Annotated in this window: 37 protein-coding genes and 1 pseudogene; 13 read left to right on the top strand and 25 right to left on the bottom strand. The window is 61.3% G+C overall.

All coding sequences use genetic code 11. The features are described 5' to 3' along the window. The first annotated feature begins 220 nt into the window (after positions 1-220). On the top strand, positions 221-751 hold the full coding sequence (locus tag BT199_RS13290; protein ID WP_072434658.1) for a GNAT family N-acetyltransferase: 531 nt from the start codon (positions 221-223) through the stop codon (positions 749-751). A 143-nt stretch (positions 752-894) separates the two neighbouring features. Next, positions 895-2,298 (top strand): MFS transporter, encoded by a 1,404-nt coding sequence (locus BT199_RS13285; RefSeq protein ID WP_072434657.1) that lies wholly within the window; start codon positions 895-897, stop codon positions 2,296-2,298. Here the strand turns inward: BT199_RS13285 and BT199_RS13280 are convergent. Both BT199_RS13280 and BT199_RS13275 read right to left on the bottom strand, forming a co-directional pair. Then, positions 2,285-3,130: an alpha/beta fold hydrolase gene (locus tag BT199_RS13280; protein ID WP_072434656.1), complete on the bottom strand. Its 846-nt coding sequence runs from the start codon at positions 3,128-3,130 to the stop codon at positions 2,285-2,287. The two genes, BT199_RS13285 and BT199_RS13280, sit on opposite strands and share 14 nt — an antisense overlap. Then, a pseudogene (locus tag BT199_RS13275) lies at positions 3,127-4,105 on the bottom strand (DMT family transporter). Before BT199_RS13275 ends, BT199_RS13280 begins: the two are co-directional and overlap by 4 nt. Before the next feature lie 92 nt (positions 4,106-4,197). Between BT199_RS13275 and BT199_RS13270 the strand changes: the two are divergent. Continuing rightward, a complete protein-coding gene (locus BT199_RS13270) occupies positions 4,198-5,106 on the top strand; it encodes a LysR substrate-binding domain-containing protein (protein WP_072434655.1) in 909 nt (302 codons plus the stop codon). A 30-nt stretch (positions 5,107-5,136) separates the two neighbouring features. On the opposite strand, the gene BT199_RS13265 is transcribed toward BT199_RS13270, so the two are convergent. Further along, complete coding sequence (locus tag BT199_RS13265; protein WP_014718638.1) at positions 5,137-6,429, bottom strand: PQQ-dependent sugar dehydrogenase; 1,293 nt, start codon at positions 6,427-6,429, stop codon at positions 5,137-5,139. Next, complete coding sequence (locus tag BT199_RS13260; protein WP_072434654.1) at positions 6,426-6,851, bottom strand: DUF2231 domain-containing protein; 426 nt, start codon at positions 6,849-6,851, stop codon at positions 6,426-6,428. Before BT199_RS13260 ends, BT199_RS13265 begins: the two co-directional genes overlap by 4 nt. 728 nt (positions 6,852-7,579) lie before the next feature. On the opposite strand from BT199_RS13260, the gene BT199_RS13250 reads away from it, so the two are divergent. Genes BT199_RS13250 through BT199_RS13240 form a run of 3 tightly spaced genes read left to right on the top strand, consistent with a single transcriptional unit; the run spans position 7,580 to position 9,295 of the window. Then, positions 7,580-8,059: a P-loop nucleotide/nucleoside kinase family protein gene (locus BT199_RS13250; RefSeq protein ID WP_072434653.1), complete on the top strand. Its 480-nt coding sequence runs from the start codon at positions 7,580-7,582 to the stop codon at positions 8,057-8,059. Continuing rightward, the gene (locus BT199_RS13245) at positions 8,056-8,853 is read left to right on the top strand and encodes a nucleotidyltransferase domain-containing protein (protein ID WP_072434652.1); all 798 of its coding nucleotides are present in this window, start codon (positions 8,056-8,058) and stop codon (positions 8,851-8,853) included. Before BT199_RS13250 ends, BT199_RS13245 begins: the two co-directional genes overlap by 4 nt. Continuing rightward, positions 8,846-9,295, top strand: coding sequence for an NUDIX hydrolase (locus tag BT199_RS13240; RefSeq protein WP_034127586.1), 450 nt, complete (start codon positions 8,846-8,848; stop codon positions 9,293-9,295). Before BT199_RS13245 ends, BT199_RS13240 begins: the two co-directional genes overlap by 8 nt. A 108-nt stretch (positions 9,296-9,403) precedes the next feature. Here the strand turns inward: BT199_RS13240 and BT199_RS13235 are convergent, their stop codons facing one another. Next, positions 9,404-9,982: a cysteine hydrolase family protein gene (locus tag BT199_RS13235; protein ID WP_072434651.1), complete on the bottom strand. Its 579-nt coding sequence runs from the start codon at positions 9,980-9,982 to the stop codon at positions 9,404-9,406. 145 nt (positions 9,983-10,127) lie between these two features. Between BT199_RS13235 and BT199_RS13230 the strand changes: the two genes are divergently transcribed. After that, positions 10,128-12,326 carry an OsmC domain/YcaO domain-containing protein gene (locus BT199_RS13230; RefSeq protein WP_072434650.1) on the top strand — a complete coding sequence of 733 codons (2,199 nt, stop codon included), beginning with the start codon at positions 10,128-10,130 and terminating at the stop codon, positions 12,324-12,326. Between the two features lie 122 nt (positions 12,327-12,448). Here the strand turns inward: BT199_RS13230 and BT199_RS13225 are convergent, their stop codons facing one another. The 4 genes from BT199_RS13225 to BT199_RS13210 all read right to left on the bottom strand — a co-directional run bounded on the left by BT199_RS13225 (position 12,449) and on the right by BT199_RS13210 (position 16,964). Beyond that, positions 12,449-13,615 carry a cystathionine gamma-synthase gene (locus BT199_RS13225; protein WP_072434649.1) on the bottom strand — a complete coding sequence of 389 codons (1,167 nt, stop codon included), beginning with the start codon at positions 13,613-13,615 and terminating at the stop codon, positions 12,449-12,451. Beyond that, positions 13,612-14,988, bottom strand: coding sequence for a pyridoxal-phosphate dependent enzyme (locus BT199_RS13220; RefSeq protein WP_072434648.1), 1,377 nt, complete (start codon positions 14,986-14,988; stop codon positions 13,612-13,614). The genes BT199_RS13225 and BT199_RS13220 overlap by 4 nt, the downstream gene beginning before the upstream one ends. A 249-nt stretch (positions 14,989-15,237) precedes the next feature. Then, positions 15,238-15,720 carry a VOC family protein gene (locus tag BT199_RS13215; RefSeq protein WP_072434647.1) on the bottom strand — a complete coding sequence of 161 codons (483 nt, stop codon included), beginning with the start codon at positions 15,718-15,720 and terminating at the stop codon, positions 15,238-15,240. Between the two features lie 59 nt (positions 15,721-15,779). Further along, positions 15,780-16,964, bottom strand: a complete 1,185-nt coding sequence (locus BT199_RS13210) for an MFS transporter (RefSeq protein ID WP_072434646.1) — start codon at positions 16,962-16,964, stop codon at positions 15,780-15,782. 94 nt (positions 16,965-17,058) lie between these two features. On the opposite strand from BT199_RS13210, the gene BT199_RS13205 reads away from it, so the two are divergent. The 3 genes from BT199_RS13205 to BT199_RS13190 all read left to right on the top strand — a co-directional run bounded on the left by BT199_RS13205 (position 17,059) and on the right by BT199_RS13190 (position 21,268). After that, entirely contained in the window at positions 17,059-17,952 is an 894-nt protein-coding gene (locus BT199_RS13205) for a LysR family transcriptional regulator (protein WP_072434645.1), read from the top strand. Between the two features lie 1,326 nt (positions 17,953-19,278). Next, positions 19,279-20,493 carry an aldose 1-epimerase family protein gene (locus BT199_RS13195; RefSeq protein ID WP_072434643.1) on the top strand — a complete coding sequence of 405 codons (1,215 nt, stop codon included), beginning with the start codon at positions 19,279-19,281 and terminating at the stop codon, positions 20,491-20,493. A 259-nt stretch (positions 20,494-20,752) separates the two neighbouring features. Beyond that, the gene (locus BT199_RS13190) at positions 20,753-21,268 is read left to right on the top strand and encodes a GNAT family N-acetyltransferase (protein WP_072434642.1); all 516 of its coding nucleotides are present in this window, start codon (positions 20,753-20,755) and stop codon (positions 21,266-21,268) included. A 273-nt stretch (positions 21,269-21,541) separates the two neighbouring features. Here BT199_RS13190 and BT199_RS13185 read toward each other — a convergent pair whose 3' ends face one another. Further along, on the bottom strand, positions 21,542-22,159 hold the full coding sequence (locus tag BT199_RS13185; RefSeq protein WP_032902438.1) for a LysE family translocator: 618 nt from the start codon (positions 22,157-22,159) through the stop codon (positions 21,542-21,544). A 76-nt stretch (positions 22,160-22,235) separates the two neighbouring features. Then, positions 22,236-22,484 carry a DUF6429 family protein gene (locus BT199_RS13180; protein ID WP_003191615.1) on the bottom strand — a complete coding sequence of 83 codons (249 nt, stop codon included), beginning with the start codon at positions 22,482-22,484 and terminating at the stop codon, positions 22,236-22,238. 66 nt (positions 22,485-22,550) lie between these two features. On the opposite strand from BT199_RS13180, the gene BT199_RS13175 reads away from it, so the two are divergent. After that, entirely contained in the window at positions 22,551-23,072 is a 522-nt protein-coding gene (locus BT199_RS13175) for a DUF2867 domain-containing protein (protein WP_014718620.1), read from the top strand. Positions 23,073-23,151: 79 nt separating this feature from the next. Here BT199_RS13175 and BT199_RS13170 read toward each other — a convergent pair whose 3' ends face one another. After that, positions 23,152-23,508: a VOC family protein gene (locus BT199_RS13170; protein ID WP_003191611.1), complete on the bottom strand. Its 357-nt coding sequence runs from the start codon at positions 23,506-23,508 to the stop codon at positions 23,152-23,154. Between the two features lie 184 nt (positions 23,509-23,692). Here BT199_RS13170 and BT199_RS13165 point away from each other — a divergent pair, with 184 nt between their 5' ends. Together BT199_RS13165 and BT199_RS13160 are read left to right on the top strand one after the other, a co-directional pair. Then, entirely contained in the window at positions 23,693-24,466 is a 774-nt protein-coding gene (locus BT199_RS13165; protein WP_072434641.1) for an SDR family oxidoreductase, read from the top strand. A 68-nt stretch (positions 24,467-24,534) separates the two neighbouring features. Further along, the gene (locus BT199_RS13160) at positions 24,535-25,440 is read left to right on the top strand and encodes a LysR family transcriptional regulator (RefSeq protein ID WP_072434640.1); all 906 of its coding nucleotides are present in this window, start codon (positions 24,535-24,537) and stop codon (positions 25,438-25,440) included. A gap of 57 nt (positions 25,441-25,497) precedes the next feature. Here BT199_RS13160 and BT199_RS27685 read toward each other — a convergent pair whose 3' ends face one another. From BT199_RS27685 to glgA, 13 genes are all read right to left on the bottom strand, one after another. Continuing rightward, the gene (locus BT199_RS27685) at positions 25,498-26,190 is read right to left on the bottom strand and encodes a methyl-accepting chemotaxis protein (protein ID WP_256204046.1); all 693 of its coding nucleotides are present in this window, start codon (positions 26,188-26,190) and stop codon (positions 25,498-25,500) included. 978 nt (positions 26,191-27,168) lie between these two features. Then, on the bottom strand, positions 27,169-29,316 hold the full coding sequence (locus tag BT199_RS13150; RefSeq protein WP_072434638.1) for a TonB-dependent siderophore receptor: 2,148 nt from the start codon (positions 29,314-29,316) through the stop codon (positions 27,169-27,171). Positions 29,317-29,528: 212 nt separating this feature from the next. Further along, positions 29,529-30,290, bottom strand: a complete 762-nt coding sequence (locus BT199_RS13145; protein ID WP_072434637.1) for a PIG-L deacetylase family protein — start codon at positions 30,288-30,290, stop codon at positions 29,529-29,531. A gap of 393 nt (positions 30,291-30,683) precedes the next feature. Further along, a complete protein-coding gene (locus tag BT199_RS13140) occupies positions 30,684-31,343 on the bottom strand; it encodes a glycosyltransferase family 2 protein (protein ID WP_072434636.1) in 660 nt (219 codons plus the stop codon). Beyond that, entirely contained in the window at positions 31,340-31,939 is a 600-nt protein-coding gene (locus BT199_RS13135) for an SAM-dependent methyltransferase (RefSeq protein ID WP_072434635.1), read from the bottom strand. Before BT199_RS13135 ends, BT199_RS13140 begins: the two co-directional genes overlap by 4 nt. After that, the gene (locus tag BT199_RS13130) at positions 31,936-32,694 is read right to left on the bottom strand and encodes a PIG-L deacetylase family protein (RefSeq protein ID WP_072434634.1); all 759 of its coding nucleotides are present in this window, start codon (positions 32,692-32,694) and stop codon (positions 31,936-31,938) included. Before BT199_RS13130 ends, BT199_RS13135 begins: the two co-directional genes overlap by 4 nt. Next, positions 32,691-33,689 carry an acyl-CoA dehydrogenase family protein gene (locus tag BT199_RS13125; RefSeq protein ID WP_072434633.1) on the bottom strand — a complete coding sequence of 333 codons (999 nt, stop codon included), beginning with the start codon at positions 33,687-33,689 and terminating at the stop codon, positions 32,691-32,693. Before BT199_RS13125 ends, BT199_RS13130 begins: the two co-directional genes overlap by 4 nt. A gap of 1 nt (position 33,690) precedes the next feature. Then, on the bottom strand, positions 33,691-35,850 hold the full coding sequence (glgX, locus tag BT199_RS13120; RefSeq protein WP_014718610.1) for a glycogen debranching protein GlgX: 2,160 nt from the start codon (positions 35,848-35,850) through the stop codon (positions 33,691-33,693). A gap of 121 nt (positions 35,851-35,971) precedes the next feature. Then, a complete protein-coding gene (locus BT199_RS13115; protein ID WP_003191595.1) occupies positions 35,972-36,241 on the bottom strand; it encodes a DUF2934 domain-containing protein in 270 nt (89 codons plus the stop codon). 23 nt (positions 36,242-36,264) lie between these two features. Further along, positions 36,265-39,015: a malto-oligosyltrehalose synthase gene (locus BT199_RS13110; RefSeq protein WP_072434632.1), complete on the bottom strand. Its 2,751-nt coding sequence runs from the start codon at positions 39,013-39,015 to the stop codon at positions 36,265-36,267. Beyond that, entirely contained in the window at positions 39,012-41,096 is a 2,085-nt protein-coding gene (malQ, locus tag BT199_RS13105; protein ID WP_014718608.1) for a 4-alpha-glucanotransferase, read from the bottom strand. The genes BT199_RS13110 and malQ overlap by 4 nt, the downstream gene beginning before the upstream one ends. Next, positions 41,093-42,838: a malto-oligosyltrehalose trehalohydrolase gene (gene treZ / locus BT199_RS13100; RefSeq protein ID WP_072434631.1), complete on the bottom strand. Its 1,746-nt coding sequence runs from the start codon at positions 42,836-42,838 to the stop codon at positions 41,093-41,095. Before treZ ends, malQ begins: the two co-directional genes overlap by 4 nt. A gap of 31 nt (positions 42,839-42,869) precedes the next feature. Then, entirely contained in the window at positions 42,870-44,426 is a 1,557-nt protein-coding gene (gene glgA, locus BT199_RS13095) for a glycogen synthase GlgA (protein WP_072434630.1), read from the bottom strand. Positions 44,427-44,731 lie beyond the last annotated feature (305 nt).

Genomic DNA, 44,731 nt, shown 5'->3' with positions numbered 1-44,731 from the left:
ACTGGCACTCCGCTTTCGCGGGCAAGCCCGCTCCCACAGGGGATTTGTGCCAGGCGCATAACCGATGTGGGAGTTGTCGAGCCCCGGCGAGGCTACGAAGGCGGCGGTACTGTTGGCATTTGTGTTGCCTGAACTGTCGCCATCGCGGCCTCGCTAAAGCTCGAGCGCTCCCACGGGGGAATTGTCATTGTCAGTCAGGCAAAGCAGGGAAGTCATTCATATGCCATGCAGCTATTCACGCCTTACCTACCGCCAACCACGGGCCGCAGACGTTCAGCGATTGTTCGCGATCTTCGGCGATCCACAGACCAACTTGTTCAATCCTGCCGGCCCGCTGCCCAACCTGGATGCGGCACAACGGCTATTGGATCACTGGATTCAACAGTGGGCCTCCCACGGTTACGGCTGGTGGGCGATTGCCTGCAAAGAGAGCCCCGAGCACATCATCGGGTTTGGCGGCATTGCGCCACTTAACTACCTGACGCAGCAGCGCATCAACCTTGGCTATCGCCTGGCCGTCGAGGCCTGGGGGCAGGGGTATGCCACTGAACTGGGGAGGGATGCCCTGGCGCTGGCGTTTGACACGCTATCTCTACCGGAAGTCTTCGGGTTAGTGCGACCCGATCATGCTGCGTCGATCCGCGTATTGGAGAAGCTCGGCATGCAACGTTTTGGCCTGCTGGATGATGTACCCGGCCAAGCGCCCAGCCTGGTGCTCAGGGTTTGTCATCCTACAACTGCACAAGCCTGACATTTTCCTATTCCGCGTAAATCCTCGATAAGCGGCAATCTTTGCGATTGACACTGCGTGGGCGTCTCGCTATAAAACTCTCAGTTGTACGACGACATATGACGTTACATATGTCCTACCTAACAAAAATAAAAAGTGATGCCATGAATCTGAACGAGCCCATCAGTGCCCTTCGTGTCGGCCAGGCGGTCGGCAGCTATCGCTGGACGATCTGCGCGATGTTGTTTTTCGCGACCACGGTCAATTACCTCGACCGTCAGGTGCTCAGCCTGTTGGCACCACAACTGTCGACGCAGTTTGGCTGGAGCAACACCGACTACGCCAACATCGCGGCGGTGTTCCAGTTCGTCTACGCCATTTCCATGCTGTTTGCTGGGCGCTTCGTCGACAGGATCGGCACCAAGGCCGCCTATGTGGTAGCCATTGGTATCTGGTCCACCGGCGCGATCATGCATGCGTTTGCGGTGCCGATGGGCGAGGGTATCGCAGCCGTCAGTGGTGCCATTGGCCTGGCGGTGATCCCGGTGTCGATCGCCGGCTTCATGATGTCGCGGGCGGTGTTGGCGATTGGCGAAGCGGGTAACTTCCCGATCGCGATCAAGGCCACTGCCGAATATTTCCCCAAGAAAGAACGCTCCCTGGCCACCGGTATCTTCAATTCCGGCGCCAACGTCGGCGCGATCCTGGCGCCGATCTGTGTCCCTCTGATTGCCGGCCTGTGGGGTTGGGAGGCGGCGTTTATGGTCATCGGCATGCTGGGTTTTGTCTGGGTAGCCGTGTGGGCCGCCGTTTACGAAAAACCGGAGCAGCAAAAACGCCTGTCACCTGAGGAACTCGCCTACATCCGCAGCGACCAGACCGTACAACCGTTTACCCCGGCACCGACGGGCACCGCAGAAAAGAAAGTCTCCTGGTTCAAACTGTTGACCTACCGCCAGACCTGGGCGTTTGCCTTCGGCAAGTTCATGACCGACGGCGTGTGGTGGTTTTTCCTGTTCTGGCTGCCCACTTACCTGTCTGCCCAATACGGCATGAAAGGCGCCGATATCGTGATGCCGCTGGCGGTGCTGTACAGCATGACCATGGTCGGCAGTATTGGCGGCGGCTGGTTCCCCAGCTACTTCATGGCGCGCGGCGATGCCCCCTATGACGGGCGCATGAAAGCGATGCTGGTGATTGCGCTGTTCCCGCTCGTGGTGTTGCTGGCGCAGCCGTTGGGTTACCTCAGCTTCTGGGTGCCGGTGCTGCTGATCGGTGTGGGCGCTTCGGCACACCAGGCGTGGTCATGCAACATTTTCACCACCGTGTCCGACATGTTCCCGCAGAAAACCGTGGCCTCGGTGGTCGGCATTGGCGGCATGGCCGGTGGCCTGGGCGGCGTGCTCATGACCAAGATCGGCGGCTGGGTGTTCGACTATTACAAGTCCATCAACGACATCCATACCGGCTACATGATCATGTTTGCCATCTGCGCCCTGGCTTACCTGGTGGCCTGGAGCGTGATGAAGACGCTGGTGCCGCGCCACAAGGAAATCACTGACCTGTAACGCCGCCTAGAAAGGTCATCAAGGCAGCGGTGATGACCTCGGGCGCATCCTCTTGCACCAGATGCCCCGCACGCGGGACGCGCAGGTAGCGTGCACCTAATCTACCTGCGAGCGCGTCGCCCTGTGCCACGTTGATCCATTGGTCTTCTTCGCCCCAGAGCAGTTGCACCGGGCAACGCAGCTCGGCGAGCCGCTCTTCAATCTGGTCGGTATAGCGCTGGTCCATCTGGGCAATCTGACGATAGAAGGCGGGCTGGCCAATCTCGCCTGTCCAGGGCGTGACGTAGGCGAGCAGCACCTCGGCAGGTAGCGGCGTGAAGGCGGCGCCCTGTAGATAGGCACGCACAATCGCCTCATGGATATAGGCCGGCGCTTCGCTGAAGGCCTGTTCATGGCGGCGCACATGCTGCACCAGCGGCGAACCCCAGGGCGCCATGGCGACGGGGTCGATCAAGGTCAGGCTGGCATAGTCGCAGCCATCGAGCAGATGCGCACGCAGCGCCGTGGCGCCGCCAAAATCATGGGCCAGCACATGGGGGCGTTCCAGGCCCCAATGGTGTAGCAGGGCGGCGAGCAACAGGTTTTGCACGCCCAGAGACACGTCCTGGCCCGGCGCCTGTTCAGACTGCCCATAGCCAAGCAGGTCGTAATAGAACACGCGGTACTGCTGGGCAAACAAGGGCGCGATACGCCGCCACACATGGGAAGAGAACGGCGTGCCATGCACCATCACCAGCGCCGGCCCCTGGGTACCCAGCTGGCCCCAGCGCACAGTTTGATTGCGAAAGTCAAAGGTGTGGGGCAGTGCCAGTGCGTCGTTTGAATGGGTCATGGTTGAATCTCCCCGAAGGTCTGATGGGTTGTGGCGGGTTTTGCCTGCGCCAGGAGGATACGAACCGCCATGACCACGCCGACGAGCACGGCAGCCAGGCCCACGGCTTCCATTGGCGTCGGCCAGCGCCGGTGAAAGCCTAGACCGAGCAGGCTGGCGAAGAGTGATTCCAGGGCAATCAATTGGCCACTCAGTACCATGGGCAGGCGCTGCGTTGCCGCGTTCCAGGCCCAGGCGCCGACCACCGTAGACATCACCGCGATGCCCAGGCTCCAGGCATACAGCGGCCATGCCTGGTTCCAGCCCGCGCCAAGGGTCGGCAACCGGAACAAGCCCAGCGTGTATAGCCACGGCAGCAGGCACAGCGCCGCCTGCGCCTACCAGCATCAAGGCGGTCCACAGGTCGGTTGCGCGGGCAGGCAGGCGTGCCAGTTGCTGTTGATTGATGACGCTGAAGCCCAGCCACAAGGCCACTGCGCCCAGGGAGAAACACAACCCCGGCAGCCAGGAACCGGTGCCGGAGGCGGGCAGGTGGAGGCTGCTGACTGTCGCCAGCAACAGCCCCACAGTGAGGCAGGACAACGGCATCACCAACTGGCGCCATTGCAGGGTCTTGTGACTGGCGTTGCCTATCAACGCCAGTAGCACCGGGACCATGCCGACAAACGCTGGCGTCAGCACCGGGCCGCCGAACATCACACCGCCAGCAATGCACACGCCATAACCGAGGCAACCCAGTGCGCCCAGTGCTGCGGCGAGCAGGCACTGGCCGCAGCTGAGTGCACTCAATTGCGCCCTGCACACCATCATCCAGGCGATGCCCAGCCCACCGGCCATCAGGAACCGTACGGCCATCAAGTCGTAGAGGCTGTAGACGCCGGTGACGTAGGGCGCAATGAAGTTCAGCGCCCAGCCCAGGGTGGCGACAACGGCCAATATCACACCGGTAAAGAGTGAGGCGCGGGCGGTGGTCATCAGGCTGCTCCATGAAGTGAGGGAGTCATGGTGCCCAGCGCGGCGGGTGTGCTACAAACGAGTTTTCAGCCTTGGATGCATAACCACAGATTATGAATGCACTTGGCAAAACCTTACCGCCGCTGGCCAGTTTGTTGCCGTTTGAAGCGGCGGCGCGCCTGGAGAGTTTCTCCAAGGCGGCCGATGAATTGCACCTCACCCAGGCCGCTATCAGTCGGCAGATTCGCGGGCTGGAGGACAACCTGGGGGTCAAGCTGTTTTGTCGGCGCAACCGTGGGGTGTTCCTGACGCAAGAAGGGCGTGAGCTGGGGCGGGTGGTCAGCCAGGCCTTGCACAGCATCAGTGAGGGCGCGGTCAGCCTGAGAACATCGCCCCAGCGCAATCGCGTGGTACTGCTATGCCAGCTATGCGAGGCGTTCTATTGGTTGATGCCGCGTCTGGCGACCTTCCACCAGCAATACCCGCAGATCGAGATCCAGGTGGTGACCTGTACGCGGCCGATCACCCAGTTCGACGGGCATTTCGATGTGGCCCTGCAAAGTACCCGGCGCGCCAGTGGCAGCCATACGTTGATGTTCACCGCCTCCGACGAGGTGTTCCCGGTGTGCAGCCCCGGCTACCTCTGCCCGGAAAAGCCGTTAGCGCTGATTGAATTACAGCCCTGCACATTTCTGCACCACAGCTCCGAGCCGCCGCACTTGATGGAATGGGATGAGTGGCTGCAGATGTTCGGCCACACGTTGCCCAGGGATGCGCGCAGTGCCACCTTCGACAGTTACCCGCTGATGTTGCAAGCTGCCGTGGAAGGGCACGGTATCGCCATGGGTTGGCGTCGTACCGCAAGCCGGCTGATAGAGAGTGGGGCGCTGGTGCGGCCCTGCGCAGAAAGCGTGTTTTTGCCCGAGGCTATTTCGGTCTACAGGCAGCAAGGGACGGGCAGTCGGGAGGAGATTACGGCGTTGTTGGCCTGGCTTGACGCACAATTGCAGAGTGACGGCTGACAGGGGCGTCGCAGCCCCTGTCATCTGCGGTTATTGGTTACGCGTGACGCGCCAAATCGTATTGGCCAAGTCGTCGGCAATGATCAGCGCGCCTTTGGGGTCCACCGTCACCCCCACTGGACGCCCACGGGTCTTGCCGTCGTCGCCGCGGAAGCCGGTGGCAAAGTCGATGGGCTCGCCCGCCGGTTTGCCGTTGCTGAACGGCACGAAGATCACCTTGTAGCCCACTGGGTTGTCACGGTTCCAACTACCGTGCTCGCCGACAAACGCGCCGTCAGCGAATTTTTCACCCATGGCAGGGATGGAGAAATCCACGCCCAACGCGGCCACATGAGAGCCCAGGCTGTAATCGGGTTTGATCGCCGCAGCCACCTTGGCCGGGTTTTGCGGTTGTGCGCGGGGGTCGACGTTCTGGCCCCAGTAGCTGTAGGGCCAGCCGTAGAAGGCACCTTCACGCACCGATGTCAGGTAGTCTGGCACCAGGTCGGGGCCGAGTTCATCGCGCTCGTTGACCACGGTCCACAGTTGCCCTGAGCCCGGTTGGATGGTCAGCGCCGTCGGATTGCGCAGGCCTGTAGCGTAGGGCTTATGCGCACCGGTGGCGGCATCGATCTGCCAGACCATTGCGCGGTCGATCTCCACTTCCATGCCGCGTTCGGTGATGTTGCTGTTGGAACCGATGCCCACATACAGCTGACGCCCGTCGTCACTGACGGCCAATGACTTGGTCCAGTGATGGTTGATCTGCGCCGGCAGGTCGGTGACTTTGACGGGCGGGGCGCTGGCCTTGGTCTGGCCGTCGGCGTAGTCAAAGCGCACCAGTGCGTCCTGGTTGGCCACATACAGTTTGCCGTCGGCGAATGCCAGCCCGTAGGGAGCGTTGAGGTTGTCGGCGAATACCGTCTTGAGTTCATAGGTGCCGTCACCGTCGGCGTCACGCAGCAGCGTAATGCGGTTGCCGCCCTTGACCTTGGTGTTGCCCTGGGCCTTGATCACACTGGCGATCACGTCCTTGGGCTTGAGCTTGGCCGCACTGCCGCCACGGCCTTCGGCCACCAGGATATCGCCGTTGGGCAGCACCAGGGTCTGGCGCGGGATCGCAAGGTCGGTGGCGATGGCGGTGACGCTGTAGCCTTCGGGTACCTTGGGCTTTTGATCGCCCCACGGCGTGGGCTCGGCAATCTTCATGCTCGGCAACAGGCTGCTTTGTTGTTCGGGCAGCTTGGGGTCAGGGCCGCGTGCCTGGGTCTTGTCACCTTCGCCGCCACAGGCACTCAGCAACAGGGCGGCGCTGAGCAGGGTCAGTGTGTTGAGTGGTTTCATCGGGCAGCTCCTGAGCGCAGGTTGGTCAAGCCAATCCAGGTGGCGACAAGCGCCAGCACGGTGACAATCGCCGACAGCACCAAGCCGGTGGGCATCATGGCGTAGGCGTCCTTGGCATGCTGGAAGGCATTGACCAAGCCAAGCACCCAAGTGCCCAGCAACAGCAGGAAGTACGCCACCGGGCGCCCGCCCTTGTGTTCGGCACGCACCAAGTTGACCAGCGCAAACAGCAGGGCAAAACCACAGAACACCAAGGCTCCTGCGATAAGCCAGGAGGCGAAATTGGCCCACTGAATCTGGTAGGTCTGGCCGTAGGCGATATCACTGAGCAAGGCCCCGAGAAACAACGGCACGGTGCCGGCAAGCAAAGTCCCGTGCAACGGCCCAGGCCTGACGACGGGGTAAGTGGGGAGGGTAGTCATGTTGGTGGCGGCTCCTTATCGTTCTGCACCCTGGGCTCAGGGCGCGCTGACTTCGCATAGGAAAGGAGCATGGCATTTGCAAGAAAGTTCACTGGGAGGGCTTGTCGAGGTGTGTTTCGATCCGGCGTTCCCCTGCATATGCATAGGTATCTACACAATTTTGGTGCGACGCTGAACCTGTGGCGAGGGAGCTTGCTCCCGTGACGGCCTGACAGCCGGCGTCGATCTAACTAACGCGCCGCGATTCAAATGTGGGAGCTGGCTTGCCTGCGAAGGCGGCCTGACAGTCAACACAGTTGGACCGTGTACATATCCATTCCTGCGGTAACGGCCACCTAGGGTTCCGCTTTTACAGCGGGTCACTTTTGGAAGGACCCAAAAGTAACCAAAAGGTCCTCGCCCCACCACTCGGCACCTCGCCTAGGCTCGGTGTGCCCGTAATCCGCCAGTGATTTGGGGGGCCGCCGCCACGCGCCATCCATGGCGCGGGGCGGCTAAACCGGCATCCCTGCCGGTTTACCCCCCAAATCCCTGTCGAATTCCGGCCAACGTGGTTTAACGGGGCGCCTGAGATCAAGATCACAAGCAGAGCAAGAGCGGCTCGCTTCGCATCGTGGTTACCGTCTGCTGCTACAGCCCACAACGTTATGTAGATACCTATGCCTGCATATGTTTACCACAGCGGCTATATGACTCATTCTTCCTGGCCCGACATGAGGAATCGCGTTATGCCCACCCTGCATCTGCTCTGCGGCAAGATCGCCGCCGGCAAGTCCACACTCGCCAAGACCCTGGCCGCCGAGCATGGGGCCATTGTGCTCAGTGAAGACCAGTGGCTTGCCAATCTCTATCCCGGCGAGATCCAGAGCATTGCCGACTACCTGCGCTGTGCCCAACAGGTTCGTGGGGTACTTGAGCCGCTGGTGATCAATCTGTTGGCGTGCGGCGTCAATGTGGTGCTGGATTTTCCGGCCAATACCCTCGCCAATCGTCAATGGTTACTCGGCCTGGCCCAGGCAGCCAAGGTGCCGCACTGCCTGCATTACCTGGAGCTGGACGATGCCACCTGTCGTGCGCGCCTGCACGCCCGCAACGCCCGAGGTGACCACGATTTTGCCGCCAGCGATGCCGAGTTCGACCTGATCACTCGCCATTTCAGTGTGCCGAGTGAAGAGGAAGGGTTGGTGATTGAGGTGCACCGCCCGTGACTACCCAAAAACCTGCTGGCATCGATGCCGATGGCTATATCCTCACCGTTGCCGATACGCCTATACAACCCGAGTTCCAGCCCCTGCTGACGGACATCTGCACGACTTTGTCCCGGCCTGAGCTGGGGCTGCACGGGATTTACCTGTATGGCAGCATTGCACGGGGCGAGGGCGAGGCCGGAGTTTGCGACCTTGACCTTTCACTGATACTGGTCGAACCACCGAATGCGCCGGTGCTTGAACAATTGGAGTCGGCCCGACTCGCTTTGGAGCAACGGCATCCGAGCGTCACCAAGATCGACTTCGACATCGGCCACCGCGCCCAGGTGTTGGCGCCCGAAAACCGAAACAGTTGGGGCTTCTGGCTCAAACATCATTGCCGCTGTCTCTGGGGCGAAGACCTGTCACTGCACGTCGAACCGTTTCGCCCGTCCCGCGCCATCGCCCTGGCGGTCAATGGTGATTTTGAACAGGCGCTCACGACTTACCTGGTGCGCATTGAACAGGCCAGCCCTGAACACACGCGGCTTGGCCTGCAGCGGGAAGCATCACGGGCCTTGATCCGCGCCACCCACATCCTGCGAGCGGAAGATGCGCAAAACTGGCCGCAAACCCTGGAAGACTACGTCGGGCTGTTCGTCCAGCATTACCCGAACATGCGCGTGCAAATCGCCTACTTCCTGTTTGAAGCACGCAACCCGAGCGCCGAGGGCGAGGCATTTACGACACGCCTACGGGCGTTTCTGAGCTGGATGGTTTCGGCCCTCATAGAAAGGAATCAATCAGATGCGTGAACGCAAAGCCGCACGATTACTGGTCATCAACCCTGCACAGCAAGTGTTGCTGTTTCGCTTCGTGCATAAAGACGGCGCCCTGGCCGGCCAGGATTACTGGGCCACGCCCGGCGGTGGCGTGGAGGCAGGGGAGAGCTTCCACAGCGCTGCGATTCGTGAGTTGCGCGAAGAGACTGGTATCACCGTCAGCAGCGTTGGGGAATCCGTGGCAGAGCGTAGTTTCCCGTTGATGTTACCCAGCGGTGAAACCGTGTTGGCAGTAGAGCGGTACTTCGTTGTGCATGCATCCAGCGACGCGCTTTCCAGGGCCGAATGGACAGTAGAGGAGACCCAGGTGATGGCGGATCATCATTGGTGGTCGGCAGAGGCGCTGCTCGCGACGAGCGATACGGTATGGCCGCAGGCGTTGCCGCAAATGCTGGAGGATGCCGGGGTGTTTTAGCCGTTTTCCATGAACGATGGGGGCAGGCGAATCGGGGCGACATTTAGGTAAGCGGCAGCTTTAGGGCTGTCACGGGAGCAAGCTCCCTCGCCACAGGTGCAGCATGCATCAAAAAGCGCATCGCGGGTTACATGGATCTAATATTTCCCCGGTATTGAACACCCTTGCATAGTCCATCGCCAAGTTACTGAGCGACAACGCATGCACATCCTCTGCGGCCCACAGCCGCCCCGACAAGTCGGGTTGATCGAAGGTAAAACACGCATCCGCCGCCACGATCACGTCGAACCCCAGGTTGCCGCCCGAGCGTGCGGTGGATTCCACTGAATTGTTGGTGATGACCCCGACGATTACCAACTGCTGGATCGAGCGCAGGTGCAGCCAGCGCTCCAGGCCCGTGGCGCTGAACGCATCTGGTACGTTTTTTTCAACCACATGCTCCTGGGCCAGGGGGTGCAGCGCATCCTGGAACTCACAGCCGGGCTGGCCTGGCCGGAACACTGAAGCGGCAGAGCGGGAGATATGCCGCACATGAATGATCGGGCGTTGCGCCTGGCGCCAGGCATTGAGCAATTGCTGTATGCGCAGCTCGGCGTCTGGGTTGTTGCGGCGGCCAAGGGTGGGATCGGCCATGCCTTTTTGCATATCGATGATCAACAATGCGGCGTTAGTCGCTATCGGTTCCATGGCCTGTCCTGGCAGAGGTGAACATTATCTAACTGGTTGGAAGTTAGCACCGATCGGCAGCCCATACGCAAATCCCTGAGACTTCCCGGCGAAACGCTTCATAATGGCGGCCAATTTGTTTAGCTCGTTATTCTGGTGTGCCCGCATGGAAATTAAGGTCAACTTTCTCGACAACCTTCGGCTTGAAGCCAAGTTCGATGACTTCACGGTCATTGCCGACCAGCCCATCCGCTACAAGGGCGACGGTTCGGCACCGGGGCCATTCGACTACTTCCTGGCTTCGTCGGCGTTGTGTGCGGCGTACTTTGTGAAGTTGTACTGCCAGACGCGCAATATTCCCACCGAGAATATTCGCCTGTCGCAGAACAACATCGTCGACCCGGAAAACCGCTACAACCAGATTTTCAAGATTCAGGTCGAATTGCCCGCAGACATCTCCGACAAGGACCGCCAAGGCATCCTGCGTTCCATCGACCGCTGCACCGTGAAGAAGGTGGTGCAGGCCGGGCCGGAATTCGTGATCGAGGAAGTCGACAACCTCGACGCCGATGCCCAGGCGTTGTTGATGCCCAACTCCACGTCCGCAGCAGGCACCTACATTGCCGGCAAGGACCTGCCGCTGGAGCAGACCATCGCCAACATGTCGGCGATTCTCGCGGGCCTGGGCATGAAGATCGAGATTGCCTCGTGGCGCAATATCGTGCCCAACGTGTGGTCGCTGCATATCCGCGACGCCCATTCGCCGATGTGCTTTACCAACGGCAAAGGCGCGACCAAAGAGGGCGCGCTGGCGTCGGCGCTGGGTGAGTTCATCGAGCGTCTGAACTGCAACTTCTTCTACAACGACCAGTTCTGGGGCGAGGACCTGGCCAACGCGCCGTTCGTGCATTACCCGGACGAGCGTTGGTTCCAGCCGGGCCCCAACGATGAGCTGCCGAGTGAAATCCTCGATGCCTACTGCCTGAAAGTCTACAACCGCGAGGGCGAGCTGCGTGGTTCACACCTGTTCGACACCAACTCCGGCAACGAAGCCCGTGGCATTGTCTCGCTGCCGTTCGTGCGTCAGTCCGATGGCGAGGTGGTGTATTTTCCGTCCAACCTGATCGAAAATCTCTACTTGAGCAACGGCATGAGCGCTGGCAACACCTTGGCCGAAGCCCAGGTGCAGTGCCTGTCGGAGATTTTCGAGCGGGCGGTGAAGCGCGAAATCATCGAAGGCGAATTTGCGCTGCCGGACGTACCCGCCGAAGTGCTGGCCAAGTACCCGGGCATCCTGGCGGGTATCGAAGGCCTGGAAGCCCAGGGCTTTCCGGTGCTGGTCAAGGATGCCTCCCTGGGCGGTGAGTTCCCGGTGATGTGCGTGACCTTGATGAACCCGCGCACCGGCGGCGTGTTCGCTTCGTTCGGCGCGCACCCCAGCCTGGAAGTGGCACTGGAACGCAGCCTCACCGAGCTGCTGCAAGGCCGTAGCTTCGAAGGCTTGAACGATCTGCCGCAGCCGACCTTCGAAGGCCAGGCGGTCACCGAGCCGAACAACTTCGTCGAGCACTTTATCGATTCCAGCGGCGTGGTGTCGTGGCGCTTCTTCAGTGCTCAGTCGGATTATGAATTCGTCGAGTGGGACTTCTCCGGCCAGGGCGAAGACTCCAACGCCCAGGAAGCCGCCACGCTGTTCGGCATCCTCGAAGGCATGGGCAAAGAGTCGTACATGGCGGTGTATGAGCACTTGGGCGCTACCGCCTGCCGCATCCTGGTGCCGGACTACTCGGAAATCTACCCGGTGGATGACCTGATCTGGGACAACACCAACAAGGCGCTGTTTTTCCGCGAAGACATCCTCAACCTGCACCGCCTCAGCGAGGATGAGTTGCAGGCGTTGGTCGAGCGTCTGATAGAAAGCGAACTGGACGACTACACCGATATCACTACGCTGATTGGCATTGAGTTCGATGACAACACCGCGTGGGGCCAGTTGACCATCCTGGAGCTGAAACTGCTGATATTCCTGGCGCTGAAGCAGTATGAAGAGGCCAAGGAATGCGTAGAGATGTTCCTGCAGTACAACGACAACACCGTTGAGCGCGGCCTGTTTTACCAGGCGATGAACGCGGTGCTGGAGATGGAACTGGATGAGGACCTGGAACTGGCTGACTACGAGGCCAACTTCCGGCGCATGTTTGGCAACGAGCGCATGGACGCGGTGATCGGCTCGGTCGACGGCAGTGTGCGCTTTTATGGGCTCACGCCGACGAGCATGAAGCTGGAAGGCCTGGACCGGCATTTGCGCCTGATTGACAGCTACAAGAAGCTGCATGCGGCGCGGGCCAACATCACCCAGGGCTGATACGCAATGATCGTTCCCACGCTCTGCGTGGGAACGCATTCGGTGACGCTCTGCGTCACGCTTGGGAACGCAGAGCGTCCCTGGCTGCATTCCCACGCAGAGCGTGGGAACGATCATGGCGGTTAAATGTGGGCCAAGGCCTGAGCCAGATCGGCGCGCAAATCCTCCACATCCTCAACCCCCACCGACAACCGCACCAGCCCATCGCCAATCCCCAATTGCGCCCGCGTCGCCGCCGGGATGCTGGCATGGGTCATGATCGCCGGGTGCTCGATCAGGCTTTCCACGCCCCCCAGGCTCTCGGCCAGGGCGAAGATCTTCACGTTTTCCAGAAAGCGCGTCGCGCCGGCCAGGTCGCTGTTCAAGTCCACTGAAATCATCCCGCCAAAGCCGCGCATCTGCTGTTTCGCCAGGGCGTGCTGTGGGTGGGATTTGAGGCCCGGGTAGTGAACCCGTGACACTTGCGGCTGTTGCTCCAGCCAGGTGGCCAGGTCCAGGGCATTGCTGCAATGGCGCTCCATGCGCAGCGCCAGGGTTTTTACCCCGCGCAGGGTCAGGAAGGCATCGAACGGCCCGGCGATGGCGCCGATGGAGTTTTGCAGGAAACCCAGGCGTTCGGCCAGTTCAGCGTTGTCACCGACAACAGCGATACCACCGATCACATCAGAATGCCCATTGAGGTATTTGGTGGTGGAGTGCACCACGATGTCGAAGCCCAACTCCAGCGGGCGCTGGATCCAGGGGCTGGCAAAGGTATTGTCGGCCACGCAGATAATCCCGCGGGCACGGCAGATGCGGGCCACGGCGCGCAGGTCGGTCAGGCTCAGCAGCGGGTTGCTTGGGGTTTCGACCCAGACCATGCGCGTGTCGTCCTGCAATGACGCTTCAAACGCCGACAAGTCGCTGAGGTCGACATAGCTGAAACGGTGCCCGGCACTGCGCTGGCGCACTTTGTCGAACAGCCGGAAAGTGCCGCCGTACAGGTCGTTGCCCGAGACGATATGCGCGCCGGCATCCAGCAGTTCCAGCACGGTGGAGATCGCCGCCAGCCCCGAGGCAAATGCAAATGCCTGGCTGCCGCCTTCAAGGTCGGCCACGCAGCGTTCCAGGGCGAAACGCGTGGGGTTATGGGAGCGGCCATAGTCAAACCCCTTGTGCACGCCGGGGCTGTCTTGCAGGTAGGTGGAGTTGGCGTAGATCGGCGGCATCAGCGCGCCCGTGGTCGGGTCGGGTGACTGCCCGGCGTGGATCACACGGGTGGCAAACGCGCTTTTATCGGGCTGGCTCATGCAAGGGATCTCCGTAGGTGGTTAAGCAGGTCGACGCGGGTGATCAGGCCATGAAAGCCTGCGGCGTCGGCAATGATGGCGACCAGGCCACGATCCAGCTCGGCCTGCAGTTCGGCCAGGCTGGCGCTGGGGGCCAAGGTGTGTAGCGTATTGGTCATGGCGCTGGCGACGGTCATGGAAAAATCTGCGGCGTCGTGGTGCAGGCCCAGCAGGATGTCGGACTCGTCGATCACGCCCACCAGGGTCTGGCCATCGACCAGCACCGGCAGTTGCGACACGTCCGCCAGGCGCATGCGCTGGAAGGCGGTGAGCAGGGTGTCGTCGGGGCTTACGCTGATCACGCGGCCGTCTTCGAAGCGGCGCGCGATCAGGTCGCGCAGGTCACCGTAGTGCTTGTACTGCAAAAGGCCGGCGTCGTTCATCCACTGGTCGTTGTAAACCTTCGACAGGTAGCGCGTACCGGTGTCGCAGACGAAGGTGACCACGCGCTTGGGCTCGGTTTGCTCGCGGCAGTAGCGCAAGGCCGCGGCGAGCAGTGTGCCGGTGGATGAGCCGCCGAGGATGCCTTCGGCCTTGAGCAATTGGCGGGCGTGGTCGAAGCTGTCGGCATCGCTGATGGAGTAGGCGTGGCGCACGCTGGACAGGTCGGCAATCGAGGGGATGAAGTCTTCGCCGATACCTTCCACGGCCCAGGAACCAGGGGTTTCCAGCTTGCCGCTGCGGCTGTATTCGGCCATTACCGAACCGACCGGGTCGGCCAGCACCATGGCCAGTTCGGGTTGCACGCGCTTGAAGAACCGCGTCAAACCGGTGAGGGTGCCGGCCGAGCCGACGCCCACCACAATGGCGTCTACGTCGTGCTGGGTCTGCGCCCAGATCTCCGGCGCGGTGCTGGTCTCGTGGGCCAAGGGGTTGGCCGGGTTATTGAACTGGTCGGCGAAGAACGAGCCTGGAATATCTTTGGCCAAGCGTGCCGCCACGTCCTGGTAATACTCGGGATGGCCCTTGCCCACATCGGAGCGGGTGATATGCACCTCGGCGCCCATGGCCTTGAGGTGCAGCACTTTTTCCGTGGACATCTTGTCGGGCACCACCAACACCACCCGGTAACCCTTGGCCCGGCCCACCAGCGCCAGGCCCAGGCCGGTATTGCCGGCGGTGGCTTCAATGATGGTACCGCCAGGGCGCAAACGACCGTCGCGTTCAGCGGCGTCGATCATTGCCAGGCCGATGCGGTCCTTGATGGAACCACCGGGGTTTTGCGATTCAAGCTTGAGAAACAGCGTGCAGGGGCCGGTATCGAAGCGGCTGACCTTGACCAGCGGGGTGTTGCCGATCAGTTCAAGTACGGCAGGGCGTGAAGGCGTGGGCATGTCGTCTCCTGGTTACGGGATGGACGTAGGGCGGGGGGCAGCAAAAAAACAGCATGGCTTGGAACATAGGCCGGTATCGCCCGTGTCGCAACCGGGCGTCCGTTGTATGACTTTTTTTGCCGCATGGGGGAGGGCGCGCAATCCAGATGTGGGAGCTGGCTTGCCTGCGATGGCGGTGGTGCAGTTGGCATTTGCGCTGCCTGACCCACCGCCATCGCGGCCTCGCTAGGGCTCGAGCGCTCCCACCGTTCAGTTCCCGGCAATGGCGGCTTCGATGGCAGCGATGTCGATCTTGGTCATGGTCATCATCGCTTCAAATGCACGCTTGGCGACGGCAGGATCTTTACTGGTAACTGCTTCGACCAACACCCGCGGCGAGATCTGCCACGACAGCCCCCACTTGTCCTTGCACCAACCGCAAGCGCTCGCCTGCCCACCGTTGTCGATGATGGCGTGCCACAAGCGGTCTGTTTCCTCCTGATCCTCGGTAGACACCTGAAAGGAAAACGCCTCACTGTGCTTGAACAGGGGGCCGCCATTGAGGCCCACGCAGGGGATACCCAGCACGGTGAACTCCACGGTCAACTCATCTCCCTGCTTGCCAGCCGGATAGTCGCCAGGCGCACGGTGTACGGCCTTTACTTCGCTGTCGGGGAAGGTGTTGGCGTAGAAGGTCGCTGCCGCCAGGGCATCGCCGTTGTACCAGAGGCAGATCGTATTCTTGTTGTTCATGGCAAGGCTCCTCGGGTTGAAAGGTGCATGAAGTCTAGACGAACAACCTGCAACGCTACTCAGGCTTGCACCGCCTCCCGGCCAGCGCGTGCGTCGGCCCGCCGCGAACGCCAGCTCAGCCCCAATACCATCAGCAAGCCCAGGCCCGCCATCAGTGCGCCTGCCAGGGAAATGGCTGGGTAGCCCAGCCCGACATTGATCACCGCGCCACCCAATGCCGCACCAATCGCATTGCCAAAATTGAACGCACCGATGTTCATCGCCGAAGCCAGGTTAGGCGCGTCTTTGGCGGCCTCCATCACCCGCATCTGCAGCGGCGGCACCAGAGCAAAGCTGGCAGCGCCCCACAGCAGGATCGACAGCGCAGCGGGCAGCGGCCATTGCATGAGCACCGAAAAGGCCAACAGCACGGCAATCAACACCACCAGCGAGATGATCAAAGTGCGGTCCACTGAGCGGTCCGCTGACTTGCCACCCCACACATTGCCCAGGGTGAGCCCGATTCCGAACAGCACCAGCATCCCGGTGACGAAGTTGGTCGAGGCATGGGTGACATCGCGCAGTATCGGCGCGATGTAGGTGAATACCGTAAACATCGCACTCGAGCCCACCACGGTCAGGGCCAGCGCGGCCAGCACCGGCCCGCGCCCCAGCACACGGATTTCCGCCATCAGGCCGCCACCCTTGGGCGCGGGAGTATTGGGCAGGGCCCGCCACAGCGCCGCCATGACCACCGCGCCAAGCCCACTGATGCCCCAGAACGCGGTGCGCCAACCAAAGTTCTCGCCAAACCAGGTCGCCAGGGGTACGCCGCCAATGGTTGCCAGGGTCAGCCCCATGAACATCGCCGCCACAGCGCCCGCGCGCTTCTCGGGCGCCACCAGGCTTGCGGCCACAATTGAGCCAATCCCAAAGAACGCTCCGTGATTGAGCGACGTCACCAGCCTGGCGATCATCAATGTCTGGTAGTTGCTGGCCAACGCCGACAGCAAATTACCCAGGGTAAAAATCGCCATCAGCCCGATCAGCAGATAACGACGGGGCACCCTGGCCGTCGCCAGGGTCATGATCGGCGCGCCAATCAGCACGCCCATGGCGTAGGCGCTTACCAACAGCCCCGCAGCGGGAATGGAGACGTTAAGATCAGCGGCGATACCGGGCAACATGCCCATAGGGGCAAACTCTGTGACCCCGATGCCAAAGGCACCGACGGACAATGCTACAAGGGGTGGATTGATACGCATGGGTGACTCCTCATCTGTGAGCCAAATGCTACAATCCTGCCTTTTGCAGCAGTAGCCCCTGGTTGGGAACTACAGCTTTGCGCGGGAGGCACAAATGGACATCGGCGGGCGTTCGGGAGAGATGGAAGTGTTCACCATGGTCGCCGAGCACGGCAGCCTGTCGGGCGCGGCCAGGGCGTTGGGACTGACCCCATCGGCCATCAGCCGCATCATCACCCGCACCGAACAGCGCATCGGCACCCGCCTGCTGCTGCGCACCACCCGCGCCATCACCTTCACCGCTGAAGGCGAAGCCTACCTGCGCGGCGCCCGGCGCATCCTCGCCGACATGGCCGAAGTCGAAGACGCTATCACCGACCAGGGCGCCCCACGCGGACGCCTGCGCGTCAGCGCCGCACTGGCCCACGGCCGCATGACCATCGTCCCCCTGATCGCCGCCTTCAGCGCCCGCTACCCCGCCATCGTCGTCGACCTGATGCTCGGCGATGAAGTCGTGGATATTCTCGGCGGCCAAGCCGACGTTGCCATCCGCTTCGGCCCCCTCGCCGACAGCCCCCTGACTGCTCGCCTTATCGGCTCTACCGGGCAGGTTATCGTTGCTTCACCGGAGTACCTGGCACGGCATGGCACCCCCGTGACGCCGCAGGATTTACTGCAACACAACTGCCTGCGCTTCAACTTCCGTAGGGCGGCGCCGGATTGGCCGTTTCGGGTGGAGGGGCGGGAGTTTTCGTTGAAGGTGGCGGGGACGATTGAGGGGAACAGCGGCGAGGCATTGGCGCAGTTGGCGAAGCTGGGGGCGGGGGTGGCGAGGATTGGGGCGTTTAGTGTGGTGGAGGAAGTGAGACGGGGGGAGTTGGTGGTGTTGTTGGAGGAATTTAATCCTGGGGATGTGGAACCGATTCATGCGGTGTTTGTGGGGGGAGGGGCGATGCCGGCGCGGGTTAGGGCGTTTGTGGATTTTTTGGTGGAGAGGTGTGGGGGTTGAGGGGCGGGATTTTTGGGGAGGAGGGGACTGACCGGCGGATTTCGACCCAACGCTGCCCCTCACCACGGGCCACAATCGGCCAAAACGAAACGACCTTGAAAACTCCATGAGTCTTAAAATTTGAACAACTAATTTTTGGCTAGTCATTTCTCCTACCGAAATAAGCGCTTGAGAAATTAGCCAGATACCAGTAAGTCAGCGCAAACCCATACCCCAAAAATATAGATATCCCAGTGGAATAGATCACTTGAATGAACGTTGACTCATAGATGCACATCCTCGTGCAATTGGGCTCGGTCGGAGGCGTAAAGGTAAAGAAAAATAGTCCAACGCAAATCATCACCACTCCTGGTAATGCTTTCAGATGACGCCTCCACCCGGTAAGTGAACCAACATACATTTCCTGGTAGGGCTTCCATCGCGCGATAAGAAAGGCGTAATAAAAGCTAAACATCCATGCCAGTAAAAATATTAATTGTGTGGCTTGAGGAAATGACGATTTTTCGGACCAAACGTTAATCGACGAAATAGTGGCTCCGGCGATCGTGGCAAGCTCCGCCACCCATTGAACCCCCATAACGTCCCCACTGTATCCTCCAAAAACTATTACAGACGTGAACAATAATGGAACCCAAACCATCCACCTTTGGTAAAAAGCATCTCGGGCAATTTCCCGTACAAGCTTCGATGTTGATGGATTATGCATACGCCCTCCTTGGCCGCCTTATCAATGTTCTCGGTCGTCGCGTAGGTGTTCGTTCATTTCGCTGCCAAAAGCGCAAGGGCAGAGAGGTTAATGCTAGCCTGTGCCTGGGCAACGAATGCGGACATTCTTATGAGAGGGTATTTCAGCAGACACTGTATTTGAAAATTCGACGAGCGCTGTAAACACGACAGTGGCAGAAAAACCCTTTTCATTTTCCAGCTCCATCACAAAGAAAAAAGTATTTCTTCAGCGTAGTTTCCTCCCGAAGGTAGCGCCACTTCGTGACCCCTGTACGGCGGGTGGTTTGAGCGCGACGGGACTTTGAATACCCTCGTTGAGCAAGCACGAATCATGCAGGCTTTTTAGGGGCCACGATGGACCGCTTTTGGCCGTTTGCAGCCAATGAGTCAACGCAAGGTTGTAACCGGCACGGATGGACCAAAGCTCATACACCGCCCACTCGCGTTTTCGTTCCAGCCTGCCCGCAAGCGCATTGCCTTGACCTCCTTACCTGTTCCACCTTGTTCATGACCTTTTCCCACACTGTCGCGTGTTTTAAGCTTGCTGAAACGTTTCATCGAGTTTATAAATCGCAAACAACTCCAATAAAGGCCACCGCCATGACCCCGCTAAAACTCCTCGTTGCCCTCAGCGCATTCTCTGCTGCCTCCCACGCCATGGCCTGGGATTACGTGCTCCTCGACACCGACAAAGCCGCCCAGAACTGGCAGGTCACCAGCCAGCAACTCGGCATCCAAACCGACAAGCCCTTCAGCGTTACCCTGCGCACCCTGCACGGTGGTCGGCAGGAGGGCGTGAGCATCGTCGATATCGATAACGGCACGATGAAGCTCTCGGTAGTGCCGACACGTGGCATGAACGTGTTGCAGGCGTCGGTCGGCGATGTGCGCATGGGCTGGGATTCGCCGGTCAAGGAAGTGGTGAATCCGTCCTTTATCGAACTCAATGGCCGTGGTGGTCTGGGTTGGCTGGAAGGTTTCAATGAGCTGGTTACTCGCTGCGGCTACGAATGGGTCGGGCACCCTGGTATCGACAACGGTGAGCTGCTGACCCTGCACGGGCGGGCCGCGAATATTCCTGCGAATAAAGTCACCCTGCATATCGATGAAAAACCGCCGTACGCCATCACCCTGCGCGGCGAGCTGAAAGAGCAGGCGTTCAAGAAGGTCGATTTCTCTGTTGCGACCGAACTGGTCACCGAGCCTGGCAGTGTGGTGTTCGCCCTCAACGACACGCTCACCAACAATGGCGATTATCCGAAGGAATACCAGGCGCTGTATCACAGTAACTTCAGCACGCCGTTCCTGGAGCAGGGCGCGCGTTTCGTTGCGCCGGTGAAGCAGGTGTCGCCGTTCAATGACAAGGCCAAGGGCGAACTGGCCGACTGGCAAACCTATCGCGCACCGACCAAGGACTATGACGAAACGGTTTACAACGTGGTGCCGTATGCCGATGCCAAGGGCGATACCTTGACCGTGCTGCATAACAAGGCCGGCAGCCTGGGGGTTTCGGTTGGTTTCAATACGCAGACACTGCCGGTGTTTTCGCTGTGGAAGAACACTGATACCCAAGGGCAGGGCTATGTCACGGGGTTGGAGCCGGGGACGAGTTTTTCCTATAACCGTCGTTATCAGCGGCCACTGAACCTGGTGCCTACGATCGGGGCGAAGGAACACAAGCAGTTCCGTATCAGCTACAGCTTGTTGGCGGATAAGGCGGCTGTTGATAAGGCTTTGAAGCAGGTCAGCGAGATTCAGGGTGGGCGGGAGACTGAGGTGCGGCAGACGCCTTTGGTGGATTTGACCAAGGGGTGATGTTGGCTGGATCTTTTACGCGGGGCCCGGCGTTCTTCATCGACGCCGGAATCGCCTTGCAGCTGTAGGAGCGAGCTTGCTCGCGAAAAACCCACAGGCGCCGCGTTCACTTAGCAAGCCCGCGTTATCGTTGAAGTTCTTCGCGAGCAAGCTCGCTCCTACATTGGGGTTGGCATTGATATTGGGCCGTGTTCAGCGCAGGGCTTTTTGTCATCGACGGGCATGCATACTGAAATAACCGTATTTCAGGAGCATCTCCATGATTCGCAGGGCCTTACCCGCCGACGCAAAAGCCATTGCCCAGGTGCATATCAGCAGTTGGCAAGACGCCTACCGTGACTTGATGCCCGCCCAGTTTTTGAGCGGGCTGCAAGCAACGCTGGCTAGGCGCGAAGCCCATTGGGTTCGTTCGCTAGCCTCGGGTGAGTCGACGGTATGGGTTGCCGAGGTGGGCCAGCGGGTGGTTGGCTGGATATCAGTCGGTGCCAGCCGTGATGAAGACGCTGTGCAGGCTAATGCAGGTGAGGTCATGGCCATCTACGTGCTCGCCGAGCATTGGCACTCCGGCGTCGGGCTGGCCTTGTGGAATGCCGGCCTGCAAGACCTGTTGGCGCAAGGCTATGAGCGTTTAACGCTGTGGGTCTTGGCCGGTAATGAACGGGCTATTCGATTTTATCGCCGGGCGGGGTGTGTCGAGGAGGCCGGGACTGAGCGCCATCTTGAGAGGGGCGGTGTGGCGCTGGTGGAGGTGAGGTATGGTTTGCCGTTGAGATAGCATAGGTATCTACGCAACTTGGGCATCAGTTGAATCGTCGTCGGCTGCCCGGCCGCCTTCGCGAGCAAGCCCGCTCCCACATTGGTCATGCATTGCCGTCAAAATCAGTGCCTGGCACAGATCCCCTGTGGGAGCGGGCTTGCCCGCGAAGGCGGTGTGTCAGTCACTGAATTTTCAACTGAACCACCGCCATCGCAGGCAAGCCAGCTCCCACATTTGGATCGCGGGGCACAGCTCGATCGGCGTCGGCTGCCAGGGGCGCTCCCACCGCGGTTACGCCCTGCGCGCAGTCAACAATACCGCCGCGGCCGCTGACAACAAACCTGCGCAGCAGCGATTGAACAGGCGCTTGCCCTTGGGCTCGGCAAACCAGCGGCGCATATGCAGGCCCATATAGGCATAGGCGCTGATGGCGACCCATTCCAAAGCCAGGAACATCACACCCAGCAGGGCAAATTGCGCGGTGATGGGTTGGCCGGGCACCACGAATTGCGGGAGGAAGGCGGTGAAGATCAGGATCGCCTTGGGGTTGCCCGCGGCCACCAGAAATTCCTGCCGCGCCAAGGCCCACAGGCCTACCTTGCTCGTCGCGGTTTCTACCTGCTGCGGGTCTGCGCGCCATAGCTGATATGCCAAGTAAAACAGATACGCCGCGCCGAGAATCTTGATCCCGTAGAACAACAACTCCGAGGTTTGCAGTACCACCGCCAAGCCAGCGGACGCGAGGGCGATCATGCCGGCGAAGGCCAGCAGACGGCCGAGACCGGCGAGGCAGGAGGTGCGGTAGCCATAGCGGGTAGCGTTGCTCACGGATAGCAGGTTATTGGGGCCGGGGGCCATGTTCAGGGCGAAGCAGGCGGGGAGGAAGAGGGCGAGGGTGGCGAGGTCCATGGCGGCTCCGGGTTGGCAGGTCGGGGAGTCTTGAGGATAAACGCATGAAGCGCGGTTTAACACTCCGTAGCTGGGCTTATGGCCCCGCGAGCGCTTCAGGTGCCGCGCCAAACAACCGATCGGCAATTTGCCTGCCCCGTTCCAAGCCTTCCTGCGTCAACCAAATGGATTTGTTTTTGTTCACCGGATTACTGATAAAACCTTGCTCGTGGAGTCGGTTCATTATTTGAAAGTCGTGGCCTTTCCATGAGTTGCCGTTATCAAAGCTGAAGGTGGTCAGCAGGGCAAGTACGGCTTCCTCAATCAGTTTTTCGTCGTATTCCATAATGGGTACTCCGTTTGGATTACACAGACCCTGTCGAGCTTAGCGCAGCATCTCGCTTGAAGCGTTATGATGCAAATCCCTGTTTTGGTCATGGACGGAAAAACCTTGGCGACTAACTCTGTCAGTCACACGTTGGGTGCACCGTCTGAACTCGATTATTACGATTGCAGGTCGGTGCTATTGCCGACTGAGATCAGCGCGCTGGAAGCCTGGAACATCATGACCGCTGAACCGGGGCCGCTGTTGCGATTGGCCTTTCGGATCAGGGATGGGATTTCTTCAAGATTTGGCGTAAAGCGCATCGGCGGGTTCTCCGGCAATCGGCGCGTGACGGTGCAAGCGGGTGAGCGGCTGGATTTTTTCCTGGTAGAGGACTGCGCGCCGGATAGGCTGGTGCTGACTGAGCGTGACCGGCACCTGGATGTGATGATTTGCCTTTCAATTGCTGATCGTGTGCTGACGATCACTTCATCGGTGATCACCCACAACACCTTCGGGCGCCTTTACATGCTGCCGGTGGGGCCGGCGCACAAACTGATCGTCAATCGGTACATGGCCCGCTTGCAGCGCAAGCTGCAACAGCTTTGAAACCCAGAACAGGCTCACACAACGCAACCTGTTCTCGGTTGGAGATGTCGAGCTTCAGCGATACAGCGAAAGCGCTGGATCACGGCGCAACGCTCCACACCGCCAGTTCATACCCATCCGGGTCGGTAAAGTGGAATCTGCGGCCTCCTGGAAACGCAAACGTCTGGCGTGTAATCACCGCACCCAGTTGTTGAAGCCGCTGCTGCACACTGTCCAAGTCATCGGCATACAAGATAACCAAGGGCCCGCCCGGCCGCACAGTCTCACCGGTGGTGAAACCACCCGTGAGCCGGCCATCGCTGAACTCGCTGTAGGTGGGGCCGTAGTCGACGAATGTCCAGCCGAATGCAGCGCCGTAGAAGGCTTTGCTGCGGGCAATGTCGCTTACGTTGAATTCGATATTGTCGATCTGTCGGTCTCTGCCACGAGTACTCATGGGGGCTTCCTTGGCCGGTGTGCAAGGCCGGAGTGTAGCGTACCTCACATCCTTTTCATTCACCGATAGGGCCTTTGTGATTAGGCAATATCTCTGGACACTGCATCCAGCCAAGGTGTGCTTATCTTTGTCGAGGGTCACTCTAGAATGGCGGCGTACTTCTCCCAATTAAAGGAATGTTGTCATGCCTAATCATTCAATCAACGGCAAGGTTGCACTGATCGCGGGTGGTGCGAAGAACCTCGGAGGGTTGATCGCCCGCGATCTGGCCAAGCATGGCGCCAAGGCTGTGGTCGTGCACTACAACAGCGCCTCCAGCCAGGCTGACGCGAACACAACCGTTGCCGCAATCGAGGCGCTAGGCGCGAAGGCTGTCGCTTTGCAAGCGGACTTGACCACGGCGGGGGCGATGGAAAAACTCTTCAATGATGCCGTCGCGGCAGTTGGCAGGCCGGACATCGCGATCAATACCGTGGGCAAGGTGCTGAAAAAGCCAATGGCTGAAATCACGGAGGCGGAGTACGACGAGATGATGGCCGTCAATTCCAAGACTGCGTTCTTTTTTATCAAGGAAGCCGGCAACCACCTCAATGACAATGGCAAGATCTGCACTATCGTCACTTCATTGCTGGGCGCTTTCACCCCCTTCTACGCGGCGTATGCCGGCAGCAAGGCGCCGGTAGAGCAATTCACGCGGGCGGCGGCGAAGGAGCTGGGCGTTCGGGGGATTTCGGTCACGGCAGTAGGGCCGGGTCCCATGGACACGCCGTTCTTCTACCCGGCCGAAGGTGAGGATGCGGTCAGTTACCACAAGACGGCTGCCGCGCTGTCGCCGTTGTCGCGCACGGGCCTGACAGATATCGAGGATGTGGTCCCGTTCATCCGTAACCTGGTCAGTGACGGGTGGTGGGTGACGGGCCAGACAATTTTGATCAATGGCGGCTACACCACCAAGTAAACGGTTAACGCGCTGGCGCAGACGTGGTGAGCGCCGATCGATCCGTGCCCCCCGAGCATTGAGAGCCCATGGATAGAATCGAACAGTACCGCGTCTTCGTTCAGGTCGCAGAGCTTGGCAGTTTTATACAAGCGGCACGGCTGATGAGGCTGCCACGCGCGAGCGTGTCGGCCGCCATTCAACAGCTGGAGGCCAATGCCGGCACTCGACTGCTGCACCGGACAACCCGCAAGGTCTCCCTGACCGCCGATGGCACCCAGTTACTGCTGAAGGCGCGCCAGGTCTTGCTGGACATCGATGATATCGACCAACTGTTTAACCGCCATCAGGAACAGGTCATGGGCCGTCTGGAAGTGGACGTGCCCAGCCGCATAGCGCGGCGCCTGGTGATGCCTGCGTTGGGCGAGTTTCTCCGCCGCTACCCTGGGCTCCAACTCGGCCTGGGCTCCACCGATCGCGCCATTGATCTGGTACAGGAAGGCGTGGACTGTGTCATTCGTTTTGGCACCCCGCAGAACAGCAGCCTGGTGGTGAAACCGTTGGGCAAGGTGTTGCTGGTCAATTGCGCGAGCCCCGCCTACTTGGCGGAATTCGGGGTGCCCACACAGCCTGGCGATTTGCAAAATCGGCATGTCTGTATCGGCTACAGCACGAGCGCAGGCGGTCAGGAAACGGCGTGGGAATATTGCGTCGATGGCACCGCGCAGGCTGTCATGATGCCGAGCCGCGTGGTGGTCAACAATGCCGAAAGCTATATTGCAGGATGCTGTGCAGGGCTTGGCTTGATTCAGGTGCCGTTGTTCGATGTTCAGCATTTATTGGACAGCGGCGAATTGGTTGAGGTGATGACGGCCTATCGGCCGGCCCCCATGTGCGTTTCAGCCCTGTACCCGACTCGCCGCCAACGCTCTCGTCGCCTTGGCGCGTTCATCGATTGGTTTGCCGCTTTGATGGCTCCGCATCTGGAACCTTGATGCACTCCAGCGGTATATCCACCTATTCTCTTTGACTCGCCGTGTTTCGGATTGGGTTCAAGGATGAAACCTGCGCCCCAACGCATCCAGCCGCACCGCGATCGGTGGCAGGCGTTCGCTGCTGCGGGCGAGTGTCTCGACGTCGTCGGCGGTGTTCTGGGCGATGCTTTGCACCGACTGCAAGCGCTCGACGATCTCCAGGTTGGCCGAGGTCTGCTCGCGGGTGGTGGTGACGATGTGGCCGTTGAGTTGGTCGATGTGCGCGATGTCCTCGCCCACCGCCCGTAGCATGTCCACCGCCTCTTGGCTGTCTGCCACGCAGCGCTCTACGCCTTCGCGGCTGGCGTGCATGGCTTCGACGGCTTGGCGGCTGCCGTGTTGCAGGCCCTCGATGATGCTCTTGATTTCCTGGGTGGAGAGGGCGGTGCGCTGGGCCAGGCTGCGCACTTCATCGGCCACCACGGCAAAACCACGGCCTTGCTCGCCGGCGCGGGCGGCCTCAATGGCGGCGTTGAGGGCCAGCAGGTTGGTCTGGTTGGCGATGCTGCTGATCACTTCCAGCACCGAGCCGATTTGCTCTGCCTGCACCGCCAGGGATTCCACGGTCGACTCCGTGCCGTTGATACGCGAAGCCAGTTGGCTGATTTCATGCTGGGCGCGGCCGACGCTTTCCTGGCCGCGCACAATCTGCTGGCTGGCCTGGCCTGCATGTTCCACTGCCTGTTCGACCTGCACCGTAATGTGGCCCATGGCGTCTTCCATGCGCTGCATCGAACCGGTCATTTCGCCGATCTGCGCCAGTTGATGCCGTGCGCCTTTTTCCAGGGTGCCGCTGGCGCTGGCCAGTTCCTGGCCGAGCTGGCCCAGGCCATGGGAGTCGCGAGCGACGCCGTCGATCAGGTGGGTGAGTTGCTGCAGGAAGTGGTCGAAACGCTTGGCGAGGGATACGTGGGCCTTGCCTTCACCTTGGGCGGTTTCCACGGTGAACTGCGAGGTAACGGCGAGCATTTTCTCAAGCATTTCCTGGCTCTCCACCGCTTCGGCCTGGCTATGAACGGCCAGGTAGAGCAGGGCAACGGTCTCCATCGCCACATAGAAGGCGTGAACGAATACCATGGTCCAGCCGCCGTGATGCTCCATCACAAACACCGGCAAGCCCTGGTGTTGCAAGGCATGGAACACCACGTGATGCACCGCGATGGTCAGTGCCGCCACCAGGATCGGCAGCCAGTCACGGTAGAAGGTCAGCACCGCCAACAGCGCGAAAATACCGAAGTGGGATTCGATCACCCCGTGTGCCTGGTTGATGTGCAACGCCGCCATCACCATCAAGCCGGCGCCCAGTGCACAGCGCATCACCCGGGTGCCGCCAATGACGCGATACAGCGCCGTGAGCACCACGCCGGTGCCGCCACCGACGATCACGGCCTGCATGAGGGTGTCGTGCCAGAACGCCAGGCCGAGGGAGAACAGGCACATCAGCCAGATCAATGCCAGCATGATGCGGTCGGCCTTGCGATAGTGCTCGAGAAAACGGACGGGCATTCACTCTTACTCCATGAGAGGGGGCGTCGAGGTCAAGCAAGCACGCGGTGTGCCATACAGGCGCGCCGCTGTGGAGTGAAGCAGATGTTCAGGATTGTTGCCGGTTACCCACGCGTTATCGGCACGCGGGCGCGGGACTTTAAGAACGGCTGCCCGAGCGGGCAGCCGAGGTGGGCATGAGGCTCAGAAACTGTACTTGGCAGTCAACATCATGTTGCGGGGGCTGCCATAGGAGTCGCCGCCATAAGTCACTGAGTTGGAGATGGACTGGTAGTAGTGGCGATCAAAGATGTTGTTGGCGTTGAGTTGCAAATCCAGGTGCTGATTGACCCGGTAGCCTGCCATCAAGTCAGTGACGGCGTAGCCGCCTTGCTGGAGCCGGTAGTTGCTGCCATCCGCTAGCTTGATGTCGTTGTACATGCGGCTCTGCCAGGAGATATTGCCGCCGACGCGGAGTTTTTCCAGCGGGCCCTGGAAGTTATAGCGGGTGGTCACTTTGAACAGATGTTCCGGGATGTCGGTATCGAACTGCTTGTTGACCTTCTGCGGGTTGGCGTCGTCCTTGATGGTGTGGGTGCGCGCATAGGTATAGCCGCCGCCGACCTGCCAGTTTTCGGTCAAGGCGCCTTGCAGTTCGAAGTCGATACCCTGGCTGCGGATTTCGCCCGAGGCCTCGGCACAGGACGCCTGCGGGCAGTTGGGCACCACCACGGCCACGGCGCGGTTTTCCTGGTCGACACGGAACAGCGCTACGCTGGCATTCAACGTGCCACCGAAGTATTCGCCTTTGACGCCCACCTCATAATTTTTACCGACGATGGGTTTGAGCGGAGTGCCGGCTGTGCTCTTGTCTTTTTGCGGCGTGAAGATGTCGCTGTAACTCACATAAACCGAATGCTGGTCGTCCAGATCGTAGATCAGGCCGGCGTAGCGGGTGAGGTTGCGGGTGACCTTGTAGTCGCCAGCGGCATCACGGTTGTCGTAGTCGTACCAGTCCAGGCGAGCGCCGAGGATCAGCTTCAGCGGGTCGGCCAGGCTCAGGCGGCTGGTCAGGTAGAAACCGTCCTGGGTGGTGACTTCGCGAACGTTGTTGGTGCGGGTGAAGTTCGGTTTGCCCGCATTGATCGGCCAGTTGAGGTCGTACGGGCTGTAGTTGTGGGTGGTCATGTCGTAGATGCGCTTGCTGGCGCCCACCACCAGTTCATGGGTGCGGCCGAACGCCTCGAACGGGCCGCTGGCAAAGGCGTCGAGCCCGGCCTGGTTTTCATCGTAGCTGGCCTGGTACACGGTGCGGGCCAGGGTGTTGGCGGTCCAGCGCGATTGGTAGGAGCCCGAGAACAAGGCGTTCTGTTCGGCATAGTTGGCGTTGACCTGCAGGCTCCAGTCGTTGGCCAGGCGCTGGCGCAGCTCGGCGAACACGGTGTTGATTTCCTGGTCCTTGTTTTCCCAGTCGGTGCCTGGGTTATAGGAGCGCGACAGGTCCAGGTGGCGGCCATCCAGGCCGACCATCGACGCGCCCCAGAAGTAGTTGGTCTTGTCTTTCTGGTTCGAGTAACCGAGGGTCAGGGTGGTGTCTTCGCTCAGGTCGGCTTCGGTGACGGCATAGAAAAGGCCATGATCCTGCTCGGCCTTGTCGATAAAACTGTTGGCATCGCGGTAAGAGGTGACGACACGGCCACGCCAGGTGCCACTGTCATTGAGTGGGCTGGAGGCGTCGAACTCGCCACGGTAGTCGTCCCAGCTGCCGACGGCGCCGGTGAGCGTGACTTTCTGCTTATCCAGTGGCCGCTTGCGGATCAGGTTGATGGCGGCCGAAGGGTTGCCTGCGCCGGTCACCAGGCCGGTAGCGCCGCGCACCACTTCGACGCGGTCGAACATCGCCAGGTTCGGCTGGGCGCCTACCGACGCACCGTTGTAGCCGCTGGGAATACCGTCATACATGAGGTTGTCGATATCGAAACCGCGTGCGGTAAAGCCTTGTCGCCCAGGGCCGTTGGAGTAATTGAGGAACAGCCCCGGCGTGGCGTTGACCACGTCGTTGATGCTGGTCATGGCCTGGTCATCCATGCGCTGGCGCGTGATCACGGTGACGGCCTGCGGGGTTTCGCGCAGGGTCAGCGGCAGTTTGGTTGCGGTCTTCATCGAGCCGGTGGTGTACGACTCGCTGCCTTCGGTGGTTGCGCCAAGCTGTTGGCCCGAAACCTCGGTAGCGCCCAGCTCGATGGTGGCCGGTGCGTCGGCGGCAATGGCCGCATTGGAGGTTGCTAAAGCGATAGTGATTGCCATCAGACTGGGTGTAAAAACGTTGCCGCCGTGTTGTTGCACAAACATGAAAGTAGGGCTCCCCAAGTGCCTTCCGTGGCGAATAGTAAATCTGTTGATAATTATTCGCATCAGTTTGGCAGATTGAGTCTGTAGGGAAAAGCCCAACGTTTGTAGGAGCGCGATTGCTCGCGAAAGACGCGCAAGCGCCGCGTTAATTCAGTAAGCCCGCGTTATCGTTGAGGTTTTTCGCGAGCAAGCTCGCTCCTACAGGGTGGCGGTCAGGTGAACAGGATTTCGTAGGGCTCGCGCATGCGCTCTAGCAATATCTGCGCGAGCATCGGTGGTAAGCCGATCTGCGGGTCACCCACCAATTGGCTGGCGTAGGCGTGGGCGGCGTGCAGCTTGCGCGCGACGGTCCAGGTATCCAGGCGGACCTTGCGTGCACGCTGCCAGGGCATTACCGCGCTTTCCCGGGCCGGCCAATGCCAAGCCCAGATCGGCAGTTCATACAGTTGGGCACCTACTAGGCTGCACGCCCTGGCACTCGCGCGGCCGACGGCATCGTGGTCGTCATTGCCGTCGTTGCGCCAGGTGGTAAACACCACGTCGCCGGGTTGCAGGTAGCGCGCGATGAATTGGCTCATCGGCGATTCACGGGCGGCCAGGGCGTCGTCACAAAACCCGCCACGAATCCATTTCAGGCTGTGCAAGGGCATGCCCAGTCGGCGCAGGGCCTCGGCGCTTTCCTGGGGGCGCACCACGCTCAAACGGCTGGCCGGCCATACTTGAGAGCCGGGATGGCTGGCGCTGCCGTCGGTGATGGAGATCAGTTGCAGGGGATGCTCCTGGGTGCTGAGCAGTTGCAGCAAACCGCCGCACGCCAGCACTTCATCGCCCGGGTGCGGGGCGATCACCACCACGCGAGCGCCGCGCGGTACCAGGGTGTTCAGGGAGATGATGGGGATTTGCGCCAACTGCGGCGCACTGTTCCAGATTTGCGCGGGGCCGCGACGGCCTTCGCTTAAGGAGGCAGGCTTCATGGGTGTCACATCCTTGTCGGTTGATACCGGGTCGTACCCCGTTGACGGGACGACGCTCTTGTCTTCACCCCAGGCTCCGCTGGGGTGAGTGCTGTGCGAGGCGTTAGGAGCATAGACAGGCATGGGTGTCCGCACAACTTTGGATGCGATGCCGCATAACCGTCGACGATTAGCCTGCCGCCCCACGATCCAACTGTGGGAGCGGGCTTGCTCGCGAAAGCGGTCGGTCAGTCACCATCAATGTTGGCTGGGCCGACATCTTCGCAGGCAAGCCAGCTCCCACATAGGTCATGGGTTGCCCAAAAAATTAGCGCCTGGCACACAACCCTGTGGGAGCTGGCTTGCCTGCGATGACGGCGCCCCAGCCCCCTGCTGTTAAACGCTTTTTCGTTTTCACCCAGCCTGCATCAAGCTCTTCAAATAGTCCCCAAACCCACCCTCAGCCCGGCAATCCAGGCGGGCACTGGTCACCACTTGCGGTGCATGGCTCCAGGCGATGGAGGCGCCGCAACGCTCCAGATCACGCACCAGCTGTACATCTTCGTGGCATTCCAGCGGTTCAAATCCTCCGGCCTCTACATAGGCGCGGGCACTCACGCCCAGGTTGGCACCGTGGATATGCCGATGCCCGTCGCGGGCCTGGTAGGCCTGCTGATAGCGGATCTGCGCAGCCGGGTCGAAGCCTTCGCTCCAGGCGTCTACGGTGACTGTGCCGCACACCGCGTCACAGTCTTGGGCCAGTTGGGCCACCAACCAGTCAGGGGCGACACGGCTGTCGGCGTCGGTGCAGGAAATCCACCGCGCGCCTTGCTCCAGCAAGTACCCTGCACCCACGCCGCGGGCGTGCCCGACGTTGCGCGCCTGCACGTGCAGGCAATGCACCTCGTGGGCCTGGGCAATCGCCGCGCTGGCATCGCTGCAACTGTCGAGTACTACTAGAATCTGTACCGCTTCACCCAGCAAGCCCGGGTGGTCGGCGGCGATCCGCGCAGCTCTCAGGCAATCATCCAATAGGGCTTCTTCGTTATGTGCCGGGATCAGAATACCGATCATCGTAAACCCTCGTGGCGAGCGACCGAGGTGCCATCGAGGCTCCACAGGTCGAGCAGGAAATCCGGGTCCTGGTACTGCACCAACGGTGCTACACCCAGACGCTGTTGGAGCACGGCGTGCACCTGTTCGGCGGTTTGCGGGCAACCGTCAATGGGCACTCGCCAATGACAGGCCAGAATTTGCCCGTCAGCGGTCAAGGCGGCGAGGGCGCAATCGATCAGACGATTAAAATCATCGACATCAAGGTAATAACAAAGCTCACTCAATACGATCAGTTCGAATTGCCCGCCGGGCCATTGTTCTGGCAGGCGACGCTGCTCCACGCGGGCATGAGGAAAATGCTCCAGCCGCGCCTGTGCCAGACGCACCGCAGCGGTGGCGGTGTCGCAACACAGCAGGCGGTCGCAACGCGGCGCCAGCTCGGCACTCAGTTCACCGTTGGCACAACCCGGCTCGAATATCGACGCATAGCGCGGCCGCGTCAGCATGGCCAAGGTCAGGGCGCGCTTGCGTTGTTCGTACCAGCGCTGACGAAAAGCCCAAGGGTCGTCATTACCCGCAAACAACTGGTCGAAGTAGGGGGTTGCCACACTCATACGAACACCATCTCAAAAGGCTGCAGCAAGCGCTCCACCACATAGGGCGCCAGCACCGGAGGCAGGCCGATTTGCGGGTCGCCCTCCAACTGGCTGGCGAAGGCGTGGATCGCATGGCGTTTGCGTGCCACTTGCTCGGCGGTCAGCGGGATCTTGCGCGCCCGATGCCAGGGCACCTTGTGGTCTTCGGCGGTGGCCCAGTGCCAGGTCCACACCGGTAGCTCACACAACACTGCGCCGACGGCCTTGGTTGCCTTGGCACTGGCGCGGCCCACGGCCTCATGGTCGCAATGCCCATCCTCGCACCACGTGGCGAACACCACATCGTTAGGCTTGAGGTGGCGCTGGATAAATTCGCAGAGCTGGGTTTCGCGCTCGGCCACATGGCTGTCGGTAAACCCGCCGCGCAGCCATTTCAAACTGTGCAGCGGCAAGCCAAGGCGGTGCAAGGCCTGCGCCGATTCCTGCGGACGCACCACACTCAGACGCTCCACCGGCCAGCGCCGGGAGCCCGGGTGGCTGGCGCTGCCATCGGTGACGGAGATCAACTGGATAGGGCGATCCAGCGCAGCCAGCCCTTGCAGCAGGCCACCACTGCCCAGCACCTCGTCATCCGGATGCGGGGCGACGATCACCGCTCGATGCCCTGGCGGCACCAACTGCGCCACACTGATGTGCGGCAACTCGGCCAATCGTGCGCTGTTTTGCCAGTGGCTCAGCGGTGTGCCCTGGCCAACAATCGGATTGGGCTTCATAGCGCCCAACTCCCTGTGGGCTCGCCGGCGACCTGTTCGCCGAGGGCGGCCAAGTCGCGTTCGGCATGGCTTTGCCGCATATACACCGGCAAATCCGCCATCAACTGGGCAAAGTGCGGGTCCTTGCAATACGGCCCGGCGCCGACCCCACGGCCCACATGCTGGATCACTTGCTCGACGGTGTCCTCGATACACGCACGCGTCTGTTGCGCCAGTTGTCGCGCATCGGCGCGTGGCTCGCGGTCGATCTGCGCGGCGCTGGCGCGTAACACGCAGGCGGCGCTGTTCAAGGCGCTGTCGACCGCGCCGAGGTGGGCCAGTGCATGGGGCTCCGCACGCGTGGCACATTGGGCGCGCAGCACTTCACCCAGGCGTTGCGCCGCGCCGTACCAGCACGCGGCGATGCCGATGCCGCCGTGCCAGAAGCCCGGGCGGGACAGATAGTCGCCCGGGCCACCCACGGCAATCCCCCTGGCGGCACTGAACAGGATGTCGACACTACCGGTCGCCGCCATGCCCACCGCCTTCCAACCCTCATCCGTCACCGTGATGCCCGGTTGATCCATCGCCACGGCCACCAATTGCTGGCGGTCCTCTTCGTCCCAGGCCGTCAGCAAACCATGGCTGACCACCGCCGCACCGGAACACCAGGCCTTGCGCCCCTCGACGAGCAGCCGCTGGCCGTCGCGACGCACACGCACCTTGGCAGTCGGCGGCTCGGCCGCCCACATGCCCCAGGTGCTGCCCAGCGGCGGCAAGGGGCTGTCGAGTTCTGCAATGATCGCCAGGGCATCGGTATGGCCTTCGAACAACTTGCACAGGCGCAAGTCATGCCCGGCCACCTGGGCCAGTTGGCTCAAGCGGGACACGGTCTGGCCGCTGCCCGGCAACGGCAGTTGATCAAGGCCTTCTTCTTGAAGGGCCCTCAGGGCATTACCCAGGGCTTGCGTGTCGGCATAGCCTCGGTAGCCCTGAAGGAAACCGTGCAACGCCATTTCACACCTCGCCTTCGTGCTGCAGTTCAAACAGCAGCAGCGAGCGAGCGGTGACCGCGTACTCATGCTCGAAATCAAAGCGTTCCTGGCCACGCACAGCCGGGTCGTTGGTGTCGAGCAGGCATGTCCAGAACTCGCCCTCCGGCACCGGCGGCAGGCGGAAATTGACCTGATCGTGATGGGCGTTGACCACCAGCAGCAGCGTGGCGTCGGCCCCGGCACGACGAATCCCGGTTTCCTGGGCGCGGCCATCCATCAGCATGCCCAGGCAGCGGCCCTGGCTGTCTTCCCATTGCTCGGTGGTCATTTCGTTGCCATCCGGCGCGAGCCAGGTGACGTCCTTCACGCCGATGTCTTCGTTGTAGTCGCCCACCAGGAAACGCCCGCGCCGCAGGATCGGGTACGCCAGGCGCAGCTTGATCAGGCGCTTGACGAACTTGAGCAGGGCCTTGCCGTCATCGTCCAGGTCCCAGTTGACCCAGCCGATCTCGCTGTCCTGGCAATAGGCATTGTTGTTGCCGTGTTGAGTGCGAGCGAACTCGTCCCCGGCGACGATCATTGGCGTGCCTTGGGCGAGCAGCAAAGTGGCGAAGAAGTTGCGCATCTGGCGCAGGCGCAGCGCGTTGATCTCCGGGTCGTCGGTAGGGCCTTCGACACCGTGGTTCCAGGACAGGTTGTTATTGCTGCCGTCCTGGTTGTTCTCGTCGTTGGCCTCATTGTGTTTGTCGTTGTACGACACAAGGTCGTGCAGGGTGAAGCCGTCGTGGGCGGTGATGAAGTTCACCGAGCTGTACGGCCTGCGCCCGCGGTGGTTGAACATCTCGCCCGAGGCGGTCATGCGCCCGGCGAAATCGGCGAGTTGGCCATCGTCGCCTTTCCAGAACGCACGCACGGTGTCGCGGAAGCGGTCGTTCCATTCCACCCAGCCTGGTGGGAAGTTGCCCACCTGGTAGCCACCGGGGCCGCAGTCCCAGGGTTCGGCGATGAGTTTCAACTGGCGCAGCACCGGGTCCTGGCGGCAAGCCACGAGGAAACTGTGGCGCTCATCGAACCCGTCGCGGTAGCGACCGAGGATGGTCGCCAGGTCGAAGCGGAAGCCGTCCACGTGCATCTCGGTGGCCCAGTAGCGCAGGGAGTCGGTGACCATTTGCAGCACGCAGGGGTGGCTCAGATCCAGGGTATTGCCGGTGCCGGAATCGTTGATGTAGAAACGCTTGTCGTCGGGCATCAGCCGGTAGTAGGAGGCGTTGTCGATGCCGCGCATCGACAGGGTCGGGCCGCGCTCGTTGCCTTCGGCGGTGTGGTTGTAAACCACGTCCAGAATCACTTCCAGCTTCTGCTCATGCAGGTGCGCGACCATCTCCTTGAACTCGGCGATCTTGCCGCTGGCCAGGTAGCGCGGGTCAGGGGCGAAGAACGCAATGCTGTTATAGCCCCAATAGTTGGTCATGCCTTTTTCCAGCAGATGCTGGTCGTTGACGAAGGCGTGCACGGGCAACAGCTCGACCGAGGAAATGCCCAACTGACGGATATGCTTGAGCACGTCATCTTCCATCAAACCGGCGCAGGTCCCCCGCACCGACTCGCCGACCGAAGGATGACGCATGCTGATGCCGCGCAGGTGGGTTTCGTAGATGATCGTGCGGTCCCACGGCACTCGTACCGGTTGGTCGTTGCCCCAGGTGTGCGCCGGGTCGATGACCTTGCACTTGGGCACGAAGGGCGCACTGTCGCGTTCATCGAAACTGAGGTCGTCGTCCGGGTGGCCGATGGTGTAGCCAAACAGCGCTTCGGACCATTTGAGTTCGCCCACCAGTTGCTTGGCGTAGGGGTCGATCAACAGCTTGTTGTGGTTGAAGCGATGACCATTGGCCGGGTCATAGGGGCCGTATACGCGATAACCGTAAATCAGCCCGGGGTGAGCATCGGGCAGGTAGCCATGAAAGATTTCGTCGGTGTATTCGGGCAGTTCGATGCGTTCCAGCTCAACCTCGCCGGTATCGTCAAACAGGCACAGCTCCACCTTGGTGGCGTTGGCGGAAAACAGCGCAAAATTCACACCCAGGCCATCCCAGGTGGCGCCGAGGGGGAAGGGCAAACCTTCACGGATCCGCGACGGCTCATGAACCGGCGTCGCTGTGGTGTTGTCGGGTTTGCTCATCGAGTTGCTCCTGCAAGGGGTCTTTTTTCGGGCCGAACGCCGCCGTACTGACGGTGCTTCAGCGCATGGCTTGGACGGAAAAGGGCCAGCAGCGCGCAATGCGTGCTGCAGGCCCGAGAAATCATGGGGCGGGCGGTTTGGGCTTCTTCGGGGCGGCGGGTTTCTTCGCCGCAGGTTTGGCGGCGGCAGGCGCAGCAGGTTTGGGCTTTGCCGCAGCCTTGGGCGCGGTTTTCGGCTTGGCGGCCGGTTTAGGCTTGCTCGGCGTCAGCGCCTCGGCTTCCGCCAGCTTGCGCGCCATCTCCCAGTGGCGATCATGGGCGCCATCAGGCTTGCCTTCAGACTCCCAGATCTGATGCGCCAGTTCGCGAATGCGTTTGTCTTCTTTACTCATCACAAACTCCTCACAGAAAATTTTCAGCTTTCTTGATTATCAGGATTGATAAAGACATTGACCGGGAGATCCCCCAGGGCAGCGCTGATCAACAGCTCCTTGTTGGGTGTGACTACGCCCGTTTGAAAAAGTCCCTTCCAGTTTTGTGCAGGGGCGGCGAACGGTAATTTCACCCGCGTATCGCCCCAAACCTGCGCATTGATCTGGGGAAACATCCCGTTTTCAAGCAGCGGATAAGACCAGCGCGGCGCCACCACCAGCAACTGCCTGCCCTGATGTTCACGGTAGAACGCAACCACCCGTTCCGCGTGCTGGCCCAGCACTTCCAGCGGTGTATAGCTGCCATGGCGCAGCAGCTCGGGGCAGGCTTTACGCAGGCCCAGTACCTGGGCGATCACTGCCTGTTTGATACGCCCGTCGCGCCAGTTGAACAACAGTTCGCCGATGTCCGGTGGTGCCTGCAATGCACGTTGCCGCGCAGCGAAGTCCACCGGGCGCCGGTTGTCCGGGTCGACCAGGCTGAAGTCCCAGAACTCATCGCCCTGGTAAATATCCGGCACACCCGGCACGGTCAGATGAAGCAAGGTTTGCGCCAGCCCATTCAGGGCGCCGGCGGGGGCGATGGCCTGCGCAGCGATGTCCAACGCACTGCGCAGCGGCGCACCGGCCTCACTGAGCAGCAGGCGCTTGAGGAACGCTTCCACCGCCTTTTCGTAAGCCTCGTTGGGCGCGCTCCAACTGCTCTGCAACTTGGCCTCGCGCAGGGCTTTTTGCTGCCACTGCCACAGGCGTTGCTGGTACGCCTCCAGATCGGGGTTGGGCTCCAGCGGCCAACTGCCCAGCAGCACCTGATAAAGAATCAGTTCATCACCCGCCGAGGGGCTCTCGGCGCTCTCGCGCAAAGGCTCGGCCAGGCGGCGCCAGTGCTCGACCTGTTCGGCATACCAGGGGGCGCACTCGCTGAGTACCGCCAGGCGCGCACGGGTGTCTTCGCCGCGTTTGTGGTCGTGGGTGGCGGTGGCCAGCAGGTTGCCGGGGAAGGTCTTCAGGCGTTGTTGATTGGCCGCATGGAAATCTGCCAACGGCGCACTGAATTGCTCGGTACTGAAACCCACATCGTTGCGCGACAACAACACCGCCGAACGATAGAAGGCGGTGTCTTCCACAGCCTTGGCGGCGGCGGGCGAGGTCAGTTGCTGGAAGCGCACGCAGGCATGCTTGAGCATCTTGCGCGCGCGGCCTACCGGGCGATTGCGCCAGGGCTGACCACCCAACCATTGTTCCAGATGGTCGAGCACCGGCCAGTCGCCTTCGTTGAGGGTACTGCGTGCACCCTCCATGGCCTGCTGGAACACCTTGTCGTCGGCCGCACTGCGGCCCTTGGCGCTGATATAGGTGCGGTACACCGGGAAATGCACAATCAGTTCCTGCAGGGCCCGGCGGATGGCGCCCAGGGTCAGGTCGCGGGTCATCACGTCATCGCGGGCCACTTGCAGCAGGGCCTGGGCCACGCTTTCGAAGTCGCCGCCCAACGAACCATTGAGGATCTGCTGGCGCGCCAGCCGCGCTTCTTCGCTGAAGGCTGAAGGCCGTTCGCTGTGACGCGTCCACATCTCGGCCAGCGGTGCAAAACCTTCGGGATGGTGTTGCAGCAAGGACAACTGGTTCATGAACTCGTAGCCGGTAGTGCCGTCCACCTGCCAGTCTTCACGCAAAGTTTCGCCTTCGCCAAGGATCTTTTCGACGAAGATCGGCAAGCGGCGCTCGGGTGACAGCGCGTCCACACGCCGACGCAATTTGCGGCAATAGCCACGCGGGTCAGCCAGGCCGTCGATATGGTCGATGCGCAGCCCGTCGACCAGCCCCGCGCTGATCAGCTCGAAAATCTTGCCATGGGTGGCTTCGAACACCGCCGTGCGCTCGACCCGCAGGCCGCCCAATTCATTGACGTCGAAGAAGCGCCGCCAGTTGATGTCGTCCGCGGCGGTGCGCCAACTGGCCAGGCGATAGGTCTGTTGTTCCAGCAGGTGATGCAGGCGCTCGAAGCCCTCGGGCTGGCGACTGTCGAATGCGGCCAGGCGTTGTTCAATAGCGGGTAGCAGCTCGCTGGCGCGTTCGGCCAAGGCTTGTTTGAGCGTGGTGGCTTCGGCGTAGGCGTTGTGCTGATAGGCGAGGGCGGCGAAACGTTCGGCCAGCGGTTTGAGTAACTCATCGTTGCCCAGGATCAGGCCGTAGTCCCTGGGGCAAATCGGAAAACGGTGTTCGTAATGCTCGACGTAGAAACTCCCCTGGGCGGCATCGAACTTGAGCGGGAGCGTGCCGTTTTGCAAGGCTTCGCCGTAATCGCTGCCGAGGAAGGGCATCAGCAACTGGCCCTTGAGCAGCGGGTCGGGGGAGTGCCACTGGATGTCGAAAAACTCGCTGTAGGGGCTCAGGCGGCCCCACTCCAGCAGGTCGAGCCACCAAGGGTTATCCGCGCCGCCCACGGCCATATGGTTGGAGACGATATCGAGGATCAAGCCCATGTCGTGCTCACGCAGCGCGCTGACCAGGCGACGCAACGCCGCTTCGCCACCCAGCTCTGGGTTGACGCGGGTCGGGTCTACCACATCGTAGCCGTGCATGGAGCCTGCGCGGGCGCTTAACAGTGGTGAAGCATACAGGTGGCTGATGCCCAGTTGGGCAAAGTACGGCACCAGTGGCACCGCGTCATCGAGGGTAAAACCTTTATGAAATTGCAGGCGCTGGGTGGCGCGCAGGGGCAGTGCGTTCATCGGTCACGCTCATAGGCTTGGTTGCGCGCCACGGCCAGCAGTTCGAGGCGACGCGCGGCGCTGTCATTGTCGAGCAGGCTGGCGGCTTCGCCGGGCAAGCGGCGGCGCCAATTGGGGTGGGTGTCGAGGGTGCCCGGCAGGTTGGCTTGCTCCTCGATGCCCAAAGCATCTTCCAGGGGCAACAACACCAGGGGCGCGCGGGTATGGCCCAGGTAGCGCACGCTGGCGTCGATCATATGGTCGGTGTCGTTGCGGATCTCATCGATGAAGTTCTGCGGGTCCTGGCTCAAGGCTTGGCGCAGTGCCTGGCGTTCGCGCAGGCGGTGTTCGCTCCATTGGTCCACGGTGGGCGCATCGATCAGGCCCAGCTGGATATTCCATTCGATATCGCGGCTGTGCCACCAGCCATTGAGGGTCGGCAAGTCGTGGGTACTGGTGGTGGCCAAGGCGTTGTCGGGCCAATCGAGGATGGGCTTGAACTGGCCGTCATGGTTCTGTTCGAACAGCAGCACACGCATACCCAGGATCGAGCGGGCGCTGAGCTTTTCGCGCAGGCCCTCAGGCACGGTGCCCAGGTCTTCACCGAGGACGATGGCCTGGTGGCGGTGCGATTCCAAGGCGAGCAAACGCAGCAGGTCGTCCACCGGGTAATACAAATAGGCGCCTTCGCGGGGTGATGCACCCAGGGGGATCACCCACAGGCGTTGCAGGCCCATCACATGGTCGATGCGCAAGCCGCCGGCATGGGCGAAGTTGGCCCGCAGCATTTCGATAAAGGCGCGAAAGCCATTGCGCTTGAGGCCCTCTGGGGAAAAGGCAGAGATCCCCCAACCTTGGCCTGCGCGGTTGAGAATGTCCGGTGGCGCGCCCACGGTCAGGTCGGCCAGCAGTTCGTCTTGACGGCTCCAGGCCTGGCTACCGCCGCCATCGGCACCCACCGCCAGGTCGGCGATCAGGCCGATGCCCATGCCGCTGCCACGGGCGGCTTGTTGCGCGCGCTCAAGGCTACGGGCGATCAGCCATTGGGTGAAGGCGAAATAGCCGATTTCGTCGCGGTTTTCCTCGGCGAACTGCGCCAGGGCCGGGCTTTGCGGCGTGCGCCAGGCTTCGGGCCATTGGCGCCAGTCCAGGTCCTCACCGGCGGCAGCACGCTGGGCCTGTATGGCTTCGAAGCGGCAGTGGTTTTCCAGGGCTTCGCCGCCGGTCTGGCGGAAGCTTTGGAAGTCGGCATGCTGGGGATGCGCGCCGTGGCGGAAGTCTTCATACAGTGTGCGCAGCAGGCGTTGCTTGGCCTTGGCGGCGGCCGGCCAGTCGATCAGCGGGAGCTGTTCCAGGGCATGCAACTCGTCAGCCAACCCGGCAGCTTCGATGGCGTTGCGCACCTCACGTTCACCGAGGATGCACGCCGGCGAAGCATACAGGCTGTTGAGAAACAGGCGGCTGGAGGGTGAATAAGGGCTGAAACGCTCGGTGTCGGCGCTGAACATCGCGTGCATCGGGCTGATCGCCACAGCGTCGGCGCCGCGCTCGGCGGCGGAACGCACCAGGTGCTCCAGAGCCAGGGTGTCGCCAAAACCGCCATCGCCGAGGCGGCGCAAGGCATAGAGTTGGGCGCTGAGGCCCCAGGCGCGAGCGGGTTGGCTGTCGACCGCGTCGGCCACGCTGTAGCAGTGGCTGGGAGCGACGGCCAGGGTGAAGGTTTGCCCGTCGATATGCACCTGGTGGTAGCCCAGGGCGATCACGCCGGGCAGCACAGCCTCGCCGTCCAGGCGCAGCTCCAGGGTTTCGCCGCCTTCCAGGCTGACGCGACACGGGGTATCGGGGGCGAAATAACGCGCCAGGTCCAGGCCCGCACCACTGTCGGTGGTCATCAACGGCGGCAGGTGGGTGTCTTGCTGCGCCTGCTCAAGTTGCTGCAGGCTGGCGTCGATCTCGGCATCGCTGTCGGCCGGGTGCCCAAGGCCTTTGAGCACAGCGCGCAGGGCGTCAGGCTTTACATGCTGCGGGCGACCGTTGGCATCGATCCAATCGACGGCCAGGCCTGCGCGGCTGGCGAGAATTTCCAGGTTCGCTTCGCTCAAAGAATATCTCCAACAGGGGATAAGCAAACGCGTGCGCTCAAGGGCGGTAAGTGCGCACCTTGCTGGGCAGGCGTTTGGAAAATAATCGGGTGGGGTGCCGGATGATCCAGGGGCTGTTCACTCAGGTTCAGGTCGATCTGCAGCACACGGCCGTTGCCCAGACGCCAGCGCGCGGTGACGGCATGGTCAGCCAGCACCTGCGCGCCCAGGGCCACCGTGCCGGGCAAGTGCGGCACCACGTGTGTGTGACGCAGGCTCAGCAGGTGACGGTAGAGCTGGGTGTGGTCGTTCTCGACGAAGGAGGGCACCGACTGTAAAAAGGTTTGCAGCGCGTTGGGGTCGGGGATGCGCTGGCGTTGCTCGGGGTCGTGAAACGCCGCGAAGTCGGCAAATTCATTGCGCCGCCCCTCACGCACCGCCTCGGCCAGTTCGCCATGATGGTCGGTAAAAAACAGGAAGGGCTCGGCGGCATTTACTTCGTCGCCCATGAACAGCATCGGGATCATGGGGCACAGCAGCAGCAGGGCGGTCGCGGCCTTCAGGGCCTGGGGCGAACACAACTGGTGCAGGCGTTCGCCCAGAGCGCGGTTGCCAACCTGGTCGTGGTTCTGCAGGAATGCGACGAAGGCGCTGGGGGGCAGTTCCGCACTGGGTTCGCCCCGTGCATGACCATGGCGTGTCGTTTCGCCCTGGTAGATGAACCCCTCGGCCAGGCAGCGCGCCAGCTTGGCGGTGGGCTGCTCGGCAAAATCGCTGTAGTAAGCGTCGGTTTCACCGGTGAGCAGTACGTGCAGCACATTATGAAAGTCGTCATTCCATTGGGCGTCGAAATCGTGCTGCAACAGGCTGGCCTGGTTCAGTTCGTTTTCCAGCATCAGCCACACGTGGCGTCCGCCGTCCACCTGCTGGCGTACCCGTTGTGCCAGTTCCTGTAGAAACCCGGGGTTGTCAATGGCGTGCACGGCATCCAGGCGCAGGCCGTCGAAGCGGTATTCGAGCAGCCACATCAGGGCGTTATCGAGGAAGAAATCCCGCACTTCACGGCGCTCGAAATCAATACCAGCGCCCCAGGGGGTGTGCACGTCCTCCTGGAAGAACCCCTGGGCGTACTGGCCCAGGTAATTGCCGTCGGGGCCGAAGTGGTTGTAGACCACATCGAGGATCACGGCCAAACCGTGGCCGTGGGCACTGTCGATCAGTTGCTTGAGTTGCTCGGGAGTGCCGTAGGTGGCGTGGGGCGCATAGGGCAGCACGCCGTCATAGCCCCAATTGCGTTCGCCGGGGAATTGCGCCAAAGGCATCAATTCAACTGCGGTGACGCCTAGTTCAGCCAGGCGGGGCAGGTGTTTCTCGACGGCAGCGTAGCCGCCCATGGCGCCGACGTGGAGTTCGTAGATCACCGCCGTGTGCCACGGGCGACCCTGCCACTGGCTGTGGCGCCATTCATAGGCGAGGGGGTCGACTACTCGGCTCCACCCATGCACATCCAGCGCCTGGGCCCTGGAAGCGGGGTCGGGCACCGTGTTTTCGCCATCGATATTAAAGCGGTAAAGCGTGCCGGCAGGGCACGCGACTTCGACTTCGAACCAACCACCGGCCTGGGGAAGCATGACGATGGTTTTACCCTGTTCCAATTCAACGCTGACATAAAATGCGTCTGGCGCCCATAACGCAAAGCGCGTGCGGTGCGCGTCCAGCATGATTGCGCCGTGGGGCCAGGTTTCCAGAGTCCGTAACGGCATCTATGAAGACCTCCCTTAGTTGTTCCAGTCGTTACTTGTTCGATTTTCCCAATGCCTTGGCCACCAGTCGTTCATAGAGCTCGGCGTAGGGTTCCACGGCCTGGCACCAGTTGAACGGCTGGGTCATGGCACGGCTGCGCATGGCGTTGAGCAGACCGGGGAAGGCGAACACCTTGAAGGCGCGGCGCAGCGCCTCTTCGTAGCTTTGCACGGTGGATTCATTGAACAGGAAGCCGGTGACGCCATCCTCAATGGTGTCCGCCAGCCCGCCGGTGTTACGCGCCACCGGCAACGAGCCGAAGCGCTGCGCATACATCTGGCTCAGGCCGCAGGGTTCATAGCGTGACGGCATCAGCAGGAAATCGCTGCCGGCGAACATGCGGCGCGCATCGGTCTCGTTGAAGCCGATACGTACCCCCACCTGGCCCGGGAAGCGCAGTGCCAATTCGCGCATGGCCTGTTCTTCTTCCGGCTCGCCACGGCCGATGATCGCAATCTGGCCGCCGTTTTCGACGATGAAACTGGCGACGGCTTCGGTCAGGTCCAGGCCTTTCTGGTAGACCAGGCGCGAGACCACAGCGAACAGCGGGCCAGTGGATGGCTGCAGCTCAAACAACTCGCGCACATGGGCGGCGTTGATAGCCTTGCCCTCCCAGTCGCCGATATTGAAGTTGTGGATCAGATGCGTGTCGGTGGACGTCTCCCAGCTTTCGTCGATACCGTTGGGAATGCCGCTGAGCAGACCTTGCTGGGTCTTGCTGGCGAGGAATCCATCTAGGCCGCAACCGAATTCCGGGGTGGTGATCTCCTGGGCGTAGGTGGCGCTCACGGTGGTGATATGGCTGGAATACGCCATGCCCGCCTTGAGAAACGACATCTTGCCGTAGAACTCCATGCCTTCTTGTTGCAGGGCATGGGGCGGAATGCCCAGCTCTGGCGTCGAGGCCAGGCTGACCACGCCCTGGTAGGCCAGGTTATGAATGGTGAACAGGGTTGGCGTGCGCGACCCACGCCAGTGCATGTACGCCGGAGCCAGGCCCGCAGGCCAGTCATGGGCATGCACCAGGTCCGGGCACCAGTGGATTTGCGCGAGGTTGGCGGCCATGTCGGCGGCGGCCAGGCCCAGACGGGCGAAGCGGATATGGTTGTCTGGCCAGTCGCGACCATTGTTGGCGCCGTAGGGCGTGCCTTCACGCTCATACAGTTCGGGGCAGATCAGCACGTAGATGACCAGGCCGTCCTTGAGGTCCATGCGCCCGATCTTGCACGGTGGCAACGCAGCGTGGCCGCCCAGTTCACCGACGATATGAATCGGGTTGTCGCTTTCCATCACTTGCGGGTAACCCGGAATGAGTACTCGCACATCATGCAGGTGAGCCATGGCGCGGGGCAGAGCAGCGGAGACGTCGCCCAGGCCACCGGTTTTCACCAGGTCCGCGAACTCGGAGGTGACAAACAAGACTTTCTTTCGATTCGGATTCTGACTCACGACCGGCCGCACAGTGTTGGGCAGGTCGGCCAAAGACTTTGGCCCTCCTGCCGGCTGACTAAAACGCTCTCCCTGAGTATCTACTGCGGCACTGATCATAATGCACTCCCATCTGTTGGTTGGCTAATGGCCCGCTGCCATCGGCTCCGAGTGACCGCATCCTGCGGCCAGGCACACAAGCGCTATACAAGCTGGCAAGGCGTATGCCAGTTGCAACGTCGGCTTAAAAAGATTGGATGAGCGGGCATTCGGCCTGAAGCGCGCGTGCTCGCCCTTACCTAAAACTTGACCAGCGGCAGGTTTCGAAAGTTTAGATTTTTTGCGGGGTTTTTGTTTTGGAACGGACCCATCGGTCATGAGTCTAGGACAGATCCCAGCGCCTGCTGGGTTTTCAAGCCGATTTT

The sequence above is a fragment of the Pseudomonas sp. NFR02 genome (assembly GCF_900119375.1).
Taxonomy (GTDB): domain Bacteria; phylum Pseudomonadota; class Gammaproteobacteria; order Pseudomonadales; family Pseudomonadaceae; genus Aquipseudomonas; species Aquipseudomonas paracarnis.
Note: the sequence above shows the minus strand (reverse complement) of the source record. Positions and strands in the feature narration are given on the sequence as shown.

Excerpts from the sequence above, each read along its gene's own strand:
- BT199_RS13290 (WP_072434658.1), top strand. The coding sequence starts at position 221 with ATGCCATGCAGCTATTCACGCCTTACCTACCGCCAACCACGGGCCGCA.
- BT199_RS13285 (WP_072434657.1), top strand. The coding sequence starts at position 895 with ATGAATCTGAACGAGCCCATCAGTGCCCTTCGTGTCGGCCAGGCGGTC.
- BT199_RS13280 (WP_072434656.1), bottom strand. The coding sequence starts at position 3,130 with ATGACCCATTCAAACGACGCACTGGCACTGCCCCACACCTTTGACTTT.
- BT199_RS13270 (WP_072434655.1), top strand. The coding sequence starts at position 4,198 with ATGAATGCACTTGGCAAAACCTTACCGCCGCTGGCCAGTTTGTTGCCG.
- BT199_RS13265 (WP_014718638.1), bottom strand. The coding sequence starts at position 6,429 with ATGAAACCACTCAACACACTGACCCTGCTCAGCGCCGCCCTGTTGCTG.
- BT199_RS13260 (WP_072434654.1), bottom strand. The coding sequence starts at position 6,851 with ATGACTACCCTCCCCACTTACCCCGTCGTCAGGCCTGGGCCGTTGCAC.
- BT199_RS13250 (WP_072434653.1), top strand. The coding sequence starts at position 7,580 with ATGCCCACCCTGCATCTGCTCTGCGGCAAGATCGCCGCCGGCAAGTCC.
- BT199_RS13240 (WP_034127586.1), top strand. The coding sequence starts at position 8,846 with ATGCGTGAACGCAAAGCCGCACGATTACTGGTCATCAACCCTGCACAG.
- BT199_RS13235 (WP_072434651.1), bottom strand. The coding sequence starts at position 9,982 with ATGGAACCGATAGCGACTAACGCCGCATTGTTGATCATCGATATGCAA.
- BT199_RS13230 (WP_072434650.1), top strand. The coding sequence starts at position 10,128 with ATGGAAATTAAGGTCAACTTTCTCGACAACCTTCGGCTTGAAGCCAAG.
- BT199_RS13225 (WP_072434649.1), bottom strand. The coding sequence starts at position 13,615 with ATGAGCCAGCCCGATAAAAGCGCGTTTGCCACCCGTGTGATCCACGCC.
- BT199_RS13220 (WP_072434648.1), bottom strand. The coding sequence starts at position 14,988 with ATGCCCACGCCTTCACGCCCTGCCGTACTTGAACTGATCGGCAACACC.
- BT199_RS13215 (WP_072434647.1), bottom strand. The coding sequence starts at position 15,720 with ATGAACAACAAGAATACGATCTGCCTCTGGTACAACGGCGATGCCCTG.
- BT199_RS13210 (WP_072434646.1), bottom strand. The coding sequence starts at position 16,964 with ATGCGTATCAATCCACCCCTTGTAGCATTGTCCGTCGGTGCCTTTGGC.
- BT199_RS13205 (WP_072434645.1), top strand. The coding sequence starts at position 17,059 with ATGGACATCGGCGGGCGTTCGGGAGAGATGGAAGTGTTCACCATGGTC.
- BT199_RS13195 (WP_072434643.1), top strand. The coding sequence starts at position 19,279 with ATGACCCCGCTAAAACTCCTCGTTGCCCTCAGCGCATTCTCTGCTGCC.
- BT199_RS13190 (WP_072434642.1), top strand. The coding sequence starts at position 20,753 with ATGATTCGCAGGGCCTTACCCGCCGACGCAAAAGCCATTGCCCAGGTG.
- BT199_RS13185 (WP_032902438.1), bottom strand. The coding sequence starts at position 22,159 with ATGGACCTCGCCACCCTCGCCCTCTTCCTCCCCGCCTGCTTCGCCCTG.
- BT199_RS13180 (WP_003191615.1), bottom strand. The coding sequence starts at position 22,484 with ATGGAATACGACGAAAAACTGATTGAGGAAGCCGTACTTGCCCTGCTG.
- BT199_RS13175 (WP_014718620.1), top strand. The coding sequence starts at position 22,551 with ATGATGCAAATCCCTGTTTTGGTCATGGACGGAAAAACCTTGGCGACT.
- BT199_RS13170 (WP_003191611.1), bottom strand. The coding sequence starts at position 23,508 with ATGAGTACTCGTGGCAGAGACCGACAGATCGACAATATCGAATTCAAC.
- BT199_RS13165 (WP_072434641.1), top strand. The coding sequence starts at position 23,693 with ATGCCTAATCATTCAATCAACGGCAAGGTTGCACTGATCGCGGGTGGT.
- BT199_RS13160 (WP_072434640.1), top strand. The coding sequence starts at position 24,535 with ATGGATAGAATCGAACAGTACCGCGTCTTCGTTCAGGTCGCAGAGCTT.
- BT199_RS27685 (WP_256204046.1), bottom strand. The coding sequence starts at position 26,190 with ATGGGCCACATTACGGTGCAGGTCGAACAGGCAGTGGAACATGCAGGC.
- BT199_RS13150 (WP_072434638.1), bottom strand. The coding sequence starts at position 29,316 with ATGTTTGTGCAACAACACGGCGGCAACGTTTTTACACCCAGTCTGATG.
- BT199_RS13145 (WP_072434637.1), bottom strand. The coding sequence starts at position 30,290 with ATGAAGCCTGCCTCCTTAAGCGAAGGCCGTCGCGGCCCCGCGCAAATC.
- BT199_RS13140 (WP_072434636.1), bottom strand. The coding sequence starts at position 31,343 with ATGATCGGTATTCTGATCCCGGCACATAACGAAGAAGCCCTATTGGAT.
- BT199_RS13135 (WP_072434635.1), bottom strand. The coding sequence starts at position 31,939 with ATGAGTGTGGCAACCCCCTACTTCGACCAGTTGTTTGCGGGTAATGAC.
- BT199_RS13130 (WP_072434634.1), bottom strand. The coding sequence starts at position 32,694 with ATGAAGCCCAATCCGATTGTTGGCCAGGGCACACCGCTGAGCCACTGG.
- BT199_RS13125 (WP_072434633.1), bottom strand. The coding sequence starts at position 33,689 with ATGGCGTTGCACGGTTTCCTTCAGGGCTACCGAGGCTATGCCGACACG.
- glgX (WP_014718610.1), bottom strand. The coding sequence starts at position 35,850 with ATGAGCAAACCCGACAACACCACAGCGACGCCGGTTCATGAGCCGTCG.
- BT199_RS13115 (WP_003191595.1), bottom strand. The coding sequence starts at position 36,241 with ATGAGTAAAGAAGACAAACGCATTCGCGAACTGGCGCATCAGATCTGG.
- BT199_RS13110 (WP_072434632.1), bottom strand. The coding sequence starts at position 39,015 with ATGAACGCACTGCCCCTGCGCGCCACCCAGCGCCTGCAATTTCATAAA.
- treZ (WP_072434631.1), bottom strand. The coding sequence starts at position 42,838 with ATGCCGTTACGGACTCTGGAAACCTGGCCCCACGGCGCAATCATGCTG.
- glgA (WP_072434630.1), bottom strand. The coding sequence starts at position 44,426 with ATGATCAGTGCCGCAGTAGATACTCAGGGAGAGCGTTTTAGTCAGCCG.